Here is a 53,842-nt window from a genome sequence, read left to right as displayed (position 1 = left end):
GCTGTCAGGGCGCAAACGAAGGAGCCGGGCAAATGCCCGGCTCTTTCATTTCTGCAATCACCTCGTGTTGCCGGCCAGCGGCCGGCACTACCGGGCTTAGGCCGCTTCGTACGTGCCGTAGCTGCGCAGGCGCGTATAGCGCTGCTCCAGCAACTGTTCGGTGGACAGTGCGTCCAGTGCGTCCAGTTCGTTCAGCAGCACCGCCTTCAGGCGCTTGGCCATCTGGGTCGGGTTGCGGTGGGCGCCACCGGTCGGCTCGCGCACGACCTTGTCGACCAGGCCCAGGCTCTTCAGGCGCGGCGCGGTCAGGCCCAGCTGCTCGGCCGCCTCCTTGGCCTTGCCGGCGTCCTTCCACAGGATCGAGGCGCAGCCTTCCGGGGTGATGGTCGAGTACACCGCATATTCCAGCATGACGGTGCGGTCGCCCACGCCCAACGCCAGTGCGCCGCCGGAGCCGCCTTCACCGATCACGGTGCAGATGATCGGCACCTTCAGCTCGGCCATCTCGATCAGGTTGCGCGCGATTGCTTCGGACTGGCCGCGCGATTCGGCGTCGATGCCCGGCCAGGCGCCTGCGGTGTCGATCAGGGTCAGCACCGGCAGGCCAAAGCGCTCGGCCATCTTCATCAGGCGCAGCGCCTTGCGGTAACCCTCCGGCTTGGGCATGCCGAAGTTGCGCTTGATCTTTTCCTTGGTGTCGCGGCCCTTCTGGTGGCCGATCACCATCACTGCGCGGCCATTGATGCGGGCCAGGCCGCCCATGATGGCCTTGTCGTCGGCGAACGCGCGGTCACCGGCCAGCTCCTGGAACTCATCGCAGATGATGCGGATGTAGTCGGCGGTGTATGGCCGCGACGGGTGGCGGGCCAGCTGCAGCACCTGCCACGAGGTCAGGTTGCGGAAGATCTGCGCGGTGCGCACGCGCAGCTTGTCCTGCAGCGCATGCACTTCCGCCTCGACATTGACCGCCGGCCCGGCGCTGGCGTTGCGCAGCTCCTGGATCTTGGCTTCCAGGTCGGCGATGGGTTGCTCGAAGTCGAGGTAGTTCGGATTCATCGGAAGCCGTCGTGTAAAGAAGGGGGCAATTCTAGCCGAATGCGTGCAAACCACCCGTACGCCTTCGTCTGGAAGGCGACGGTAGCGCAGGCGGGCAGGGCGCGCCAGTCAGTTCAGGGCACCACCAGGGCGCTGCGGCCCATCAGCTGCCCGCGCTGGGAGACGAAGTCGTTGTAGGCCTCGTTGGCCTCCCGGCCGAGGTTGGCGCCGAGGGTCGCGGTGGCCGAGGTGAAGGCCATCTGCGCGTCGAAGTCCTGCTTGCGCAGGGCCTTCTGTTCATCGGCGGTGGTGGCCTTCAGCCAGCGCGCATAGACCTCGCGCAGCGGCGCGGCATGCGCCTCGAAGGCGGGGTCAAGGGCCGGCAGGCTGGCCGGGGCCGGCTCCAGGCTGAATGCCGGCGTGACGTAGCCGGCCGGCTGTTCGCGCTTGAACGCGCCGGGCTGGCCCATGCCTTCCTCGACGTAGGTGATGAAGTCCGGGGCGGTGAACACCTTTGCCACGATCTGGCCGCCGCTGGAATCGACATGGGCCACCACCTTTTCCTTCGGGAACGGCTCGCGCACGCCGTAGGTCCAGGTCTTGTCGATGAACAGGTCGTGGCGCTTCTCGAAGGGACCTTCGAAGTCGACGCCGCCCAGTTCGATGCCGGCCGTGCCGGTGCCGAAGTTCTTCAGCTTGCTCTCGTCGGTGACATAGACCTCGCGGGCGATCACGTACTCGCTCAGGGTCGGGTTGATCAGGCCGCCACGGCCGTCGACGTAGACGATGAAGCGCACATCACCGAGCTTTTCGGTATGCAGGCGATGCTCGCCGACAGCGAGCGAGACCGGGCGCGAACCGTGTGCGGCCACCGGCAGGTCCTGGCCGTCGATGCTCAGCGCCAGCGGCGTGTCGGTCGGGTTGTCGATCTGGAACTCGATCTTCGACGGGGAGCAGGCGGCCAGGGCCAGTGCGGCAGCGAACGGGAACAGCAGGGTCTTCATCGGCAATCGTCCTTGATACATGGAACGCGGAAACGGGAAAACCACGGAGCCAGCCTCAGCTGGCCCAGGGGGGGCTGTAACGCACCTTCAGCGTGCGCACGGCAGGATCGGCGCGCAGCGCCTCCATCAGCTTGGAATCGATGCGCACCGCGCTCTGCCCGGACACATCAAGCATGCCGGCGACGCCGCCGTGCGGCCCCTTCAGCAGCAGGTCCAGGCGCAGTGGCGTCCGCCCCGGGCGATGGCGGTCGAGCAGCGCATCGATGCGCTCCCAGACCGGGCGCTGCTGGCGCAGGTCCAGCCGCAGCGACAACCGTGTGGCGTAGTTGGCGCAGACTTCATCGAAGTCCCAGCACTGGCGGATGCGCAGCGCGAAGCCGCCGTTGAACTCGTCCTCGCGCAGGCCGCCCTTGACCACCAGGATGCGGTCCTTGGTCATCAGGTGGCCGAACTCGGCCATCGCGTCGGAGAACGCGCTGCACTCGACGCGGCCGCGGCCATCTTCCAGCTGGATGAAGATCTGGCTCTCGCCCTTGCGGCGCACGCCGACCACCTGGCCGGCCAGCACGGTCTGCACTTCCGGCCGCCAGCGCTTTTCGCCGCCGCCGCCGCCGCCGCTGTTGGCACTCCAGATCTTCTCCACCGAACCCAGGTCGTTGCCGACCAGGTCGCGCACATCGTCGCGCCAGGGATCGAACGGGTGGCCGCTCAGGTAGAAGCCCAGCGTGTCGCGCTCGCCGTTCAGGCGCTGCAGCAGCGGCCATTCTTCGGCCTCGGGCAGGTCCAGCTGGATCGACACGGCGCTCGGGTCGGGACCGCCGAACAGCGAGTTCTGCCCGGAGGCACGTTCGCGCGCCATCTGGTCGGTGGCCTTGATCACTTCCGGCAGCTGCAGCATCAGCGAGGCCCGGTTGCGGCCGAGCTCGTCCAGCGCACCGCAGTTGATCATCGCTTCCAGGGTACGGCGATTGAGCTTGGCCGAACCAACGCGCGTGCAGAAGTCGAGCAGGTCCTTGAACGGGCCGCCCTTCAGTCGTTCCTCGACCACTGCTTCGCAGGCGCCCTGGCCGACGCCCTTGATCGCACCGAGGCCGTACTGGATGGTGTCCGGCGTCACCGCTTCGAACATGAAGGCCGACTGGTTCACCTTGGGCGGCAGTACGGTCAGGCCGAGGTTGCGCACTTCGTCGAGGAAGCCGACCACCTTGTCGGTGTTGTCCAGATCGGACGACAGCGTGGCCGCCATGAACTCGGCCGGGTAGTGGCGCTTCAGCCATGCGGTCTGGTAGCTGACCAGCGCGTAGGCGGCGGCGTGCGACTTGTTGAAGCCGTAGCCGGCGAACTTCTCCATCAGGTCGAAGATTTCGTCGGCCTTGGGGCCATCGACGCCGCCCTTGGCTGCACCTTCGCGGAAGATCTCGCGGTGCTTGGCCATTTCCGCCGGCACCTTCTTGCCCATCGCGCGGCGCAGCAGGTCGGCGCCGCCCAGCGAGTAGCCGCCGACGATCTGCGCCATCTGCATGACCTGCTCCTGGTACACCATGATGCCGTAGGTGTCCTTCAGGATGGCTTCGGTGCGCGGATCGGGATAGATGATCTCTTCCTGCCCGTGCTTGCGCGCGTTGAACGAAGGAATCAGGTCCATCGGGCCGGGGCGGTACAGCGACACCAGCGCGATCAGGTCTTCGAAGCGGTCGGGGCGCGCATCCTTCAGCAGGCGGCGCATGCCGGAGGACTCGAACTGGAACACCGCGCCGGTGTTGCCGTTGGCGAAGATGTCCTTGTAGGTGGGCGCATCGTCGAGGGGGATCGCGGCGATGTCGACCGGCGGGATGCCCGCGCGTTCGTGGCGCTTGTTGATCGCCTTCACTGCCCAGTCGATGATGGTCAGCGTGCGCAGGCCGAGGAAGTCGAACTTCACCAGGCCCACTTCTTCCACGTCGTTCTTGTCGAACTGGGTGACCGGGTTCTTGCCGAGCCCGTTCTCGTCATGTTCGGCGTACAGCGGGCAGAACTCGCTCAGTGGCTCGGGCCCGATCACCACGCCACCGGCATGCTTGCCGGCGTTGCGGGTCAGGTCCTCCAGCTGCAGCGCCAGGTCGATCAGGTCGCGGACATCGTCCTCGGTCTCGTAACGCTGGATCAGTTCGGCCGAGGCCATTTCCGAGCTGGGGCCTTCCTTGCCCTTGCCCAGCGCATCCTTGAGGTGGATGCCCAGGATGTTCGGGATCAGCTTGGAGACGCCGTCCACCAGGCCGTACGGGAAACCGAGCACGCGGCCGGAGTCGCGCACCACCGCCTTGGCGGCCATGGTGCCGTAGGTGATGATCTGGCTGACGCGTTCGCGCCCGTACTTGCGCGCAACGTAGTCGATCACCTCGTCGCGGCGGTCCATGCAGAAGTCGATGTCGAAGTCGGGCATCGACACGCGTTCGGGGTTCAGGAAGCGCTCGAACAGCAGGTTGTACGGCAGCGGATCCAGGTCAGTGATCTTCAGCGCCCATGCCACCAGCGAGCCGGCACCCGAACCACGGCCGGGGCCGATCGGAATGCCCTGGTTCTTGCCCCACTGGATGAAGTCGGCCACGATCAGGAAGTAGCCGGGGAAGCCCATCTTGATGATGGTGTCGAGCTCGAACTCCAGGCGCTCGAAGTAGTCTTCGCGGGACTTGCCCGGCGCCAGCGGATTCTTCTCCAGGCGCTCTTCCAGGCCATCACGCGACATCTTCTGGATCCAGGTGTCCAGGGTCTCGTCGTCGGGCACCGGGTAGTTGGGCAGGAAGTAGGTGCCCAGCCGCATCTCGATGTTGCAGCGCTCGGCCAGCGCCAGCGTGTTGTCGATGGCATCGGGAATGTCGGCGAACAGCGCGCACATTTCTTCGGCCGACTTCAGGTACTGCTGGTCGCTGTACTCGCGCGGGCGCTTGGGATCGTCCAGCACGCGGCCGGTGGAAATGCACACGCGCGCTTCGTGCGCGCTGAAGTCCGACGGCGACAGGAAGCGCACGTCATTGCTGGCCACCACCGGCAGGCCACGCTGGCCGGCGGCCATCAGCGCGAACTGGTTGAAGGTCTCCTCGCCCTCGCGGCCGGTGCGGGTCAGCTCCAGGTGCAGGCCATCGCCGAACACGCGCTGCCAGTCGGCCAGCTGCTGCTCGGCCAGCTCATGCTTGCCGTCCAGCGCCAGGCGCCCGGCCAGGCTCTGGCGCCCGGCCAGCGCGAACAGGTTGGCGTTGCCGGCCTTCAGCCAGTCCGGGTGGATGGCCACGCCGCCTTCGGGGCGATGGCCTTCCATCCAGGCGCGGGTCAGTAGCCGCGACAGGCTCAGGTAACCCTCGCGATCGCGGCACAGCAGGGTCATCCGCCATGGGTCCTGGCCTTCCTCGGCGATCAGCACGTCGGCACCGGCGATCGGCTTGATGCCGACGCCTTCGGCGGCCTTGTAGAACTTGACCAGGGCGAACAGGTTGTTGAGGTCGGTCACCGCCAGCGCGGGCAGGCCGAGTTCGACCGAGCGCGACAGCAGGTTGGCCTGCTTGGCCTTCTTCGGGTCCGCCTGGTCCGGCTTGGCCGGCACGCGGATGGTCGAGTCCGCCAGCGAGAACTCGGTGTGGACGTGGAGATGTACGAAGCGGGAGTTGGACATGCCGGACCAGGTTGGAGCGCGCGGGCCCCGGGTGCTGACGGAGGTTCGTCGCCGGGGTCGGAAGCGCTGGAGTGCCCGGTCAGGGTAGCGAGGGCAGGGGGTGGCGACAAGCTCTTGACGGCACGCGATATCGCATTCGCGCTATCGCTTGCCACGGTTCGCAGGCGAGCCGCGGGCCCTGTCCTGCCGTGCTTCCACACCCCCTGCGCCGCTGGCGCTCCCCCCGGCTCGGGGCACTCCTCACCGCACGGCTTGTCCCTGTCGGCGGCCGTTCAGGCGATCGCGGGGGCGCGGGTGGTGTCCAGGCACTCACGTACCGGGGCGAAGCTGCGCCGATGCTCCATGCAGGGGCCGTGTTCACGCAGGGCGGCTAGGTGGGCCGGCGTGCCATAGCCCTTGTGCTGCTCGAAGCCGTACTGCGGGTGGCGGGCGTGGACGTCCTGCATGTAACGGTCGCGCGAGACCTTGGCCAGGATCGACGCCGCCATGATCGCGCGGTCGATGCCATCGCCACCGATCAGCGCCTGGGCCGGCAGCACCAGGCCCTTGGGCACCACGTTGCCGTCGATGCGGGCGAAGCCGGCCACGTGGGCGACCGCTGCCACCACCTCGCGCATGCCCTGCAGGGTGGCCTGGTAGATGTTCAGGCGGTCGATGGTGTCCACGTCCACCAGCACCACGTGCCAGGCCAGCGCACGCTCGATGATGCGGTCATGCAGCTGTTCGCGGCGTGCCGCCGTCAGCTGCTTGGAGTCGTCGAGGCCGTTGATGCGTGGCCGCGACGGGTCGAACACCACCGCCGCCACTGCCACCGGCCCGGCCAGCGGGCCACGGCCGGCCTCGTCGACGCCGGCCACCAGGCGCTCCGGCTCGACCACGGCCACACCGTCGAACAGGGTCAGGCTGGCTGCGGCGGCGTGACGGCGGCTCATGGCTGTGCCTGGTCGCGCATCAGCAGTTCGCCGACGGCGTCGGCGGCACGCGCCGAGGCGTTGCGGCGCAGGCGTTCGTGCAGGCGCACGTAGGTATCCTGCAGATCGGTCACCCGCTGCGGGTGGTCAAACCACTGCTGGATGGCCGCGGCCAGCCGGTCCGGCGTGCAGTCGTGCTGCATCAGTTCCGGCGCCAGGTCCTGGCCGGCCAGGATGTTGGGCAGGGCAAAGCGGTCGACCTTGATCAGCCCAAGCGCCTTCACCAGGCGATAGGTCAGCTCGTTGACGCGGTACCCGACCACCATCGGCCGCTTCACCAGCATCGCTTCCAGGGTCGCGGTGCCCGACGCCAGCACCACCACGTCAGCGGCGATCATCGCGTTGCGTGCCTGGCCATCCAGTACCTGCGAGTAGGCCACCGGCAACGCCGAGCGCGATAGCTGTTCTTCAATCAGCTGCCTGCAGGCCGGATTGGCGGCAGGCACCACCACGTGCAGGCCGGGAATGCGCTCGGAAACCTGCCAGGCCGCTTCGAAGAACGGCTCGCCCAGGCGCGAGATCTCGCCCAGGCGGCTGCCCGGCAGCACGGCGAGCACCTTGGCTGAGGTCGGCAAGCCGAGCGCGGCACGCGCTTCCTCGCGGTTGCCCTGCAGCGGAATGTCATCGGCCATCGGGTGGCCGACGAAGCGCGCGTCGATGCCGTGCCTGGCATAGATCGGCGGCTCCATCGGGAACAGGCACAGCACCAGGTCGGCGCTGCTGCCGATCTTCTCGGCGCGCTTCTCGCGCCAGGCCCAGACCGAGGGGCTGACGTAATGCACGGTGCGCACGCCGCGCTGCTTCAGCCAGCGCTCGATGCCCAGGTTGAAGTCGGGTGCGTCGATGCCGATGAACACGTCCGGCTGCCAGTCCAGCGCACGCTGGCGGAACGCCGAGCGCAGCTTCAGCAGGCGCGGCAGGTGGCGCAGCACTTCGGTCAGCCCCATCACCGCCAGCTCGCTGGCATCGTGCCAGGTCTGGCAGCCAGCGCTGCGCATGGCGTCGCCGCCGATGCCGGCGAACTCGGCATTCGGGAAGCGCGCCTTCAATTCGCGCACCAGGCCTGCACCGAGCAGGTCGCCGGAGGCTTCACCGGCAACCAGCGCGATCCGCAACGGGCGCTCGCTGAGCACCCGCTGCGCAGGAACGCTGCCGGCCATCGAGGCCAGCGGGATCACCGCGGCGCCGGCCGGCGCCTGGCCGGTCGCGCTGCTCATCGCAGCAGGGGCCTCTCGGCGTGCTCGATGAAGTCCAGCATCGCCTTCACGTCGTCGCTGTCACGCGCCTGTTCGGTCAGCTGCACCTTGGCCTCGGCCAGCGGCAGGCCTGCCACGTACAGCGTGCGGTAGGCACGCTTGATGGCCGAAATGCGCTCGGCGTCGAAGCCGCGGCGCTTCAGGCCTTCGCTGTTGATGCCGCGCGGGCGGCCCAGCGAATCGGTGCCGACCATGGTGAACGGCGGAACGTCGCCATTGGTCAGTGCGCCCATGCCCAGGAAAGCGTGTGCGCCGATGCGGCAGAACTGGTGAGCACCGGCGAAGCCGCTGATGATCACGTAGTCGCCCACGGTCACGTGGCCGGCCAGGGTGGTGTTGTTGGAGAACACGCAGAAATTGCCGACATGGCAGTCGTGTGCCACGTGCGTGTAGGCCAGCATCCAGTTGTCGTTGCCGATGGTGGTGATGCCACCGCCGCCGCCGGTGCCGCGGTTGAGCGTGACGAACTCGCGGAACACGTTGCGGTCGCCGATCACCAGTTCGGTGCGCTCGCCGCCGAACTTCTTGTCCTGCGGCTCGCCACCGATCGCGGCGTGGCCGACGAAGCGGTTGTCGCGGCCGATCCGGGTCGGGCCGTGGATGCTGCAATGGGGGCCCACCACCGTGCCGGCACCGATTTCAACGTCGGGGCCGATCAGGGTGAAGGCACCCACCTGGACATCGTCGGCCAGGCGTGCGGCCGGGTCGATGACGGCGGTGGGGTGGATCCGCGGTGCGTTGTCAGTCATTGCTGCCTCCAGTGGATCAGCCCTTGGCGCCGGCGCACATGACCTCGGCCGAGGCAACGACTTCGCCGTTGACCTTGGCTTCGCCGTAGTACCAGCCCATGTTGCGGATCAGGCGCTTCATCTGCACGTCCAGCATCAGCACGTCGCCGGGCACGACCTGCTTGTTGAAGCGGGCGTTTTCCACCTTGACCATGTAGAACAGCTTGGACTGCGCATCGCGGCCGAGCGTGAGCTGGGTCATGACGCCGCCGGCCTGCGCCAGCGCTTCGATGATCAGCACGCCGGGCATGATCGGGCGGCCCGGGAAGTGCCCCTGGAAGAACGGCTCGTTGATGCTGACGTTCTTCTGCGCCAGGATCCGCTTGGCCTCGACGTCGAGTTCAAGCACCCGGTCCACCAGCAGGAACGGATAGCGGTGCGGAAGCAGTTCCTGGATCTGGCAGACGTCGATCGGAAGCTGCAGCGAATCGTTCATTCTTTCTCCTTGCCAGCAGCCAGGACACGGCGAGCCAGTGCGTCGAGCTGCTTGAAGCGCGCGGCGTTCTTGCGCCACGTGCGGTTGTCGGTCAGTGGGGTGCCGGACGAGTACTCGCCCGGCTCGGTGATGGAGTTGCGGACCACCGACTTGCCGGTGATCACGACCTTGTCGCAGATCTCGAGGTGGCCGACCACGCCCACGGCGCCACCGAGCAGGCAGTAGCGGCCGATCTTGGCGCTGCCGGCGATGCCGGTGCAGCCGGCGATGGCCGAGTGCGCACCGATCTGCACGTTGTGGGCGATCTGCACCAGATTGTCCAGGCGCACATCCTCGGCAAGGACGGTGTCTTCCAGCGCGCCGCGGTCAACGCAGGTATTGGCGCCGATCTCGCAGTCATCGCCGATGCGCACGCCGCCCAGCTGCGGCACCTTGATCCATTTGCCGGCATCCATGGCCAGGCCGAAGCCATCGGCGCCGAGCACGGCGCCGGGATGGATGCGCACGCGCTTGCCCAGCCTGACCCGGGTGACCAGGGTGACGCGGGCGATCAGTTCGCAGCCGGTATCGAGGCTGCAGTCCTCGCCGATCACGCTGCCGGCACCGATGATGCAGTTCTCGCCGATGACGCTGCGCGCGCCGATGGTCACGAACGGGCCGATGTGGGCGCTGGCAGCCACCCGTGCGTCCGGATCGATGACCGCGCTGGGGTGGATGCCCGGCGGGCGGGTCGGCGCGATGTCGAACAGCGCGGCGATCTTGGCGAATGCGGTGTAGGGGTCCTTGGCCACGAGCGCGGCGCCGGGGGCGGCCTCGACATCGTCGGCACGCAGCACCACCAGCGAAGCCTGGCTGTCGGCCAGCTGGGCGCGGTAGCGCGGATTGGCGAGGAAGGTCAGCTGGCCAGGACCGGCGTGGGCGAGGGTGGCCACGCCATGGATGGCAGTGGCGGGGTCGCCATGGACCTGCAGGCCGAACTGCTCGGCGAGTTGCTGGGCGGTGTAGGTGGGAGTATTCACGGCGGGAGTTTAACGTGTGGCGCCATTTCGGTCATGCGGGGGGCATATGCAGCCAACGGCAGGGCCCCTCGCGGCCGGCAGAGCCAGTGTCATGGGCTGGGTCGGACGGGGCGGGACTGCGGGGGGCGGCGCAAGTACGTCCATGTAGCCTTGGTCGCCGCATCCATGCGGCTCACACCCCCGCAGCCCCACCCCGTCCGACCTCCGACGGCCTGGCGCGAGTGCCAGCCACGGAAACACAGAAAGATCAAAAGCAGAGCGGGCGCTTCCGGCATCCAGGCCAAACGAAAACGCCGGGCAATGCCCGGCGCTTCGCACCCCGTCTGGTGGAGAGCCCCCCTTTGTTAAGGGGGGCGCGCCAACGGCGCGGGGGATAGGTGAAATGCGCGGGCAATTCACCGGAGGTGGATCAGTTCTGAGGAACGACGTTCCTCAGAACTGGCCACCGAACGTGAATTGCAGCCGCTCGATCTTGTCATCGTCTTCCTTCTTCAGCGGGAAGGCGTAGCTGATCGAGATCGGGCCGACCGGGGCACGCCACAGTAGCGCCACACCGGTGGATACGCGCAGTTCGTTGGCCTTGAAGTTGTCCACGCCGGTATACACGTTGCCGAAGTCGACGAAGGCCGACACGCGCGCCGACGGGCTGTCGAACAGGCGCGGGAAGTAGGCTTCCACCGAGCCGACGGTCTTCAGCGAACCACCCAGTGGCTGGCCTTCCGGATAGCCGGTGGTGACTTCGCGCGGACCCAGGGTGTTGTCCTCGAAGCCACGCACCGAGTTGGTGCCACCGGCGTAGAAGTTCTCGAAGAACGGCAGGCCGCTGGCGGTGACGGTACGGGTGGTGCCATCGGGATTGGTCAGCGTACGGGTGTAGTCCTTGCCGTAGGCATCGCCGTAGCCGATTTCGGCGCGGGTGTTGATCACCAGCGACGGCATGATCGGCCAGTACTTGCTGATCTGGTAGTTCAGCTTGTAGTACTCGATGGTCGAACCCGGCAGCGTGGTTTCCAGGCCGATGCGCTGGTAGGTACCGCGGGTCGGCATGAAGTAGTCGTTGCGGGAGTCACGCGCCCAGCCCAGCTCGGTGCGCCAGGCATGGAAGGTGCGCTTACCGACCGCGTTGATGTAGTCGATGATCGACTGCGGGGTAGAACCCTGGTACGTGGTGATCTGGTTGCTGTCGATGCCGAACATCAGCGAGACGGTGTCGGTCTCGGTCAGGGGCACGCCGAACACCACCTGCGCGGCACCGTTGGTGCTGTTGTACTGCGCGGTGTTGAAGTCGGAGTAGTCCAGTTCGCGCCAGGACAGGTTGTAGCCCAGCGACACGCCGTCATCGGTGAAGTACGGGTTGGTGTAGCTGAAACCGTAGCGCTGCAGGTAGCTGCTGCGCGAGGCTTCGACCGACACGCGGTTACCGCCGCCGAGGAAGTTGTTCTGCGACAGCTGCACCGAGGTGGTCATGCCGTAGGACTGCGAGTAGCCCAGGCCGAACACGAAGCTGCCCGAGGTGGTTTCCTTGACGTTGTAGACGACGTCGACCTGGTCGTTGCTGCCGCTGACGGCCGGGGTTTCCACTTCCACCGATTCGAAGTAGCCCAGGCGCTGCAGGCGGATCTTGGAGCGGTCGATCGCGGCCTGCGAGTACCAGCTGTTCTCGAACTGGCGCATTTCGCGGCGCATCACCTCATCGGAGGTGCGGGTATTGCCACGGAACAGGATGCGGCGCACCGACACGCGCGGGCCGGGCACGACCTGCATGTTGATGGCGACGGTCTGCTCGGCGCGGTTGGTGGTCGGGATCGGGTTCACCTTGGCGAACGCGTAGCCGATGTTGGACAGCGAGTTGGTGATGGTGTCCGAACTGAATTCCAGCAGCGCACGCGAGAACGTGTCACCGGACTTCTGGACCACCATGCGCTCGACATCCTCCTGGGGAAGGATGGTGTCGCCGCTGACCTTGATCTCGGAGATCTTGTACTGCGCGCCTTCGGTAACGCCCGCAGTCAGGAACATGTCGCGCTTGTCGGGGCTGATCGAAACCTGGGTGGAATCGATGCTGAAGTCGACGTAGCCGCGGTCGAGGTACCACGAGTTGAGCTTTTCCAGGTCGCCGGACAGCTTCTCCTTCGAGTACTGGTCGTCACGGCGGTACCACGACGCCCAGTTGTGCTCCTTCGACTCCCAGGTGTCGAGGATGTCCTTGCTGTCGTACTTCTCGGTGCCGACCAGGTTGACGTGGCGGATCTTGGCCGCCTTGCCTTCCTTGATGGCAATGGCGATGTCCACGCGGTTGCGGTCCAGCGGGCTCACCGTCGGGGTGATGTCGACGTTGTACTTGCCGCGGTCGTTGTACTGCCGGCGAAGTTCCTGGGTCACGCGGTCCAGGCTCAGGCGATCGAAGGTGCCACCCTCGGTCAGGCCGATGTCGGACAGGCCCTTGAGCAGCTGGTCGGACTTGATGTCCTTGTTGCCGGTCACGGTCAGCTTGTTGATCGCCGGGCGTTCCTTGACGGTCACCACCAGGATCGTGCCCTGGCGGTCCAGCTGCACGTCTTCGAAGAAGCCGGTCTTGTACAGGGCGCGGATCGTCTCGCCGACCTTGTTGTCGGTGACCGTCTCGCCACGCTCCACCGGCAGGTAGGTGAATACCGTGCCCGAGCTGATGCGCTGCAGGCCGTCGACGCGGATGTCGCTGACAGTGAAGGGCTCGGCTGCCTGGGCCAGGGCGGGAGCGCCGGTGACGGCGGCGAGGGCGAGGGCCAGCAGGCGGCGATTGGGGAGTCGCGTCATGTCACGTCCGGTAGGAAGGTCGATTTCATTGGTGCGGGATGCCGACGCTGTAGACGGCAACAACGTGGAAAAGTTCATCGCGGGACCAGGCCGAGGATGTCGTTGTAGAACGCCAACCCCATCAGCCCGGCCAGCAACGCCAGGCCGATGTACTGACCGGCGGCGATGGCACGCTCGCTCAGCGGGCTGCCCTTGACCAACTCGATAAGGTAATACAGCAGGTGCCCGCCGTCCAAGATCGGAATCGGCAGCAGGTTGATGATGCACAGGCTCAGCGACAGCAGGGCCAGGAACTGCAGGAACCAGTCGAGGCCGCGCTGGGCCGAGACATTGGCCACGCGGGCGATGGTGACCGGCCCGGAAACGTTCTGCAGCGAGGCCTTGCCGGTCACGATGCGGGCCATCATGCCCAGTGAGTCGGCGGCCAGGCGGCCGGTCTCGCGCACCGCCACGGTTACCGCATCGAGCGGGCCATAGCGCAGCAGGGTGTCATAGGCCGGGCTGTAGCGGGTGGGGAAGCCGACGCCGATCTGCCAGACCGGGTTGCCCTTGCCATCCTTGCCCTGGCGCGGGGTGACTTCCAGCGCCAGGCGCTCGCCGCCGCGCAGGACCTCGATCATGCCCGGGCCGCCGGCGCGGCCCAGAGCCTGGATCTCGCCGATCACCTGGTCGACGCTGTCGATGCGCTGGCCGTCGATGGCCACGATCAGGTCGCCCGGCTGCAGTTGCCCGGCCACCACGGAATCGGCGGTGAGCGAATCGACCAGGGCCGGTTGCAGCCAGGACTGCCAGTACAGGCCGGCCAGGATCGGGACCCGCCGTTCATCGAAACCGGCTGGCAGCTGCGACAGCGGCAGCGTGCGCACGCGCACCTGGTCGGCCGGGTCCAGCACTTCCAGCTTCACGTCGCGCCGGTCCATCGCCGCGGCAGTCAGCGCCATGCTGGCCTCGCCGAGGGTGGCCACCGGGCGCTCGTCCACGCGCAGCACGCGGTCGCCACTGGCCAGGCCGGCGCTGGCGGCGATGCCGCTGACACGCCCGATGGTGGGCGAGTAGTCCTGCTTGCCGATCACGAACATCGCCCACAGCAGCAGGATGCACAGCAGCAGGTTGGCGATCGGGCCGGCAGCGACAATGGCGATGCGCTGCCAGACGGTCTTGTGGTTGAAGGCCTGGCCGCGCTCGTGCGGGTGGACCTCGACCTCGCGTTCGTCGAGGAACTTCACATAACCGCCCAGCGGAATGGCGGCGATCGCGAACTCGGTACCGTGCCGGTCGCGGCGCGACCACAGCGGCCGGCCGAAGCCCACCGAGAAGCGCAGGATCTTGACCCCGCACAGGCGCCCGACCCAGTAATGCCCGAACTCGTGGAACGTGACCAGCAGCCCGAGGCTGACAATCATCCACCAGACCGATCCGATGAAGTCAGTCATGCAGGCTCACAGTGGCGGGCAGGGGCGGCGGCGTCATGCGGGGCGAGGCGGTCGTTCAGGCGGCGTCGATGGCGTTCAGGGTGAGCTGGCGTGCCCGCTGGTCGGCGGACAACAGGACCTCCAGTGTATCGGCTGGCTCGGTCGGCAGTGTTGAAAGCGCGTTAGCAACCAGCGCCGGGATGGTCAGGAAACCGATCCGGCCCTGAAGAAACGCTGAAACCGCCTCTTCGTTGGCGGCGTTCAGCACCGCCGGCGCGGTGCCGCCGGCCTGCATCGCCTGCCAGGCCAGCGCCAGGCAGGGGAAGGCGTCGGTATCCGGGGCCTCGAAATCGAGCCGGCCCTGGGCCAGCAGGTCCAGCCCGGCCACGCCCGATTCGATGCGCTGCGGCCAGCCCAGGCCAACGGCGAGGGTGGTGCGCATGTCCGGCAGGCCCATCTGGGCCAGGGTCGAGCCGTCGACGAATTCGACCAGCGAATGGACCAGGCTCTGCGGGTGCACCAGTACCTCGATGCGCTCGCCGGGCACGCCGAACAGGTGATGGGCCTCGATGACTTCCAGGCCCTTGTTCATCAACGTCGCCGAATCAACCGAGATCTTTGGCCCCATCGACCACTTGGGGTGGGCAACGGCCTGTGCCGGGGTGACCCGGGCCAGTTCGGCGCGGCTGCGGCCGCGGAACGGGCCGCCGGAGGCGGTCAGCAGGATCCGGCGCACGCCGGCGCCGTCGACGCTGGCATCGCGCGAGCGCAGGCACTGGAAGATCGCGCTGTGTTCGCTGTCGATCGGGATGATTTCGGCGCCGGCACGCTCGGCAGTGCGGGTCAGCAGTTCGCCGGCCAGCACCAGTGATTCCTTGTTGGCCAGCAGGATGCGCTTGCCGGCGGCCGCCGCGGCCAGGGTCGAGGACAGGCCGGCGGCACCGACGATGGCCGCAACCACGGTATCGCAGGCGTCGCTGGCGGCCAGCTGGTCCAGCGCGGCCTGGCCGGCATGGGCCTCGGTGGCCAGGCCGGCGTCGCGCAGGCCGTCGCGCAGCTCGGCATACAGCGATTCATCGGCGATGACCGCATGGGCCGGCGCATGCTGGCGGCACAACGCCAGCAGCGCCTGCACCTGGCGCCCGGCAGCCAGCACGGTGGCCCGGTAGCGCTGCGGGTGGCGGGCGATCACGTCCAGCGTGGAGGCACCGATCGAACCGGTGGCGCCGAACACGGCGACCCGGCGCAGGTCTGCAGCTGCATTCATGGTCAGAACCCGAAGATTTCCTTGCCCAGCGCGAACACCGGGACCGCGGCCAGGACGCCGTCGACACGGTCGAGCACGCCGCCATGGCCCGGGATCAGGTGGCCCGAGTCCTTGGCCCCGGCGTGTCGCTTGATCAGGCTCTCGAACAGGTCGCCCAGCACCGAGGCGAACACGGCCACCACCGAGGTGATCAGCAGGCCCGGCAGGTGCGCGGCATCGATGCCGGCCAGCCAGCCCAGGCCGACGGCCACGGCGACACCGGCCAGCAGGCCGCCGAACAGGCCTTCCCAAGTCTTGTTGGGGCTGATCCGCGGCGCCAGCTTGTGCCTGCCGAAATGGCGGCCGGCGAAATAGGCGCCCGAGTCGGCCGCCCACACCAGCGCCAGCGCGGCCAGCAGCCACAGGTGGCCCTGTTTGCCTGGCGGGTCGCCGCCGGCATGGATCAGCACCAGGGCGGCCCAGGCCGGGACGATGGCCAGGGTGCCGGCCGCCATCTTCAGGATCCGCGAGGGCGCCGACGGCTGTGCGCCGAAGTCGAAGAAGCGCAGCCAGACCAGCGCGGCCAGCCACCAGCCAACACCGGCCAGGGTGGTTATCTGGAACAGCACCAGCGTGCTGCCGTCGGCCCAGACCAGCAGCACCATCAGCAGCAGGTTCAGCACCAGCAGCACGGTCCGCGCCAGGGTGTCTTCGATGCCGGCCAGCTTCAGCCATTCCCACAGGCCGATCAGCAGCACGGCGGCGGCAGCGGCAGCCAGCCACTGCGTGGGCAGCAGCAGGATCGCCGCGATGGCAACCGGTGCCATGATCAGCGCGGCAAGGACTCGGGTCTTGGTCATGGGCTGGAAGTCTCGGTGGCCAGTGCGGCGATCTGGGCGCTGGTCAGGCCGAAACGACGCTCGCGGCCGGCGTAGGCGTCCAGCGCCTGCTGCAGCTGATCGGCATCGAAGTCCGGCCACAGGGCCTCGGTGAACCACAGCTCGGTATACGCCAGCTGCCACAGCAGGAAGTTGCTGATGCGGGTGTCGCCACCGGTGCGGATGAACAGGTCCGGCGGCGGCAGGTCGGCCAGGGCAACCTGGCTGCCCAGCAGCGCTTCGTCGATCTGCTCGGGCAGCAGGCGACCGGCCGCCACTTCGACGGCCAGGGCGCGCGCGGCGCGGGCGATGTCCTGGCGGCCGCCATAGCTGGCGGCGATCGACAGGGTCAGGGTGGTGTTGTCGGCGGTGCGCTGCTCGGCCAGCTGCATGCGGCTGACCAGCCCGGCACCGAAGCGCTCGCGTTCGCCGATGAAGCGCACGCGCACGCCACGCCGGTGCAGCTCGTCCACTTCGCGGTCGAGCGCGCCGAGGAACAGCTTCATCAGCGCATCCACTTCCTCCTGCGGCCGGCCCCAGTTCTCGCTGGAGAAGGCAAACAGGGTCAGCGCAGGAATGCCCAGTTCAAGGCAGCGCTCGATGGTGCGGTTGACCGCGCGCGCGCCGGCACGGTGGCCGATCACGCGCGGGCGACGGCGCTGCTGTGCCCAGCGCCCATTGCCATCCATGATGATGGCAAGGTGACGGGGCAGGGCGGACGGCAACGGAGGCGGGACTGAAGGCATCGACTTCAGACCGACAGCAGTTCTTTTTCCTTGTCGGCAACGACCTTGTCGACGTCCTTGATGTTGGCGTCGGTCAGCTTCTGGATGTCGTCTTCGCCGCGCTTCTTCTCGTCTTCGCTGATCGCCTTGTCCTTGACCAGCTTGGCGATTTCCTTGTTCGCGTCCTGACGGATGTTGCGGATCGCGATCTTGGCGCCTTCGCCTTCCTTCTGCACCTGCTTGGCCAGCTCCTTGCGGCGCTCTTCGGTCGGCGGCGGCATGTTGATGCGGATCGCGGTGCCCAGCGTGTTCGGAGTGAACTCGGCGTTGTAGAGACCCTTTTCGATCTCCTTGATCATGCCTTTGTCGAACGGGGTGACCAGCAGCGAGTGCGCGTCGGCGTTGGAGATCGACGCGACCTGGTTCAGCGGGGTGCTGGCGTTGCCATAGGCGCTGACCGTCACGCGGTCCAGCAGGGCCGGGGTGGCGCGGCCGGTCCGGATGGAGGTGAGGGTGTGCTTCAGAGCGTCAATGCTCTTGGCCATGCGCGTCTGCGCGTTGTTCTTGATGTCGTTGAGCATCGCCCGGTCCTGGGTGTCACTGGAATCGGGCGATTATAGGCGAATACGGGACGCTGCCGGGCCTGAATCGGCCCGGTTGTCGCTTTGCGCTCAGGCTCAGGCCGGGTCGCGGCCCTGGACCAGGGTGCCGATGTTCGCGCCGCTGAGGATCTTCAGCAGCTCGCCCGGCTGGCCCATGTCGAACACGCGCATCGGCAGGTCGCTGTCGCGGGCCAGTGCAAAGGCGGCGGTGTCCATCACTTCCAGGCCGCGGCGGATCACTTCGTCGTAGCTCAGGCTGTCGAAGCGGACCGCGTCGCTGTGCTTGTTCGGATCCTTGTCGTACACGCCATCGACCTTGGTGGCCTTCAGCAGCAGGTCCGCACCGATTTCGATGGCACGCAGGGCGGCGCCGGAATCGGTGGTGAAGAACGGGCTGCCGACGCCGGCGGCGAAGATGACCAGGCGGCCCTTCTCGAGGTGGCGGATGGCGCGGCGGCGGATGTAGTCCTCGCACACGTCGTTGATCTTGATCGCGCTCATCACCCGGGCCTTGGCGCCCAGCTTCTCCAGCGCGTCCTGCATGGCCAGGGCGTTGATGACCGTGGCCAGCATGCCCATCTGGTCGCCGGTGACCCGGTCCATGCCGCCGGCGGCCAGGCCGGCGCCGCGGAAGATGTTGCCGCCGCCGATCACCAGGGCCACTTCGGCGCCGGCCTGCTGGGCTTCGATGACCTCGCGGGCCAGCCGGTTGATGACCTTCGGGTCGATGCCGTAGTCCTCGTCTCCCATCAGCGCCTCCCCGGACAGTTTCAGAAGGATGCGGCGATAGGCGAGCTTGGACATGGGGACCTCGGGTGCGTGGAAATCGCGGGCGATTCTACGCGCATGCGGCGTCGGGCCAAAGTGTTTTGTGCACTGCGGCGCAGAATCCGGGGGTTGGCCCCGGTCCGTGGGGCGTCCCGTTCAGCCGAGTTCGGCGCTGGCCGTGGCCGACAGCTCGTCGTGGCCAAGGGCCCCTGGCGAGCGCGCGATCACCCGGTTGCGGCCCAGGTTCTTGGAGCGGTACAGCACGTCGTCGGCAGCGCGCAGCAGGTCCTGCACGTCAGCGAAGCGCTCGTAACCGCCCTGGGTTGCCACGCCGGCGGAGAAGGTGACGAACAGCGGCCCGCCCTCCAGCTCGGCCATCGGCGTGGCGACGATGTTGGCCAGAACCCGGCGGATCACGTCCAAGGCCACGCTTTCGCTGGTATTGGGCAGCAGTGCGACGAACTCCTCGCCGCCGAAGCGCGCCACGGTGTCGCTGTTGCGCAGCTGGCCCTGCAGCTTGCCGGCGAAGGCGCGCAGCACCTCGTCGCCGGTGAGGTGGCCGTGGGCGTCGTTGATCTTCTTGAAATCGTCCAGGTCGATGAAGGCGACCGACAGCGGCCAGCCCTGGCGCCCGGCGCGCAGGAATTCCTGCTCCAGCACCGCTTCCAGCTGGCGGCGGTTGAGCACGCCGGTCAACGCATCGCGATGGGCCTGGTCGGCCAGGCGCTTGGCCCGCGCTTCGAATTCGTCGGCGCGACGGCGTGCCTGGTCGGCATCCTGCAGTTCGCGCAGGTTGCGCAGGGTGGCCAGCTCCTGCGCGTGATCGATCAGCTCGCGCACCCGCAGCGGTGAATTGAGGCCGGCGTCGAACAGGCTGGCGATGTCGGGCAGGGCCTCGCTGATGCGGGTCAGCACCTGGTCGAAGCGCGCGCTGTCCAGTTCCAGGCGGTCGTGCACCTGGTGCAGGGCGCGCTCGCGCGCCGCATCGGCGTCGGCGTCCAGCCAGATGTCGGCCACCGCGCCGGACAGCTGCACGCACGCCTGGAACGGCGATCCGGCGGCGTCCTCGTCCTCGCTGAGGCGGATGCTCTCCACCAGGTAGCGCGGCAGGCCCCATTGCTCGGCCACCCAGGCGCCGACGTCGGCGTGGCTGCAGCCCAGTTCGTCGCGCTCGCGGGCGACCAGGTCGGTGTTGTCGCGCGCTTCGCGCAGCAGGGGCAGGTAGCGCTCCGACTCGGCCTGGGCCAGGCACAGCACGCCCAGGTCCTGCAGCAGGCCGGCCAGCATCAGCTCTTCCAGCCTGCGCAGACCGCGCGCCTGGCCCAGCTGGCTGGCGGCCAGCGCGCTGAGGATGCTGCGCTTCCACGCGCGCTGGCGCAGGTCGTGGTCGGCGCCGCTGCCGCCGGTCAGGCCCTGGGTGACAGTGAAGCCCAGGGCGAGGCTGATCGTGGCGTTCAGGCCCAGCATGGTCAGCGCCTGGCCGAGGTTCTCGATGCGGCGGCGGCTGGCATACAGCGGCGAATTGGCGATGCGCAGCATGCGAGCACTCAGCGCCATGTCGATGGCGATGATGTCGGCGGCGGTGGCGATGTCCGCTTCCGGGTCCTGCGCCAGTTCGATGATGCGCAGGGCAATACCGGGGGGCGAAGGCAGGTTGCGGCAGAGCGCCAGGGCAGCTGTCAGCTCGGGAGGCATGTCGGGTCGTTCAATTCCATTGGGACAAGAATACCTAGGAACGCATCACAGTCCGCGATTTTCCTTCCTGCTATGTGACTGCGGTTTCCCTGCGCCGAGTATCGGCTTGATTCGCGCGCAACGCAAAGATCCCTGGTGCCGGGCTGTGCCTGGCGCCGGTGTGTGCACCCACGGTGCGCAGCCACCGGCGCAGTGGGCACAAAAAAAGAGCCGCGGTTTCCCGCGGCTCCTTCTGGTCGCATCACAGCCGGAAGGCTGGAATCAGACCTGCATCGCCTTGGCAACTTCGGCGGCGTAGTCTTCCACCACCTTCTCGATGCCTTCGCCGACGATCAGCAGCTTGAAGCCTGCCACGTCCGCGCCAGCGGCCTTGACCACCTGCTCGACGGTGGTGTCGCCCAGCACGTAGGTCTGGCCGTACAGGGTCACGTCGCTGACGATCTTGTTGATCTTGCCGCTGATGATCTTTTCCAGGATGTCGGCCGGCTTGGCCTTGTCCTTCTCGGTCATCTTGGCCAGCTCGATTTCCTTTTCCTTCTCGACGAACTCGGCCGGGACGTCCGCAGCCTTGTTGTGCGGCGGCTTCAGCGCGGCCACGTGCATGGCCAGGCCACGGGCCAGCTCGACGTCGCCGCCGATCAGGTCGACCAGCACGCCGACCTTGCCGTTGGTGTGGACGTAGGCACCGATGTTGCCGGTGGTGTCGACCTTGACCATGCGACGGATCTGGATGTTCTCGCCCAGGGTCTGCACGGCGGTGGCGCGGGCTTCCTCGACGGTACGGCCGTCGGCCAGCGTGGCGGCCTTCACGGCTTCGACGTCGTTGGCGCCCGATGCCAGGGCAGCAGCGGCGACGGCGTTGACGAAGGACTTGAAGTTGTCATCGTTGGCGACGAAGTCGGTTTCCGAGTTGACTTCGACCAGCACGGCCTTGCCGCCGTCCTGGGCCAGGCCCAGGCGGCCTTCGGCGGCCACGCGGTCAGCCTTCTTGTCGGCCTTGGCAGCGCCGGACTTGCGCATGGCTTCAGCAGCGGCGTTGATGTCGCCGTTGGCTTCGGTAAGCGCCTTCTTGCATTCCATCATGCCGGCGCCGGTGCGCTCGCGCAGTTCCTTGACCAGGGAAGCAGTGATTTCCACGGGATTACCTCACGAAAGAAAGGGGTTGGGCCGGCATGGTGGCCGGCCCGTGTGACACGGTCCTGTCACGCGCCGATGGCTGCGTGCAGGGAGGGTGGACGCCGGGCGTCCACCCGGGGCCTGGATCAGGCCTGGGCGTCGTCGCCCTTCTTGGCAGCCTTCTTGGCCGGAGCGCGGCGGGCCGGCTTCTCTTCGCCTTCAGCAGCGGCTTCAGCGAACTCTTCCTCGCGCACCGAAGCGGCGTGCGGGGCAGCCGCCTTGCCTTCCAGCACGGCGTCGGCCGCAGCGCGGGCGTACAGCTGCACAGCGCGGATGGCGTCGTCGTTGCCCGGGATGGCGTAATCAACCAGTTCCGGGTTGTAGTTGGTGTCGACCACGGCGATGACCGGGATGCCCAGCTTCTTGGCTTCCTTGATCGCGATGTCTTCGTGGCCGATGTCGATCACGAAGATGGCGTCCGGCAGGCGGTTCATGTCCTTGATGCCGCCCAGCGAGGCTTCCAGCTTGTCGCGCTCGCGGCGCAGGCCCAGCACTTCGTGCTTGACCAGCTTCTCGAAGGTGCCGTCGGTTTCACCGGCTTCCAGTTCCTTCAGGCGGGCAACCGACTGCTTGACGGTACGGAAGTTGGTCAGGGTGCCGCCCAGCCAACGCTGGTTCATGAACGGCATGCCGCAACGCTCGGCTTCTTCCTTGATGGTTTCGCGGGCGCTGCGCTTGGTGCCCAGGAACAGGACGGTGCCACGCTTCTGGGCAACCGACGAGATGAAGTTCATCGCATCGTTGAACAGCGGGACGGTCTTTTCCAGGTTGATGATGTGGATCTTGCCGCGGGCGCCGAAGATGTACGGAGCCATCTTCGGGTTCCAGTAGCGGGTCTGGTGGCCGAAGTGGACGCCGGCTTCCAGCATCTGACGCATGGTGACCTGGGGCATTGCAATACTCCTGATATGGAACCAGCGATTCCGCCCGCGGGGATAGGTATGCGGGACGCGTGGAAGCGCGATCGGTTCCGGGGTTGGGCTTCCCTGTTGCCTCCGTGGCCGAACTCCTTGCGGAGCACCCCGGCACGGATAGGGGCAGCAGGTGTGGATTCACCGGTGACGTCCGGTGTGGACGGGTTCCCGCGCACGCAGGCGGCAGGAATCCGGTCGATTATAGCCCGTCGCGGGCACGTGCTGCAATCGCAGGGGCGGGTGTGACCAGATCAATGTCGCGGCCGTCCTGCAGGCGGGCCTGGAAGCGGCCACCTGCGTAGCCATCGGCGCGGGCGGGCAGGGGCCATCGGCGATCATGCCCGGCCAGGATGTAGCCGGCCAGCCCAGGCAGCAACAGCGATGATCGGCCGTCCGCGGTGACGAAGCGCAGATCATGCAGGCGAGCGTGCAGATTACCGGAATTGCCGAGTCGCAGAGTGGTTTGCGACGCGTACGCCTCAAGGCGGCCCTGTACCAGGGCCTGCCGGGGCGGCGTCGCCGGGCCGCGGAACAGCGGCAGGGAATAGCGCGGCAGGCCCGGCAGCGCGGGCGCCAGGACGATCCGATAGGCCTGTTCGGCGGTTGCCGGCACGGGGTCGGCGGGCAGCAGCCAGACGCGCTGGGTGCCGCCAGGTGCCAGGTCCAGCTGCGCAGGGCTGACCCGGATCTGGTCGCTCGGGTGCAGTCGTTCGGCGTCCAGCTGCTGATCCCAGGCCAGCACCTGCACCCGGCCTTGCCAGCGGCCGGGGCCGGGATTGTGCAGCCACAGTTCGGCACGGCCGCCTTCGGCTGGCAGCTGCAGGGTGGTTGGCAGCAGTTCCAGCGCTGCGGCGGGCAGGGCCAGCAGCAGGGCCAGCAGGAGCAGCAGCGCGCGCATCAGTAAATGAGCGTCACGGCCGGCCTTTCATCGTCGTCTGCCGCAGGCGGCGCGAGGTCGCGGACCTGGGGCGGCAGCTGCGGTGCGTCGCTGCGCTGGTGCGGCGCCGGGCAGCCGGTGCCACCGGCGTCGTCACTGCAGGCGTCGACCACGGTCAGCCGGATCTGCAGGGGGCTGCTGGGTTCGGCCCATGCCGGCGTGCTGGCGACCAGCATCGCCCCGATCAGAAATGCGCGAACCACCTGCCAACCACCGTGCTGAAAGATATCGCTGCGCGGTATCGGCCGGATGCGCCGGAACTGTAGCGCCGAGCCCGTACCCGGCGTGCCGGGTGCCAGAAAATGCAGCCGAGCATGGGCTTCGCTCGACCGGACGCTCAATAGGTGATCGTTACCTGCACCAGATCGTTGTAGGTGCCCGCGGGCGGCTGGCCGCTGACCGGCGGCACCCGGCCATAAATGGTCAGCTGCTGTGCGCTGCCCGTGCCGGTGCCGCTGGCCGTGTCGACGGTCAAGGTATTGCCCCAGCGCAGGCTCCGCGCCGAGTCCCGGTACAGCTCGTAGGGAAGGTAATAGGTGCTGCCGCCGACGGTGGTGGCCATGCGCCGGATCGGAGTGGCGGCAGGATTGTTCTGGCCGTTGTTGAGGCCGACCTGGAAGGCGGTGTTCTTCAGGCAGGTCAGGGTGAGGGTGGCGGTCCGGTCGATGTTGGCCGGAATGCCGCCGGTGACGTTGCCGAAGTTCATGGTGGTGGTGACGTAGCTGCCACATTGCGGCAGCACGTTGGCGGTGGCGGTGAAGCTGAAGGCTGCACTCGCGCTGTTGGTGCCGGTGGCGCCGCCATTGCAGGTGGCGGGCACGGTAGCGGTACCGAGCAGGACTTCGTTCCAGGCCCAGGTCAGGACCACGTTGGCCCCGCTGAAGGTACTGCTGTACGCGCCGGAGGCCAGGATCTGGTTGGCCGGGATCTGCCCGAACAGCTGCACCGACTGCGCACCGCTGCCGCCCGTCACCAGCGGCACGTTGTAGGTCATGGTCAGTTCCTGCGCCGGTGGCGTGCCGCGCGGCACCAGTCCGGTGACCTGGCCGAAGCTGGCGTTGTTGTACAGCTGGAAATTCAGGGTGTCACTGCTGGTGGTGGTCATCGTGCGGAAGGTGGAACTGCTGCCGCCACCACTGCCGGCGCCCACGCCCACGCAGACGCGCACGCCGGTCGTGGCCAGCAGGCTCAGCGCGGCGGTGGTACAGGTCACCGTGATGTTGAGGTTGGCCGTGCTGGGGCCGGGCGCATTGCTGTTGATGCTGCCGAACGGCAGGGTCGGGTCGGCGACTGCCGTGCAGACCGCGGTGGCACGCGCGGGCGCCGGCGCCAGCAGGCTGCCCAGCAGGATGACGCCCAGCAGCAGGGCCCACCGGGCGTGCCTCATGGCGCCACCTCCGGGATGCACTGCTGCGGCGCCGGCTTCGGCCGCGCGCCGGACGCCACCACCTTGGGCAGGTCCGGCACTTTCACCCGGCAGGGGCCGCGGCTGGTGGTGACATACAGCACGCTGCCGGCGGCAACGTCTTCCAGATAGAGCAGGCCGTCGTAGCCGACCGTGGCCTGGCGGCCATCGGGCAACCGCACCTCGCTGCCGACCTCCAGCGGCTGCCCGTCCATTGCCAGCAGGGTCAGGCTCAGTGACGGCCGCGAGCGCAGCTGGAAGGTGACGCGGGTGCCGGCGCGCTGGCGCGGGGTCACCCAATCCTCGATGCGATCGGCGCGCATGTCCTCGGGCAGGTCCAGGGTATCGATCGAGACACGATTACGCTGCCAGGACAGCAACGGGCTGACCAGCAGCAGGCCGCGATCATCGGTGACGCCGATCAGGCGGTTCTCCAACCGCACCGGCACGCCGCCGACGCCATTGGTGCTGATCACCGCGAACGCGTCCGACACCTCGCGCGTGGCGAAGGTGTGGCCGCCCATCCACACCACGCTGCCACTGGCGCTGGCGTAGGCATAGTTCAGCCCGCCCTGGCGCGAGGCGCCGAACGAATAGCGGCCGACATCGTTGAGGATGCCGACCTCGGCCAGGCCGCCGTTGCCGTCCTCGCCGTGGCGCAGCTGCGCGCGCCAGCCGACGCCGCCCGCGCTGCCGTCGCCCGGGACCGGCTGGGTCACGTCCGCCACCCAGCTCTGGCTATCGCCGTTGCGTTGGCTCGAGAGGCTGGCCTGGCGATTGTTGCCCAAGCTGGCGGTCACCGACAGGTAGATGCTGCGGTCGTCGCTGCGGTCCAGGTTCTGGTTCAGCGACAGGTAGGCCGACCAGCGCTGGCTCCAGCTGCGTGACCAGAACAGGCTGGCGTAGCGGTTGTCGTCGCCGTCGGGGTAGCGCAGGCGCAGGTAGCTTGCGCTGAGCGTGCCCAGCCGCAGCAGGTCCAGGCCCAGCGTGGCCTGTTCACTGATGCTCGGCGGCAGGTTGCCCTGCAGTGCGCCCAGGTCGCGGTAGTCGCCGTGGCTGCGCACGCTGCGCAGGTTGACGTTGAAGCGGCGGTTGTTCCAGCTGTAGCCCAGCGCCCATTGCCCGCCCTGCAGGCCGTGGTAATCACTGCGTGCATAGGCCGCGTTGAACACGCCGGCCGCGCCGAGCAGCCACCAGCCGCCGACGCCGGCCTGGGCCAGGCCGCCGCCGCCTTCGGCATGCGCCTCGCCAGTGAAGGTATCGCTGATGCCTCCGCGCCAGCTGGCACTGGCCACGGTGCGATCGTCGTAGGCGAAGGAGCGCTGGCCAAAGTCCTCGCGCAGGTGGCCGACGCCGGCCGACCAGTCCGAAAGGCCCTTGGCCAGCAGCTGCTGGGTGCCATAGAAACTGAAATCCAGCGTCTGCATGCGGCCGAAGGCATCGGTCACCACCACCTGCGCATTACCGGTGCCGCTGATCCCGGGCTGTGCCGCCAGCTGGAACGGGCCGACCGGTACCTGCCCGCTGTACTGGCGCAGGCCGTCCACGTACAGCTCGACCGTGGAGGGCACCACGGCCTGGCCGAGGAAGCTCGGCGTGGGCGTCAGTACGCGGTAGGGCTGCAGCCCGTAGTTGCGGCCGATCTGCAGCCCGCCCAGGCGCACCGGGCGGGTCCAGTCGACGAAGCCGCTGTAGAAGTCACCGACCTCCAGCGTCGTTGCGCTGTCGGGGAAGTCCAGGCTCCAGCGGGTGTCCAGCCGCACGCTTTCGCCGCGCCAACGGCGATCGCCGGGTTGCTGGTAGCGACGGCTGATGGCAGTGTTCTCAAAAGTCCCGTTGCCGATGCCGAACACGCGCAGCTCCGAGCTCAGGCTGAGATTGCCCAGTGTGTCCACCCGGCTGCCGTAGACGTCGTAGTTGAGCAGCACGCCGGGCGAGGCAGTGCCGGCCGGCGCACGCGCCTGCGGCCGGCTGAGCACCGTGGTCGGCAGGGTCAGCTGGTCCAGTGGTACATCCAGCGCCAGGGTCTGCATGTGCGCGTCGTAGCGCACCACCGCGCCGCTGATCTGATCCAGGTAGACCGGCGCATCGCCGCTGGCATTGAAGCCGAGCTGGCGCAACACCTCGGGGCTGGCCTGCAGCCGGCCGCGGTTCTCGATGAACGGCAGCAGGCCGCGTGGCGTGCTGTTGAGCGACACATCCAGGTACAGCGTCTGGCTGGCGGTCAGCGGGGTCGGGGGCGGCAGCACGGCGTCGGCCGACACGCCGGAGACATCGGCGGCGACGCCGGACACATCGGCGGCTGCGGTCGCCGCGGGAGCCAGGGCCGCCAGCACTGCGCCCATCAACGCCTCAGCGAGCCGGTGGGGGCGACAGTGGCGTCTGTTCCGACTCGCCATTGAGCTTGGCCGTGATCTGGTCGTTGTCGCGGTCGATCGCCGTGCGTTCGATCGGCCAGCGCATCACCTGGCCCGGCAGCACGTAGCCCAGCAGTCCGGGGTGGACAATGCGCGGGCGCGCGGCGCTGCCCAGCGCAAGATCGGCGATCTGCGCGTAGCTGTCGCCCGTATTGGCGACCTCCACGCCATTGCGGCCGTCCGCCAGTGTCATCAGGCGGGCCTGCAGCCGTGGGGCCAGGCGGCCGGTGGAAGGCTGCACGAACACCGGGATCGAATAGCGCAGTACGAACTGCATGCCCTCGGCACGGGTGGCCAGGTCGGGTACCTCGTCCACGATCAGCCGGTAGTGCCGCTGTGCAGGCGGGGGCTCGTTGTCCGGACGCATCACCCGCACCAGCTGCTGCTGCCCAGCGGCCAGCTCCTGCATCGGGGGCGTGGCGATCAGCTCGTCGGTCGGCAGCAGCTGTTCCTGGCCGTCCTGTTGCACCCAGCGGAACAGGCGCACCTGCAGCGTCACCGGCGAGGTGCCGCTGTTGGTCAGCCACAGCTCACCGGCACGCTGGCGCGCCTCCAGCTGCAGGCTGGTGGGCGCGACCTGCAGGCTGGTGGCGCCGGCAGGGGCGGCGCCCAGCAGGCACAGGGCGAGCAGCGCCACGCCGGTGGCGCGCCACGGGCGGGGTCCGGCCATGCGGGCGTGCTCCATCAATAGGTGATCGTGGCGGTAACCGTATCCAGGTAGTTACCCGTGGCCGGATTGTTGGTGCTCAGGTTCAGGATCTGGCCGTAGACGATGTACGGCACGGCCAGGCCGGTGCCGATGCCGGCCTGGGTATTGGTGCCGGTTGTGGCGCCCCAGACCAGGGTATGCGCAGCATCCTGGTAGAGCTGGTAGCCGACATAGTTGTTGGCGGTCACCGCGGCATTGGTGTTCTTCATGCGCCGGGTGGTGACGTCGTTGGCGGTACCGGCGTTGGCGCCCGCATTCAGCGCAATCGTGTAGGGCGTCAGTGCCGAGCACTGCGCGGTCACCGTGCCCTGGCCCAGGGTGGGCGTGGCGGTGGTCGAGGCGGCGGTGCCGAAGTCGACGTTGGTGGCCGCCGCCGCCGTGATGGTGCAGGCCTTGGTGACCACCAGGGTGACATTGAAGGTGGTGGTGTCGGCGGCCAGCGCCTGGCCGGAAAGCAGCAGCCCGGCCAGGGCCCAGCCCAGCGGGGATCGAACTGGGAATCGCATGGACAACCTCCCTGACCCGAAGGTCCGTTGAACAAGGCGAAGACGGCACGTTCGGCGCCGCGGTGACGACTGCGAGGCCAGCTTAGGAAGCGTAAGTGTCTGTAATACGTGATAAATAAGAGAGTGAAAGAGCGGACGCCATCACGCTTTCACTTTCTTTGCCGGAACTGTGCATGGCTTGGAACGCCAGTTGGGTGGCGTTCGTTCAGATTGCGGCCGGATCGGCGATAATGGGTGCCATGAGCGTGAATCTGAAAACCCCGCAGGAAATCGAGATGATGCGCATCGCCGGCCGCCTGGCCAGCGAAGTGCTGGACATCGTCGCCCCCCACGTCAAGCCCGGTGTCACCACCGAGGAACTGGACCGCATCTGCCACGATCACATCGTGAACGTGCAGGGCGCCATTCCGGCCAACGTCGGCTACCGCGGCTTCCCCAAGACCGTGTGCACCTCGGTCAACAACGTCATCTGCCACGGCATCCCCAGCGAAGGGAAGGTGCTCAAGGATGGCGACATCATCAACATCGACGTCACCGTCATCAAGGACGGCTGGCACGGCGACACCAGCCGCATGTATTTCGTCGGCACCCCGTCGGTGATGGCCCGCCGCCTGGTGGAGACCACTTACGAAGCCATGTGGCGCGGCATCCGCGCAGTGCGTCCGGGCGCCACCCTGGGCGACATCGGCCATGCCATCCAGAGCTATGCCGAAGGCGAGCGGTTCAGCGTGGTGCGCGAGTACTGCGGCCACGGCATCGGCAAGGTCTACCACGACGAGCCGCAGGTGGTGCATTACGGCCGTCCGGGCCAGGGCCTGGTGCTGCAGCCGGGCATGACCTTCACCATCGAGCCGATGATCAACGAGGGCACCCGCTACAACAAGGTGCTGCCGGATGGCTGGACCGTGGTGACCAAGGACCGCAAGCTGTCGGCGCAGTGGGAGCACATGGTCGCGGTCACCGAGACCGGCGTCGACGTGCTGACCCTGTCTCCGGGCGAGTCGCAGGTCTCCTGACGATGTTGCCGGCGAGTTCGCTGCTGGACACGCCGGCCGCGTCGCTCAACGACCCGGACTGGGCGGCTGCCGCGCGCCAGGCGCTGCAGCAGGCCGACGCGCGCCTGTACCGCCGCTTCGACCAGGGCGACAACATCGAGCGCCTGCTGGCGCTGCGCGCACGTGCCGCCGACCACCTGATCCGCCTGGCCTGGCAGCGTTGCCTGCCGGCCGGCAGCGGCCTGTCGCTGTTCGCGGTGGGCGGTTATGGCCGCGGCGAACTGTTCCCGCGTTCGGACATCGACCTGCTGGTGTTCGGTGATCCGCCGGCACAACTGGCGCACGAAGCGGCCCTGGCGCGGCTGTTCGCGCTGCTGTGGGACTGCGGGTTGGCGGTCAGCCATGCGGTGCGCTCTGCATTGCAGTGCCGCGAGGCGGCGGCTGACCAGACCGTGTTGACCGCGCTGATCGAGGCGCGTCCGATCCTGGCCGATGACGCCGCCCGCCACGCGCTGCGCGAGGCCATCGACGACCGCGAGCTGTGGCCGGCGCGTGCCTTCTTCCTGGCCAAGCTGGAAGAGCTGCGCATCCGCCACCAGCGCTTCGGCGATACCGCCGACAATCTGGAGCCGGACCTGAAGGACGGTCCCGGTGGCCTGCGTGATCTCAATACGCTGGGCTGGATGGCGCTGCGCGCCTTCGGCGTGCGCGACCTGGAGGCCCTGGTCGGGCTCGGCCATCTGGGCGCCGACGAAGCTGCGGCGTTGAAGCGCGAGCGTGCAGTGCTGGCGCGGTTGCGCTTCGGCCTGCATCTGGTGGCGCGCCGCCCGGAAGAGCGCCTGCGTTTCGATTACCAGAAGACCCTGGCCGCGCGCCTGGGCTTCGAAGACGATGCCGAGAACCTCGGCGTCGAGAAGATGATGCAGGGCTTCTACCGCGCCGCGCTGGTGGTGCGCCGGATCAGCGACCGCCTGCTGCAGCGCTTCGAGGAACAGTTCGACGGCGAGGCGCAGCCGGAGCCGCTGACCGTGGGCTTTTCCCTGCGTCGTGGCTACCTGGCCGCCAATGAGGCCGACTGGCCGCAGGGCGACATCGGCCAGGTGTTCGCGCTGTTTTCCAGCTGGGCCAACAACCCGCAGGTGCGCGGCCTGCACTCGCTGACCGCGCGTGCGCTGGCCGAGTCGCTGCCGCTGCTGCCGGCCTATGACCAGGCCGACGCCGACGCACGCGAGCACTTCCTTGCCCTGCTGCGTGGCCAGCGCCCGGTCGACACGCTTTCGCGCATGGCGCGGCTGGGCGTGCTTGGCCAGTGGATTCCCGCGTTCGCCCAGGTCAGCGGGCGCATGCAGTTCGACCTGTTCCATGTCTATACGGTCGACCAGCACACGCTGATGGTCCTGCGCAACATCGGCCAGTTCGCCAGCAGCCGTGCCGACGAACGCTTCTCGATCGCGCACGAAGTGTGGCCACGCCTGCGCAAGCCGGAACTGCTGCTGCTGGCCGGCCTGTTCCATGACATCGCCAAGGGCCGCGGCGGCGACCACTCCGAGCTGGGTGCGGTGGACGCGCGTGCGTTCTGCCAGGCACATGCACTGAGTGGCACCGATACCGAGCTGGTCGCCTGGCTGGTCGAACAGCACCTCCGCATGTCGGTGACCGCGCAGAAGCAGGACATCGCCGATCCGGTGGTGATCCATCGCTTCGCCACCCTGGTCGGCAGCCGCGACCGCCTGGACTACCTGTACCTGCTGACCTGTGCCGATATCGCCGGCACCAGCCCGAAACTGTGGAACGCCTGGAAGGATCGCCTGCTGGCCGACCTGTACTTCGCCACCCGGCGCGCGCTGCGCGAAGGACTGGAGCATCCGGTGCCGGCTGCCGAGCGCGTGGCCGAGGCGCGTGACAGCGTGCGCGCACTGGTGCGCGAGCAGGGCTATGACGACGCCACCATCGACCGCCAGTTCGCGGTGATGCCCGATGAGGGCTTCATCCGCCTGCGGCCCGAGCAGCTGGCCTGGCAGGCCGCCGCACTGGTGCCAGTGAAGCAGGGCCAGACCCTGGTCAAGGTGCGCCGGATCAGTGTCGACGACCCCGCGCTGGAAGTGTTCGTGCACTCGCCCGACCGCGATGGCCTGTTCGCCGCGATCGTAATGACCCTGGACCGCAAGGGCTACGGGATCCACCGTGCACGCGTGCTGGACGGCCCGGCCGACACCATCTTCGACACCTTCGAAGTCAACCCGGCCGACACCTTTGCCGATGGCAGCAGTGCCAACCTGGAGGCGGCGCTGCGTGAGGCCCTGAGTGGCGACCTGACGCGGCTGCGGCCGTCACGCCGGGTGGTGCCGCGACAGCTGCGTCATTTCCGTTTTGCGCCGCGCATCGAATTCCGCGATGAACCGGGCGCGACCCGTTTTGCCCTGGTCGCCCCCGACCGTCCCGGCCTGCTGGCCGACGTGGCGTTCGTGCTGCGCAACCAGGGCCTGCGCGTGCATGATGCGCGCATTGCCACGTTCGGCGAACGCGCCGAAGACACCTTCGTGATCAGTGACGAACACGACCTCCCCCTGACTGAACCTGCCCGGCAGCAGCTGCATGACGCGATGCTGGCCTGCCTGGACCCTGATCGAAACGCCGGAGACCCCGCCTGATGGCCACCAAGCCCGCCAAGAAGACCGCCGCGACCCCCAAGAGCGCAGCGGCCCGGAAACCTGCTGCCGCCGCACCGGCCGCGAAGAAGACCCCTGCGCCGAAGAAGGCCGCTGCGGTGAAGGCCCCGGCGAAGAAAACGACGGCGGTGAAGCGTGCTGTGAAGAAGCCGGCGCCGGCCAAGAGCGCCGAAGCCGTCCGCGCCGAAACCATTGCCCGCAAGTCGCTGCGCAAGCCGTCGGCACCGGGCGTTGAAGAGCTGAAGTTCGGCATCGAGAGCGCCTTCGAGCGCCGCGCGACGCTGACCCTGCACGAGCTGGAAGGCTCGACCAGGCCGCTGGTCAACCGCGTGATCGACGGCCTGGAGAGCGGTGAATTCCGCGTCGCCGAGCCGGACGGCCAGGGTGGCTGGAAGGTCAACGAATGGCTGAAGAAGGCGGTGCTGCTGTATTTCCGCGTCAACGACATGGCGGTGGTCGATGCACGCCCGGCACCGTTCTGGGACAAGGTCGAATCGCGCTTCGCCGGCTATGACGAAGCGAAGTTCCGCCGTGGCGGCGTGCGCGTGGTGCCGGGTGCGATTGCCCGCCGCGGCACGTACTTCGGCAAGGACGTGGTGCTGATGCCGAGCTTCACCAACATCGGTGCCTACGTCGGCGAAGGCACCATGGTCGACACCTGGGCCACCGTCGGTTCCTGCGCGCAGATCGGCCAGCACTGCCACCTTTCCGGCGGCGCCGGCATCGGCGGCGTGCTGGAGCCGCTGCAGGCCAGCCCGACCATCATCGAGGACCACTGCTTCATCGGTGCCCGCTCGGAAGTGGTGGAAGGCGTGGTGGTCGGCCACCACAGCGTGATCGGCATGGGCGTGTTCCTCAGCCAGAGCACCCGCATCTACAACCGCGCCACCGGTGAGATCAGCTATGGCTACATTCCGCCGTACAGCGTGGTGGTGTCCGGCTCGCTGCCGAGCAAGGACGGTACCCATTCGCTGTACTGCGCGGTGATCGTCAAGCAGGTTGATGCCAGGACCCGAAGCAAGACCAGCGTCAACGACCTGCTGCGCGGCCTGGCCGACTGAAGATGACTGCGCCGGAGGATCTGGCGCCGTCCGCGATCTACCGGCATCCGTCCGGCACCCTGTTCGGGCGGATGCTGCCGCGCCTGCTGCACGCCCCGCGCTGGACCCGGCTGCGCCGCGCGCTGTCGCGGCGCTGGCCGATGCCGGCGCTGGCCAGCGATGTGCGCGACGTGGTCTACGTCAGCTGGTGGGTCGACGTGCGCCACGCGCCGATGCCACCACCCGGCCATCACTACGTGGTCCATGCCGGACGCACGCCCTACACCATCCTCAGCTATCGGCACGGCCATTTCGGGCCGGCGCTGGCCGGGCCGCTGCGCTCGCTGATGCCGTCGCCCAGGCAGAGCAACTGGCGCTGGTACCTGCGCCGTGACGATGATCCGGACGGGACGCCGGTGGTGTTGTTCGATCGCAACGTGATGGACCAGCTGGCCTTCGTCGCCGGCGCGCGCGCCTTCAGCGATGCCATGCAGCCGCATCTGTCCACGCGCTTCGCGCATGTGGTGCGCACCGATGGTGGTGGGCACACCGTGGTCGAAGGTGGGCAGGGCAGCGCGCCGGCGCTGCACCTGCAGTGGCAGGCGGCTGCGGGCTGGGACGATGCCGGGTGGGCGGCGGCCTTCGGCGGCCATCAGGCCCTGCTGCGCTTCCTGACCTGCCAGGACCAGGCCATCGCCCGGACCTGTGATCACCGCTGGGCCAGCACCCGCATCGCGCTGCCGGTGGAAATCGCCCACCTGCAAGCGTTGCGGCTGGACGGCGAGCCGCAGTGCCCGCGGCTGCAGGCCATGGGCGTGGCGTTGCACGAGGGGCTGGCCTTCCGGCTGCCCCAGGTGCCGTTCCGGGTCGTGTCCGAGCGCCTGTTGTGAGATTCTGGCCCTCTGTTTTCCAGCATCACAGATGGCCATGAGCACCACTGTCTACGGTTTGAAGAACTGCGATACCTGCAAGAAGGCGACCAAGTGGCTGGACCGCTTCGGCGTGCCGTACACCTTCATCGACTACCGCGACAACAAACCCAGCCCGGAAATGCTGCTGGCGTGGGCCGCGCAGCTGGGTGGGCTGGCCGCGATGGTCAACAGGTCCTCCACTACCTGGCGGCAGCTGCCGGACAACCGCAAGGCCGCGGACTCCGAGGCCGAATGGAAGCTGCTGCTGCGCGAGTACCCGCAGTTGATCAAGCGCCCGCTGGTGGTCACTACCGACGGCGCGGTCAGCCAGGGTTTCAGTGACAACGGCTTCAAGGCCCGCTTCGGCGTCGGTGACGCATGAGTGCGGTCCTCGACCTGACCTGCGAACTGATCGCACGGCCCTCGGTGACGCCGGACGATGCTGGCTGCCAGGCACTGCTGGCGGCGCGCCTGGAGCAGGCCGGGTTCCAGTGCGATCACCTGCGGCTGGGCGAGGTCGACAATCTGTGGGCGACCCATGGCCAGGGCGCGCCGGTACTGGTGCTGCTGGGCCATACCGACGTGGTGCCGACGGGCCCGCGCGAGGCCTGGACCAGCGACCCGTTCATGCCGCAGATCCGTGACGGCGTGCTGTATGGCCGTGGTACCGCCGACATGAAGGGCAGCGTCGCCGCGTTCGTGGTGGCCGCCGAGCAGTTCGTCGCCGCGCACCCCGATCACCCCGGCACGCTGGCGGTGCTGCTGACCAGCGACGAGGAGGGCGATGCCATTGATGGCGTGCGCCATGTCGCGCGGCTGTTCGCCGAACGCGGCCAACGCATCGACTGGTGCATCACCGGCGAGCCGTCGTCGACCGCGACGCTCGGTGACCTGCTGCGCGTGGGGCGTCGTGGCAGCCTCTCGGCCAAGCTGCGCGTGCAGGGCGTGCAAGGCCATGTGGCGTATCCGGAAAAGGCGCGCAACCCGATTCACCAGGCGGCGCCGGCTCTGGCCGAATTGAGTGCGCGGCGCTGGGATGACGGCTACGAGAGTTTCCCGCCGACCAGCCTGCAGATCTCCAACATCCACGCCGGTACCGGTGCCAACAACGTGATTCCCGGCGAGCTCGAAGTGGATTTCAACATCCGCTACAACCCGCACTGGGATGCGCCGAAGCTGGAAGCGGAGATCACCGCTCTGCTGGACCGGCACGGCCTGCAGTACGCGCTGAAGTGGCATCGCAGCGGCGAGCCCTTCTACACCCCGGAGGGCACGCTGCGCGCCACCGCGCGGGCGGTGCTGGCCGAGCACATCGGCCGTGCGCCGGAAGAAAGTACCGGCGGCGGCACGTCCGATGCACGCTTCATTGCGCCGCTGGGTGCGCAGTGCATCGAAGTGGGGCCGGTCAACGCCAGCATCCACCAGGTGGACGAGAACGTGCGCGTGGACGATCTGGAAGCACTGCCGGGGCTGTACCAGCGGCTGGTGGAACGGCTGCTGGCGTGAGGCATGGCGCCGGGCACGGCCCGGCGCTACCCCTGTGGGCGCCGACTGCTGGGTACCGACCGTTGGTCGGCACACCTTCACCTGGTTGCCAATGCAACGGTTGCGCTGCGCCGGAAAGCGGGGTAGGGTCGATGCCATGTCGATCCGCCTGGCCACCGCCGTCAACAACAACCGCAATAATCTGCGCGCGAATAATCGTGCGCGGCCGATGCGGGACTGCGCCCTGGGTAGATAGACAGCAACACACGCCCGGACACCAGAAAACCCGCATCGGTCGATGCGGGTTTTTTTGTGCCCGGGCGCAGCCTGCCCGGGCCTGGATGGCCGGTCGAACACCTCCCACCCGTGAAATTCCCCCAACAGGAGCTCCCCCATGTGTTCGATCTTCGGAATCTTCGGCCTGCAGGCCGGTGACGATCTTCCGGCCCTGCGCCGCCATGCGCTGGAACTGTCGCAGCGCCAGCGCCACCGCGGCCCGGACTGGAGCGGCGTGTATCTCGACGAAGGCGCGCTGCTGGTCCACGAACGGCTGGCCATTGTCGACCCGGCCGGTGGTTCGCAGCCGCTGCTGTCGGCCGACGGCCAGCTGGCACTGGCGGTGAACGGTGAGATCTACAACCACCAGGCATTGAAGGCGGCGCTGACCGCCGCCTACGACTTCCAGACCGGGTCGGATTGCGAGGTGATCAACGCGCTGTATCGCCAGGGCGCTTCGCCGGCGCAGTGGCTGGAACAGCTCAATGGCATCTTCGCGTTCGCGCTGTGGGACCGCGACAGTGGGCGTGTACTGGTGGCGCGCGACCCGGTCGGCGTGGTGCCGTTGTACTGGGGCCATGATGCCCAGGGCCGCCTGCGCGTGGCCTCGGAAATGAAGGCGCTGGTCGATACCTGTGCCGATGTCGCGCAGTTCCCGCCGGGCCACTACTTCGACAGCGCCAGTGGAGAGCTGGTGCGCTACTACCAGCAACCGTGGCGCGACTATGCCGACGTGCAGGGCCGCCAGGCCGACCTGGCCGAACTGCGCCAGGCGTTCGAGCATGCGGTGGAACGCCAGCTGATGAGCGATGTGCCGTACGGCGTGCTGCTGTCCGGTGGCCTGGACTCGTCGCTGGTGGCGGCGGTGGCCGCACGCTATGCGCGTCGCCGCATCGAGGATGGCGGGCAGACCGAAGCCTGGTGGCCGCGGCTGCACTCGTTCGCGATTGGATTGAAGGGCTCGCCCGACCTGGCTGCCGCCGCGATCGCCGCCGAAGCACTGGGCACCGTGCATCACGGCTTCGAGTACACGTTCGAGGAAGGCCTCGATGCGCTGCCGGAGGTGATCCGCCACATCGAGACCTACGACGTCACCACCATCCGTGCATCGACGCCGATGTTCCTGCTGGCGCGGCGGATCAAGGCGATGGGAGTGAAGATGGTGCTGTCCGGCGAGGGCAGCGACGAGATCTTCGGTGGCTACCTGTACTTCCACAAGGCGCCGGACGCGCGTGAGTTCCACGATGAGCTGGTACGCAAGCTCGACGCCCTGCACAACTACGATTGCCTGCGTGCCAACAAGTCGATGATGGCCTGGGGCGTGGAACCGCGCGTGCCGTTCCTCGACCGTGAGTTCCTTGACGTGGCGATGCGCTTCGATGCCGCGCACAAGATGGTCGGTGCCGGTTTTGGCGGCCGTCGCATCGAGAAGGCCGTGCTGCGCGAGGCGTTCGATGGCTACCTGCCGGACAGCATCCTGTGGCGGCAGAAGGAACAGTTCAGCGATGGCGTGGGCTATGGCTGGATCGATGGGCTGAAGGCCCATGCCGAGGCGCAGGTGAGCGACCGTGTACTGGCGGCCGCCGACAAGCGCTTCCCGCACAACCCGCCGCAGACCAAGGAGGCGTACTACTACCGCCACCTGTTCGAGCAGTTCTTCCCGAGCCGGGCAGCGGCCGAGACCGTGCCGGGGGGCAAGTCGATCGCCTGTTCGTCGCCCGCGGCCATCGCCTGGGACGCCAGTTTTGCCGCGGCGGCGGATCCGTCGGGCCGGGCGATCGCCGGAGTGCACGAGCAGGCACTGGCCTAGGCGCGAGAAAGGGGAGGGAGGAGGGCACCTCGTATGTGCCACAAACGTCTTAATCCCCTCCGTCCCCTTTTTTGTATGATCGCCCCCCGTACATTGGGGAATGTTCATGGACGTACAGAACGGGGGCCAGGCGCCGCAGATGAAGTGGGGATGGCGCTACCTGGGCTGGGCCGTGGTACCTCTGCTGGCCGGCGTGCTGCTGGCCCGCTATGCCGGGCCGGCTGCGCCCGAAGCGGTTGCGCGTGCCACGGCCGCCACCGAAGGCAGCTGGGCGCAGCACCTGGCGTCACCGCTGGGCCTGTTCCTGCTGCAGCTGCTGGTGCTGCTGCTGGTGGCCAAGAGCGCGGGGGCGCTGCTCAAGCGTCTGGGGCAGCCGGCGGTGATCGGCGAGATGGCGGCCGGCCTGATGATGGGGCCGCTGGTGCTCGGCAGCCTGCTGCCGCAGCTGCAGGGTGCGCTGTTTCCGGCCAGTTCGCTGGGCCCGCTGGGCATGCTCAGCCAGCTGGGCGTGCTGATGTTCCTGCTGGTGGCCGGTGCCGAGCTGGACCTGGCAGCACTGCGTGGACGCCGGCGTTTCGCGTTTACCGTCAGCCATGCCGGCATCGCGGTGCCGTTCGTGCTCGGCGTCGCCCTGGCCATCTGGCTGTATCCGCAGCATGGCCCACAGGGGGTGGGCTTCACGGCATTCGCACTGTTCGTCGGCATTTCGATGAGCATCACCGCCTTCCCCGTGCTGCTGCGCATCCTTGCCGATCGCGGCATCACGCAGACGCCGCTGGGTCAGACCGCCATCGCCTGCGCAGCGTTGGGCGATGCCACCGCGTGGTGCCTGCTGGCATTGATCGTGGCCGCTGCCCAGGCCGGCGGCTGGTTGCCGGCCAGCCTCAACCTGCTGTGCGTGGTCGCGTTCGTGGCACTGATGCTGGGGCTGGTGAAGCCGTGGTTCGCCCGCCAGCAGGTCGCGCCGGGGCGTGAGGGACGCTGGCTGCTCGGCATCCTGCTGCTGTCGCTGGGCAGTGCGCTGGTCACCGAGATGCTGGGCATCCACGCGCTGTTCGGTGCGTTTGCCGCAGGCGTGGCGGTGTCGTCCAACGCGCAGCTGCGTGACCTGTTGATGGCCCGCGTCGAACCGTTCGCGGTGACGCTGCTGCTGCCGTTGTTCTTCGCCATGACCGGGCTGCGCATGCGCGCCGATGCGCTGCAGGCCAGCGACATCGTGCTGTGCATAGTGGTGATTGCGGTGGCCACGACCGGCAAGCTGCTGGGCACCTTCAGTGCCGCGCGCAGTGCCGGCATGCCCACGCGCGAGGCGTGGCGGTTGGGCGCGCTGATGAACACCCGCGGCCTGATGGAGCTGATCGTGCTCAACCTGGGTTACGAACTGGGCCTGCTCGGCGACCGCCTGTTCGCGGTGCTGGTGATCATGGCGCTGGTGACCACGGCGATGACCGGACCACTGCTGAACCTGATCGAGCGGCGCAGGGGCTGACCGTCGAACGGTAGTGCCGGCCGCTGGCCGGCAACCTGACGATGCTGGATACACCTGCATGGATGCCGGCCAGCGGCCGGCACTACCGCGCTGGCACCAGCGTCATGGTGTGCTGCGCCTTGCCGGGCAGGAACGGTGTCGGGCGCCCGTGCACCCAGTCCTCGTGGCCGGCGCCCCAGTACGGTGACAGCGGGTGGCCGCTCTGGCCGCCGGGCATGTGCACGATGCCGTCGGCCTCGTGGCCGGGCGAGACCACCATGCGTTCGGAGGCGCCGAAGTTCGGCGTCTGCACGCGCGGCATGTCGCGGTCGCCGGGCAGGCGGTCGGCCGGCATGCACAGCCAGCGCTTGGCGATGTCCGGCAGCGCCCGTGCGATGGGGTGGCAGATCGCCGCCGTGTTGCGTTCGCCCCAGCTGCGCTTGGCCAGCGGTCCCTGCTTGGTCAGCTCACGTTCGGTACGGCGTGCCGCGTCGATCAGCAGCGCATCCCAGCTGTCGAAGGCCGGGGGCAGCAGGTTGGCCGGACGCTGTTGCAGCATCGGCCAGGCCACGCCTTCCAGCTGTGCCAGGCGCGGCTCCAGGTAGGCATCGCCCAGCTGCGCGTTGGCGGGTGCCAACAGTGCGTCGGACAACGTCTGCATCACCTGCGTACGGAACTCCCGCACCACCCGGTAGCTGACCGAGCTGGCCGAGGCACGGCCGCCCCATTGATGACTGGCCTCCTTCAAACGCTTCAGGGCAGGGTCGTCACTGCGTTCGATGACGTCGTGCAGCAGGGCCCACCAGCGCTGCAGGAACACGGCGCGGTCGTCGAGCTGGATCGCCAGCAGGTCGTGCTCGTCGAAGCGGTCCTGGATGGCGAGCAGATCGCGGATCTGCCGCGCGCGGGCGCCCAGGTCATATCCACCGTTGCCGACATTGGCCAGTGACTCGCCGTCGAGGACGCGGCCGTTGGCGGTCCACAGGCGATGGTTGGGTGGGTCGATCAATGCCGGCGAGGCGTCGCTGCGGATCGGCCAGGGGGCGCAGTCCTGGTTGCTGGCGGCGGTGAAGCCCGCAGGCGCACAGCCCGGACCGCGATCCGGGCGGGCGCCGATCAGGCGCCAGGCGATGCGTCCGCTGCGGTCGCCGACCACCAGGTTCTGTGCAGGAATGCCGGCGCGGTCAGCGAACTGCAGGGCAGCGTCCAGGTCACCGGCACGGGCCAGGTCACCGAAGTCCAGCCGCACCGCACCGGGCAGGTGGGCGACCCAGCGCAGCGCATCACCACTGCCATCGGCGTGGGTATGCAGGATCGGCCCCCAGGCGGTTTCGCGTACCGGGAACCGCACATCGGCCTGGCCGGCCACGGCGATGCGTTCTTCATGCACGGTCACCGCGGCGTTGGCCGGTTCAGTGCGGTAGTCCGCGGTGTCGATGTAGCTGTTGGTGAAACCCCAGGCGACGTGTCCGTTGCTGCCGACGATCACCGCCGGCAGGCCCGGCAGCGAGAAACCGGTGACGTCGACCTGGCCGCCAGCGGCCTGTGGGTCGGGGTAGCGTAGGCGCACGCGGAACCACAGGCCCGGCGCGCGCAGGCCCAGGTGCATGTCGTCGGCGACGATCGCGCGACCGTCGGCGGTAAGCGCCCCGGCCACCGCGAAGTTGTTGCTGCCGACGGCGTCCACCTCTTCCTGCGCGGTGCCGGATTTTCCCTTCAATGTGCGCAGGTCGAGCTGGCTGGCATCGGGCAGGGCGGCGTTGCCGGTGGGGTCGCCGAACAGCGGCGCGTCCCATTCGGTGCCGTCGTGGGCGATCAGCGCGTACAGTGCCGGCGGCACCACCGTGCGGATGCGGCTGAGCGCAAGTTCGGTCTGGTTGCCGGGATCCTGCAGGTCGGCATACATGGCCAGCCCGGCCAGCACGCTGTCGCTGGCCTGCCAGGGCTGCGGTGACTGCCGCAGCAGCAGGTAGGCCCACGGGCGCACGGAGAGACCGGCCAGGCCCTCGTTGACGCCATCCACGTAGGCGCGCACGGCCGCGCCGTTGTCGCCCAGTGCGGCCTGCAGATTCGCCTCGGTGCGTGCACGCAGCCGGTGCACGCGCATGCGCTTGTCGGCGTCGATGGCCTTCGGCCCGAACAGCGCCGACAGCTCGCCAGCGGCACTGCGGCGCATCAGGTCCATCTCGAAATAGCGCTCCTGCGCATGCACGCGGCCCAGCGCGCGCATCGCATCGGTCTGGCTACCGGCCGTGATGGTGACCACGCCCAGCCCATCGCGCTCGATGGTGACCGGCTTGGCCAGCCCCGGCAGCGCATGCTCGCCGTCCAGGTCGGCCAGGCTGCCGCGCAGCAGCAGCCACAGGACCAGTGCGGTGACCAGCACGACGGCGATCACTACGCCCAGCATCCAACGCCATGTACGTCGCATCGCACGTCCTTTCCGAACTCGTGGGCCGATTGTAGCCGCAGGCGCAACTGCGACTGATTCCGATTAGATCACCGTCGCCGGAAATGCGTCACCCTATGCCGCATCGATTCACAGGAGCCCCCCATGAAAGGCAACCCGGACGTCATCGCCTGCCTGAAGGAACTGCTGCGCGGCGAGCTTGCTGCGCGCGACCAGTACTTCATCCATTCCCGCCGCTATGAGGACCAGGGCCTGTTCGCGCTGTACGAGCGCCTGAACCACGAGATGGAAGAGGAAACCCAGCATGCCGACGCGCTGCTGCGCCGGATCCTGTTCCTGGGCGGCGACCCGGACATGCGCCCGCATGCCACCGAGCCCGGCAAGACCGTGGAGGAGATGCTGCAGAAGGATCTCGATACTGAATACGCCGTTCGGAACAATCTCGCCGCCGGCATGAAGCTGTGCGAGGAGAAGGGTGACTACGTGAGCCGCGACATCCTGCTGGCGCAGCTGAAGGACACCGAAGAAGACCACGCCTGGTGGCTGGAACAGCAGCTGGGCCTGATCAAGCGCATCGGCCTGGAGCTGTACCAGCTGAGCAAGATCGACGGCAGCGGCGCCCCGGCGCACTGAGCCACAGGTGGCGCTGGGTAATTCCCGGCGACCACCCGGTAGAGCCGACCGCTGGTCGGCTGCTTTCTGCAGAGCAGCCGACCAGCGGTCGGCTCTACCAGGAGCCAAAGGCAGCCGACCAGCGGTCGGCTCTACCAGGAGCCAGAGGCAGCCGACCAGCGGTCGGCTCTACCAGAAGCACAGCGTTCTGTCGCCCGCCAGCACCGGAGCACCGCGAGCCCGCCTTCGCCCGCCAGCCGCTCCACCGCCCGCCAGCCGACAACGAAAAAGCCGGGGAATGCCCCGGCTTTTTCGTGCCTGACGTCCGTCACAGCGTGCCAACCAAGGCTGACACCTGCCAGGAGCAATAGTCCGGGGTCAGAGCCTGTTCCGTTGGAACGGGATCCGACCCCAAGCCCTCACTCCACCGACAGCCCTTCCACCTTCTGCCAGCCGCGCGGCAGCAGGTGGCCGCGGGTGGCGCGGGCGCCGAGATAGGCGTCGAGCTCGTTGAACTTCAGGCCCATCGTGCGCTGGCCGCTGCGCACCTGCAGGGTCTGCCCCGGGCTGATCGCCACGATGGCGACCACGCGTTCGGTGGCGAGCTTGGCCTTCGGGATCTCGATGATCTTGTTGCCCTTGCCCTTGTCCAGTTCCGGCAGGTCGTTGGCGGCGATCGCCAGCAGGTTGCCCGAACTGGTCACCGCCACGATGCGGTCGGTGGCGACGTTGGCGACCACCGACGGGGTCAGCACCGACGAGCCCGCCGACAGGTTCAGCATCGCCTTGCCGGCCTTGTTGCGGCCGATCAGGTTCTCGAAGCGGGTGACGAAACCGTAACCATGGCTGGAGGCCAGCACGAAGCGGGTGTCCGGCTCGGCGCTGGCCAGGGTCACGAAGCTGGTGCCCGGCGCCGGCGAGAAGCGGCCGGTCAGCGGTTCGCCATTGCCTCGTGCGGAGGGCAGGGTGTGCACCGGCGTCGAGTAGGCGCGGCCCTCGCTGTCGAGGAACGCGACCTGCTGGGTGCTGCGCGCGCGCACCGCGCCCTGCAGTCCGTCGCCTTCGCGGTAGGACAGGGCCGATGCATCGACGTCGTGGCCCTTGGCGGCGCGGATCCAGCCCTTCTCCGACAGCACCACGGTCATCGGCTCGCTCGGCACCAGCTCGGTCTCGTCGATCGCCTGCGCGGCCTGGCGCTGCACCAGCGGCGAACGGCGTGCGTCGCCGAACTTCTTGGCGTCGGCGGTCAGTTCGTCGCGGATCAGTTTCTTCAGCTTGGCCTTGCTGTCCAGGATGCCGAGGATCTTCTCGCGCTCCTTGGCCAGTTCGTCCTGCTCGCCGCGGATCTTCATCTCCTCCAGGCGGGCCAGCTGCTTCAGCTTGGTTTCCAGGATGTACTCGGCCTGTTCCTCGGACAGGCCGAAGCGCGCGATCAGTGCGGCCTTCGGTTCGTCCTCGGTACGGATGATGTGGATCACCTCGTCCAGGTTGAGGAAGGCGACCAGCAGGCCTTCCAGCAGGTGCAGGCGGCGCTCGACCTTCTGCAGGCGGTGCTGCAGGCGGCGGGTCACGGTGTTGCTGCGGAAGATCAGCCATTCGCTGAGCAGCATCTTCAGGTTCTTCACCTGCGGACGCCCATCCAGCCCGATCACGTTGAGGTTGACGCGGTAGCTGCGCTCCAGGTCCGTGGTCGCGAACAGGTGGCCCATCAGCTGGTCGGCGTCGACGCGGTTGGAACGCGGCACCAGCACCACGCGCACCGGGTTGGCGTGGTCGGACTCATCGCGGATGTCCTCCAGCCACGGCAGCTTCTTGGCGCGCATCTGTGCGGCGATCTGCTCGATCACCTTCGACGGCGACACCTGGAACGGCAGGGCGGTGACCACGATGTTGCTGGCTTCCTTGGTGAAGGTCGCACGCGCACGCACGCTGCCGTTGCCGGTCTCGTAGATGGTCCGCAGGTCGTTGGCCGAGGTGATGATCTCGGCGCTGGACGGGTAGTCCGGGCCCTGCACGTGCTCGCACAGGTCGCGCACGCTGGCATCGGGGTTGTCCAGCAGGTGCAGCAGTGCGCTGACGATCTCGTTGAGGTTGTGCGGCGGCACGTCGGTGGCCATGCCCACGGCGATGCCGGTGGTGCCGTTGAGCAGCAGGTGCGGCAGCCGTGCCGGCATCCAGGTCGGCTCCTGCAGGGTACCGTCGAAATTCGGTGCCCAGTCGGTGGTGCCCTGGCCCAGCTCGCCCAGCAGCACTTCGGCGATCGGGGTCAGCTTGGATTCGGTGTAACGCATCGCTGCGAACGACTTCGGGTCGTCGCTGGAGCCGAAGTTGCCCTGGCCTTCGATCAGCGGGTAGCGGTACGAGAACGGCTGCGCCATCAGCACCAGCGCCTCGTAGCACGCGCTGTCGCCGTGCGGGTGGTATTTACCGATGACGTCACCGACGGTGCGCGCGGACTTCTTCGGCTTGGACGCGGCATTCAGGCCCAGCTCGCTCATCGAATAGATGATGCGGCGCTGCACCGGCTTCAGGCCGTCGCCGATGAACGGCAGGGCGCGGTCCAGGACCACATACATCGAGTAGTCGAGGTAGGCGCGCTCGGCGTACTCGCGCAGCGGCAGTTGTTCGAATCCGTGGAACACGGGGCGGGCAAGTTCGGTCATGCGGCGTTGTTACCTGTTGTCGGGAGGCGGCGACGGCGGTCGCCGCTCGCAATCCTGTGATTATCCGGATGCGGCGGGGGATGCCAAGCCGCGTGCAGGGTCCAGCCCGGTTTCCAGGCCGTGCCCGGCCCGCGCCAGGTAGCGCCCGGGGGGCAGCCCGAAGTGGCGGCGGAACACGGTGACGAAGGCGCTGGCGCTGCTGAAGCCCAGCGCATGGGCGATGTCGGCCACGCTGCGGCCGTCGGTCAGTTGGCGCAGGGCCTCGGCCAGGCGTGCCTGCTGCCGCCACTGGGCGAAGCTGAGCGTGGTCTCATCGCGGAAGTGGCGGGTCAGGCTGCGCGGCGACAGGCCGGCCCAATGCGCCCATTCGGCCAGGCTGCGTTCGTCGGACGGATCGGCCAGCAGCTGCGAGGCGATCTTCAGCAGGCGCCGGTCGTGCGGCATCGGCAGGTGCATGCGCTGGCGCGGCGCGGCGCGGATCTCGTCCAGCAGCACGTCGATGATGTGCTGGCGCTCGGGCGTGGTGGCATCGCCCAGCGGCCATTCGCAGATGCGGTCGGCCAGCGCCTGCGCCAGTTTGGACAGTCCCAGCACGCATGGATCGGCAGGCAGGGTGGCGCAGGCGGGCGCGGCCAATGCCATGCCCCAGCCGCGCAGCGGGCCGTCGAGCGTGACCGTATGGGGCTCCAGCGGCGGCATCCAGCCAGCCGAGCCCGGCGCCAGCGACCAGGTGCCATGCGAGGTGCGGGTGGTCAGCAGGCCGCGTTCGACGCAGATCAGCTGGGCGCGCTCGTGGTGGTGCCAGTCGACCTCACGGGCCAGGCCCTGCTGGCTGTCGAAGCGGAAGGCGATGACCGGCGGGCCGTCGTTGCGCTCGAACCAGTCCAATGCCTCATCCCTGAGCAGGCGTTTGGGAACCTGAATTTCTGCCTTGTTCATCATGTCCGCTGGCTGAAATGTGACATCCATTGGCTGGATTGTACTACCGGGCCACCTGACCAGATCATTAAGGTAGGCGCCTTCACTGATCGAGCCCGCTGCTGCAACACAGCATTCGATGCCAGATCGAATATTTCCATTGAGAAATATTTTTTTTGGAAGAGAATGCTCCCCCATGATCTGTCCTGCAACCACTCCCCCCAGCTTCGGCCTGCTGCTGCGCCAGGTGCGCGACGGCCTGGTGCGCCAGCTCGACGCGTCCATGGCGGAAGAAGACCTGGGAATCGGCTTCACCCATTACATCGGGTTGAAGGTGCTTTCCCACATGGCGCCCTGCACCGCCAACGAACTGGCCCAGGCCATCGACCAGGTGCCCAGCGCGGTGACCCGCCTGCTGGACAAGCTGGAGGCGCTGGGCTGCGTCCGCCGCGAGGCGCATGCGCAGGACCGGCGGGCGCTGCAGATCGTACTGACCGACGAAGGCCGTGCGTTGTGGGCGCGGCTGAAGCTGCGCGGCGACGCGGTGATGGATTACGCGCTGCGTGATCTTTCCGCCGATGAGCGCACGCTGCTGCTGTCCCTCCTTACCCGAATCCGCGATTCACTGACGACCCCATGAACCCGATCCCGCATTCCACTTTCCGCCGGTCCGGGCGCGCGCTGCTGGTGTCAGCGCTGGCGCTGGCCCTGGCCGCCTGCGCAAGCAGTCGTGGCCTCAACCCGCAGGGCCACGTGCTTGACGTGGACAGCCTGCACAGCGAACGCACCCTGGCCGACACCGACCTGAGCGCCACCGGCTTCCCGGCGCAGGACTGGTGGAAGGCACTGGGCGATGCGCAGCTGGACGCACTGGTCGCCGAAGGCCTGGCCGGTCATCCGAGCCTGGACGCCGCCGACGCGCGCCTGCGCCAGGCCCAGGCCCAGGTCGGTACCGCGCGCGCCGACGAGCTGCCCAGCCTGTCGGTATCCGGCGGCTACACCGGCCTGCGCCTGCCCGAGTCGATGGTCGGCAGCGAGATGGGCGGCCGCTATGGCGGCAGCAGCCAGGTCGCCTTCGACTTCAGCTACGGCGTGGACCTGTGGGGCGGCAAGCGTGCCGCCTGGGAAGCGGCGGTGGACGGCGCGCACGCCGCCACCGTTGAAGCGCAGGCCGCGCGCCTGAACCTGTCCACCGGCATCACCCAGGCCTATGCCGACCTGGCCTACGCGTGGCAGCTCAACGACGTGGCCGAGGAAGAGCTGAGCCGCTCGCAGAAGTCACTGGAACTGACCCGCCAGCGCCGCCGCGCCGGCATCGACAGTGACCTGCAGGTGCGCCAGGCCGAGGCCCGCGTGCCGGCCGCCCAGCAGCAGGTGCAGGCGGCGCAGCAGCGCATCGATGCGGCGCGCACCGCGCTGGCCGCGCTGGTCGGCAAGGGTCCGGACCGCGGCCTGTCGATCCAGCGCCCGCAGCCGCTGAACCCGCTGGCGCTGCAGCTGCCGGGCGTGCTGCCCAGCGAACTGCTGGGCCGTCGGCCCGACATCGTCGCCGCACGCTGGCGCGTTGAAGCGGCCGACAAGCAGATCAAGGTCGCCAAGACCAAGTTCTACCCAAGCTTCAACCTGACCGCGCTGGCTGGCGTGGTCGCCCCGAACGTGGGCGACCTGCTGAAGAGCAGCTCCACCTTCGCCTACATCGGCCCGGCGCTGAGCCTGCCGATCTTCGAAGGCGGCAAGCTGCGCGCCAACCTGGCCAACACCGACGCGCAGTACGACCTGGCGGTGGCCAACTACAACCAGACCGTGCTCGATGCGCTGCGCGATGTGGCCGACCAGGTCAACGCGGTGCGCTCGCTGGCACAGCAGGCGCAGTCGCAGCAGCAGGCGGTGGACACCGCACGCGCTGCCTTCGACCTGGCCCAGCAGCGCTACCGTGCCGGCATCGGCAGCTACCTGGACGTTCTGAGCGCGCAGTCCACCCTGCTGCAGTCGCAACAGCAGCTGGCCGGCCTGCAGTCGCAGCAGGTACAGACGTCGGTGCGCCTGAGCAAGGCGCTGGGCGGTGGTTTCGTGCCCACTGACGCCGACCGCGCCCCGATCGCCTCCCGTTCCGAATCCTCGCATTCCTGAAGACTTCCGCCATGAGCCAGACCCAAGACACTGCGGCCCCGGCCGCCCCCAACCGCCGCGGCAACCTGTTGCGCGGCCTGTTCGTGATCGTCGTGCTGCTGCTTGCCGCACTGGCGCTGTGGTACTTCATGTTCGGCCGTTGGTTCGAAGAAACCGACGATGCCTACGTGCAGGGCAACCTGGTGCAGATCACCCCGCTGGTGGCCGGTACCGTGGTCGCCATCAACGCCGATGACGGCATGCGCGTGGAGCGCGGCCAGCTGCTGGTGCAGCTGGACCCGTCCGACACCTCGGTGGCGCTGCAGCAGGCCGAGGCCAACCTGGCCAAGACCGTGCGCCAGACCCGTGGCCTGTACCGCAGCGTGGAAGGCGCGCAGGCGGACTTGAATGCCCGCCAGGTGACCCTGAAGCGCGTGCGCGAAGACTTCGCCCGCCGCAAGGACCTGGCCGCCACCGGCGCCATCTCCAACGAAGAACTGGCCCACGCCCGTGACGAGCTGGCCGCTGCCGAAGCGGCCGTGGCCGGTTCGCGCGAGACCGTCGAGCGCAACCGCGCGCTGGTCGACGACACCGTGATCGCCACCCAGCCGGATGTGCAGGCGGCCGCCGCGCAGCTGCGCCAGGCCTTCCTCAACAACGCCCGCGCCGGCATCGTCGCGCCGGTCACCGGCTATGTTGCCCGTCGTTCGGTGCAGGTCGGCCAGCGCGTGCAGCCGGGCAATGCGCTGATGGCGGTGGTGCCGACCGAGCAGATGTGGGTCGAGGCCAACTTCAAGGAAACCCAGCTGCGCCACATGCGCCTGGGCCAGGAAGTGGAGCTGAAGTCGGACCTGTACGCGGGTGACGTGAAGTACAAGGGCCGCATCCAGAGCCTGGGCCTGGGTACCGGCTCGGCGTTCTCGCTGCTGCCGGCGCAGAACGCCAGCGGCAACTGGATCAAGATCGTGCAGCGCGTGCCGGTGCGCATCGCCATCGATGCCAAGCAGCTGGCCGAGCACCCGCTGCGCATCGGCCTGTCGATGAAGGCCGAAGTGAGCCTGCGCGACCAGAAGGGCGAAGTGCTGCCCAGCGCCCCGGCCAAGGGCACCGTGTTCGATACCGACGTGTACGCCAAGCAGCTGCATGATGCCGACGAGGTGATCCACACGATCATCCAGGGCAACCTGCCGCAGCAACAGGCAAAGGTGGGCTGAGGTCGCCATGTCCGCACAAGCTCCAGCCGCACCCGGCGCTCCGGGTGCACCGGCGGCGCCGGGTGCGGCCTCCGGGTTCCTGCCGCCCAGCGTGGCCCTGTGCACCGTGGGCCTGGCGATGGCGTCGTTCATGCAGGTGCTCGACACCACCATCGCCAACGTTTCGCTGCCGACCATCGCCGGCAACCTGGGGGCCAGCTCGCAGCAGGCGACCTGGGTGATCACCTCGTTCGCGGTCAGCACGGCCATCGCGCTGCCGCTGACCGGCTGGCTCAGCCGCCGCTTCGGCGAACGCAAGCTGTTCGTCTGGGCCACGCTGGCCTTCGTCATCACCTCGCTGCTGTGCGGCCTGGCGCAGAGCATGGGCATGCTGGTGCTGTCGCGTGCGCTGCAGGGCTTCGTGGCCGGCCCGATGTACCCGATCACGCAGTCGCTGCTGGTCTCGATCTATCCGCGCGAGAAGCGCGGGCAGGCGCTGGCGCTGCTGGCGATGATCACGGTGGTGGCGCCGATCTGCGGGCCGATCCTCGGTGGCTGGATCACCGACAACTACAGCTGGGAATGGATCTTCCTGATCAACGTGCCGCTGGGCATCTTCGCCGCGCTGGTGGTGGGCAACCAGCTGAAGGGGCGCCCGGAGCAGATCGAGAAGCCGAAGATGGACTACGTCGGCCTGGTCACCCTGGTGATCGGTGTCGGTGCCTTGCAGCTGGTGCTCGACCTGGGCAACGACGAGGACTGGTTCTCGTCGATGAAGATCGTGGTGCTGGCCTGCGTGGCCGTGGTGACGCTGACGGTGTTCCTGATCTGGGAGCTGACCGACAAGGATCCGATTGTCGACCTGAAGCTGTTCCGGCACCGCAACTTCCGCGCCGGCACGCTGGCGATGGTGGTCGCCTACGCGGCGTTCTTCAGCGTGGCGCTGCTGATCCCGCAGTGGCTGCAGCGTGACATGGGCTACACCGCGATCTGGGCGGGCCTGGCAACGGCGCCGATCGGCATCCTGCCGGTGATCATGACCCCGTTCGTGGGCAAGTATGCGTCGCGCTTCGACATGCGCATGCTGGCCACGATCGCCTTCATCGTGCTGTCGATGACCAGTTTCCTGCGCTCGAACTTCAACCTGCAGGTGGACTACATGCACGTGGCCGGCGTGCAGCTGATCATGGGCATCGGCGTGGCACTGTTCTTCATGCCGGTGCTGCAGATCCTGCTGTCGGACCTGGACGGGCGCGAGATCGCCGCGGGCTCGGGCCTGGCCACGTTCCTGCGTACGCTGGGCGGCAGCTTCGCGGCCTCGCTGACGACGTGGCTGTGGGCGCGGCGTACCCAGGTGCACCATGCCGACCTGACCGAACACATCTCGGCCTATCAGCCCGGCATGCAGGACCAGGTCACCGCGATGGGGCAGGGCGACCTGCAGCACGGTGCGGCGGTACTGAACAACATGATCAACCACCAGGCGTCGCAGATGGGCTTCAACGACATCTTCTTCCTGCTCGGCTGGATCTTCCTGGCGATCATCACCTTCCTGTGGCTGGCCAAGCCGCCGTTTGGTGCGGGTGCCGGTGCCGCTTCGGCCGGTGGGCATTGATCGATCCGTGCCGTTGAAACGCAGAAACCCCGCCGCAAGGCGGGGTTTTTCTTTTGGGGGATCCACGCCGTGCGTGGATGGATCTCGGGGCGTGTGGATTCCCTGGCCCCGGAAACGAAAAAACCCGCTTTCGCGGGTTTGATCATCTTGAGTCGTGGTGCCCAGGAGAGGACTCGAACCTCCACGGTTTTACCCGCTAGTACCTGAAACTAGTGCGTCTACCAATTCCGCCACCTGGGCGACTCAGGAGGTGAATTGTGCGGGACCACAGCAGATGTGTCAACAACATTTCACGCTTTTTTCTGCGGCTGCACGCCTAGGTGATGCAGCAGGCTGCGCATCGCCGGTGACAGCTGCGCCCACTCGGCAAAACAGGCGCACAGGCGGCGTTGTGCCCATGCATCGGAGAGCGCTACGCCGACGGTGCGCGTGCTGCGCCGATGCTGGCGGGCGATGGTCCGCGGCACGATACCGACACCGATGCCGTGGCCGACCATGATGCACACGCCTTCGAAAGTCTTCATGCGGATGCGCACGTCCAGCCGGCGCCCGATGTCGCGCGCCTGGTCTTCGATGTAGGTCTGCAGTGCATTGCCCTCGGCCAGGGCAACGAAGGTCTCTCCGGCAACCTCGGCAAAAGCCAGGCTGCGCCGGGTCGCGAGGCGGTGGTCGGCCGGCAGCAGCATCACCAGGGGATCATCGGCGACCACGTGCTGCTGCAGGCCGGCAGCGTCGACCGCATCACTGATGATGCCGGCCTCGGCCTGGCCCGCGTTGATCGCACGCACGACCTCGGGGCTGGTGCGCTCCAGCAGTTCCACGTGCAGGCGTGGGCGCTCGGCCAGCCACGGCGCGAGCCGCGAGGGCAGGTAGTTGGTCAGCGCAGCGGTGTTGGCATACAGATGCAGGGTGCCGCGCGCACCCTGCGCGAACGCCTGCAGTTCACCGCGCAGCTGCGCCTGCTGCTGCAGGATCAGGCGTGCATGGTGGGCGAGGGCGGCACCGGCTTCGGTGAGGCTGACGCCGCGCGGATGCCGGTTCAACAGCGCGGTGCCGGCGTCCGTTTCGATCGTGCGCAGGCGCTCGCTGGCCGAAGCCAGTGCCAGGTTCGCCTGCGCTGCGCCGGCCGTGATGCTGCCGGCCTCGGCGATCGCAAGGAACAGGCGCAGGTCGGCGATATCCATCCGCATGGGGGTGCCCTCATCGCAACGGCTGAGCCTTCGGATCAGCCGAAGGCGAGGCCGGGAAGACCGCATTGTGCGCCTGGCGACGGCCCGATCCAATGACGGCATGAATGAATCGACGTACTTCTATCTGTTGCTGGTGGTGGTGTTCGTGCTGGCCGGCGTGGTCAAGGGCGTGACAGGGATGGGGTTGCCGACGGTGGCGATGGGCCTGCTGGGCAGCACCCTGTCACCGGTGGCGGCGGCGTCGATGCTGTTCATTCCGACCTTCGTCACCAATGCATGGCAGCTGTTGTCCGGACCGTCGCTGGGTCGCATCGTGCGCCGACTGTGGCCGATGATGCTGGCGGCGGTGGGGGTGACGCTGGGTTCAGCGGCGCTGCTGGTGCGGGTCGATCGCACCGCATCGCGCATTGCACTCGGCGTGGCGCTGGTGGTCTATGCCGCCTATGCGCTGCTTGCGCCGGTGTTCCGCGTGCCGCAGCGACGCGAGCGCTGGCTGGGGCCGCTGGTGGGGGCACTGTCGGGCGTGGTGACCGGGGCCACCGGCGTGTTCGTGATGCCGGCAGTGCCGTACCTGCAGTCGCTCGGGCTGCAGCGCGACGAGCTGGTGCAGGCGCTGGGGCTGGCGTTCACCGTGTCGACGATATCGCTGACCGCCGGGCTGGTGCTGCACGGTGCATTCGGTATCCAGCAACTGGGCCTGAGTGCACTGGCCGTGCTGCCGGCGTTGCTGGGCATGTGGCTGGGGCAACTGATCCGGCAGCGGATCAGCGCACGGGTATTCCGCGCCTGCTTCCTGGGGTTCCTGCTGCTGCTCGGGCTGGAGCTGGTGCTGCGGCCGTTGTTCTGATGCCGGATTCCGGGCATGAAAAAACCCGCTTTCGCGGGTTTTTCTCATTCTCGACGTGGTGCCCAGGAGAGGACTCGAACCTCCACGGTTTTACCCGCTAGTACCTGAAACTAGTGCGTCTACCAATTCCGCCACCTGGGCGTCGAGGAGCGAGATTATGGGGTGCCGTGACGGGGGTGTCAACACTTTTCGTGGGCCTGGTGTGGACCCCGTTTCGCCTGCGGGATGGGCTCTGACCCCATCCCACTCGCTTGGGGTCAGAGCCCTTTCCTCTGGAAAGGGATCCGACCCCGCTGCCGGATCACAGGCAAAAAAAATCCCCGCCGAAGCGAGGAGTTTTTTCGTTGGTGCCCAGGAGAGGACTCGAACCTCCACGGTTTTACCCGCTAGTACCTGAAACTAGTGCGTCTACCAATTCCGCCACCTGGGCGTTCCAGAGGCGCAATTGTGAAGATGAATCCGCAGGCTGTCAACGACTTCCTGAATATTTTTGACGCGATCGCCTGAAGGCGACCGCTGACCCGTTCTGCACGCCGCCAGCGGCTACCATGTAGGGCGATGACTACCAAAAAACCAAGCAAGGGCGGGAAGCCATCCCGCGGCCAGGCCCCGAACAAAGGCGCCAAGGCGGGCGCAGCCCGCACCACCAAGCCGGGCAAGCCATTGCCGGGCTGGTTTCCCGAATTGAATGAAGGCAGCGCACCGCCGCGCGGCCGCAAGGCCCGAGGCGCCGACGCTGCGGCACCCGGCCCGGCCCCGGGCCGCAAGCTGCCGCCGGCCGGCAAGGTGATCGACGATCCCTATGCCGCCCGCGAAGCCGAGAAGTACGAACAGCCCATCGCCAGCCGCGAGGCCATCCTGGCCCTGCTGGAGCGTTGCGAGGGGCCGCAGACGGCAGAGGAACTGGGCGCACGCCTGGGCCTGACCGCCCCGGACCGTGCCGAAGCACTGTCGCGCCGGCTCGGCGCCATGGTCCGCGATGGCCAGCTGGTGCAGAACCGCCGGGGCGGCTTCGCCCCGATCCAGACCCTGAACCTGGTCACCGGCGTGGTGATCGCCAACCCGGAAGGATTCGGTTTCCTGCGTCCGGTCGAGGGCGGCGACGACCTGTTCCTGCCGCCGTATGAAATGCGCAAGGTCATGCACGGTGACAAGGTGCTGGCCCGCGTGACCGGCATCGACCACCGTGGCCGCCGCGAAGGCAGCATCGCCCGCGTGCTGGAGCGCGGCATGACCCGCCTGATCGGCCGTTTCAGTGTCGAGATGGGCATCAATTACGTGGTGCCTGAC

Annotated in this window: 43 protein-coding genes and 3 tRNA genes (1 of these 46 running past the window's edge); 15 read left to right on the top strand and 31 right to left on the bottom strand. The window is 67.9% G+C overall.

Translation table 11 applies throughout. The features are described 5' to 3' along the window. Window positions 1–96: 96 nt before the first annotated feature. The 24 genes from LRM18_RS17360 to LRM18_RS17245 all read right to left on the bottom strand — a co-directional run bounded on the left by LRM18_RS17360 (window position 97) and on the right by LRM18_RS17245 (window position 28,341). Window positions 97–1,056 carry an acetyl-CoA carboxylase carboxyltransferase subunit alpha gene (locus LRM18_RS17360; protein ID WP_049464383.1) on the bottom strand — a complete coding sequence of 320 codons (960 nt, stop codon included), beginning with the start codon at window positions 1,054–1,056 and terminating at the stop codon, window positions 97–99. 113 nt (window positions 1,057–1,169) lie between these two features. Further along, a complete protein-coding gene (locus LRM18_RS17355; protein ID WP_270955134.1) occupies window positions 1,170–2,039 on the bottom strand; it encodes a hypothetical protein in 870 nt (289 codons plus the stop codon). Between the two features lie 55 nt (window positions 2,040–2,094). Then, on the bottom strand, window positions 2,095–5,685 hold the full coding sequence (gene dnaE, locus LRM18_RS17350; RefSeq protein WP_270955133.1) for a DNA polymerase III subunit alpha: 3,591 nt from the start codon (window positions 5,683–5,685) through the stop codon (window positions 2,095–2,097). Between the two features lie 272 nt (window positions 5,686–5,957). Further along, a complete protein-coding gene (locus tag LRM18_RS17345; RefSeq protein WP_053462548.1) occupies window positions 5,958–6,617 on the bottom strand; it encodes a ribonuclease HII in 660 nt (219 codons plus the stop codon). Continuing rightward, window positions 6,614–7,816, bottom strand: coding sequence for a lipid-A-disaccharide synthase (gene lpxB, locus LRM18_RS17340; protein WP_270955137.1), 1,203 nt, complete (start codon window positions 7,814–7,816; stop codon window positions 6,614–6,616). The genes LRM18_RS17345 and lpxB overlap by 4 nt, the downstream gene beginning before the upstream one ends. A gap of 53 nt (window positions 7,817–7,869) precedes the next feature. Continuing rightward, on the bottom strand, window positions 7,870–8,661 hold the full coding sequence (gene lpxA / locus LRM18_RS17335; RefSeq protein WP_057493530.1) for an acyl-ACP--UDP-N-acetylglucosamine O-acyltransferase: 792 nt from the start codon (window positions 8,659–8,661) through the stop codon (window positions 7,870–7,872). A 16-nt stretch (window positions 8,662–8,677) separates the two neighbouring features. Then, window positions 8,678–9,136: a 3-hydroxyacyl-ACP dehydratase FabZ gene (fabZ, locus tag LRM18_RS17330; protein WP_005415845.1), complete on the bottom strand. Its 459-nt coding sequence runs from the start codon at window positions 9,134–9,136 to the stop codon at window positions 8,678–8,680. Continuing rightward, window positions 9,133–10,155, bottom strand: coding sequence for a UDP-3-O-(3-hydroxymyristoyl)glucosamine N-acyltransferase (gene lpxD / locus LRM18_RS17325; RefSeq protein WP_053506636.1), 1,023 nt, complete (start codon window positions 10,153–10,155; stop codon window positions 9,133–9,135). The genes fabZ and lpxD overlap by 4 nt, the downstream gene beginning before the upstream one ends. A 432-nt stretch (window positions 10,156–10,587) precedes the next feature. Beyond that, a complete protein-coding gene (bamA, locus tag LRM18_RS17320) occupies window positions 10,588–12,951 on the bottom strand; it encodes an outer membrane protein assembly factor BamA (RefSeq protein ID WP_049464395.1) in 2,364 nt (787 codons plus the stop codon). 74 nt (window positions 12,952–13,025) lie between these two features. Then, window positions 13,026–14,384 carry an RIP metalloprotease RseP gene (gene rseP / locus LRM18_RS17315; RefSeq protein ID WP_053505929.1) on the bottom strand — a complete coding sequence of 453 codons (1,359 nt, stop codon included), beginning with the start codon at window positions 14,382–14,384 and terminating at the stop codon, window positions 13,026–13,028. A gap of 55 nt (window positions 14,385–14,439) precedes the next feature. Continuing rightward, complete coding sequence (locus LRM18_RS17310) at window positions 14,440–15,630, bottom strand: 1-deoxy-D-xylulose-5-phosphate reductoisomerase (RefSeq protein ID WP_270955132.1); 1,191 nt, start codon at window positions 15,628–15,630, stop codon at window positions 14,440–14,442. A 2-nt stretch (window positions 15,631–15,632) separates the two neighbouring features. Further along, on the bottom strand, window positions 15,633–16,469 hold the full coding sequence (locus tag LRM18_RS17305) for a phosphatidate cytidylyltransferase (protein ID WP_270955131.1): 837 nt from the start codon (window positions 16,467–16,469) through the stop codon (window positions 15,633–15,635). Then, a complete protein-coding gene (gene uppS, locus LRM18_RS17300; protein ID WP_049464404.1) occupies window positions 16,466–17,233 on the bottom strand; it encodes a polyprenyl diphosphate synthase in 768 nt (255 codons plus the stop codon). The genes LRM18_RS17305 and uppS overlap by 4 nt, the downstream gene beginning before the upstream one ends. A gap of 5 nt (window positions 17,234–17,238) precedes the next feature. Continuing rightward, a complete protein-coding gene (frr, locus tag LRM18_RS17295; RefSeq protein ID WP_014646499.1) occupies window positions 17,239–17,793 on the bottom strand; it encodes a ribosome recycling factor in 555 nt (184 codons plus the stop codon). Window positions 17,794–17,889: 96 nt separating this feature from the next. Beyond that, on the bottom strand, window positions 17,890–18,618 hold the full coding sequence (gene pyrH, locus LRM18_RS17290; RefSeq protein ID WP_019659122.1) for a UMP kinase: 729 nt from the start codon (window positions 18,616–18,618) through the stop codon (window positions 17,890–17,892). A 120-nt stretch (window positions 18,619–18,738) separates the two neighbouring features. Then, the gene (locus tag LRM18_RS17285) at window positions 18,739–20,277 is read right to left on the bottom strand and encodes a GGDEF domain-containing protein (protein WP_064237986.1); all 1,539 of its coding nucleotides are present in this window, start codon (window positions 20,275–20,277) and stop codon (window positions 18,739–18,741) included. A gap of 261 nt (window positions 20,278–20,538) precedes the next feature. Next, a complete protein-coding gene (gene tsf, locus LRM18_RS17280) occupies window positions 20,539–21,414 on the bottom strand; it encodes a translation elongation factor Ts (protein WP_053463562.1) in 876 nt (291 codons plus the stop codon). 125 nt (window positions 21,415–21,539) lie between these two features. Then, entirely contained in the window at window positions 21,540–22,346 is an 807-nt protein-coding gene (gene rpsB / locus LRM18_RS17275; protein ID WP_005408748.1) for a 30S ribosomal protein S2, read from the bottom strand. A gap of 220 nt (window positions 22,347–22,566) precedes the next feature. Further along, window positions 22,567–23,265 (bottom strand): molecular chaperone, encoded by a 699-nt coding sequence (locus LRM18_RS17270; protein WP_270955129.1) that lies wholly within the window; start codon window positions 23,263–23,265, stop codon window positions 22,567–22,569. After that, window positions 23,265–23,645 (bottom strand): hypothetical protein, encoded by a 381-nt coding sequence (locus LRM18_RS17265; protein ID WP_229301981.1) that lies wholly within the window; start codon window positions 23,643–23,645, stop codon window positions 23,265–23,267. Before LRM18_RS17265 ends, LRM18_RS17270 begins: the two co-directional genes overlap by 1 nt. Then, window positions 23,642–24,691, bottom strand: a complete 1,050-nt coding sequence (locus LRM18_RS17260) for a spore coat U domain-containing protein (RefSeq protein ID WP_270955128.1) — start codon at window positions 24,689–24,691, stop codon at window positions 23,642–23,644. Before LRM18_RS17260 ends, LRM18_RS17265 begins: the two co-directional genes overlap by 4 nt. After that, window positions 24,688–27,054: a fimbria/pilus outer membrane usher protein gene (locus tag LRM18_RS17255; RefSeq protein ID WP_057493526.1), complete on the bottom strand. Its 2,367-nt coding sequence runs from the start codon at window positions 27,052–27,054 to the stop codon at window positions 24,688–24,690. Before LRM18_RS17255 ends, LRM18_RS17260 begins: the two co-directional genes overlap by 4 nt. Before the next feature lie 7 nt (window positions 27,055–27,061). Next, a complete protein-coding gene (locus LRM18_RS17250) occupies window positions 27,062–27,811 on the bottom strand; it encodes a molecular chaperone (protein WP_049464974.1) in 750 nt (249 codons plus the stop codon). Next, window positions 27,811–28,341, bottom strand: a complete 531-nt coding sequence (locus LRM18_RS17245) for a spore coat U domain-containing protein (RefSeq protein ID WP_049464971.1) — start codon at window positions 28,339–28,341, stop codon at window positions 27,811–27,813. Before LRM18_RS17245 ends, LRM18_RS17250 begins: the two co-directional genes overlap by 1 nt. Before the next feature lie 230 nt (window positions 28,342–28,571). Between LRM18_RS17245 and map the strand changes: the two genes are divergently transcribed. The 8 genes from map to LRM18_RS17205 all read left to right on the top strand — a co-directional run bounded on the left by map (window position 28,572) and on the right by LRM18_RS17205 (window position 39,016). Continuing rightward, window positions 28,572–29,357, top strand: a complete 786-nt coding sequence (gene map, locus LRM18_RS17240; protein WP_049464969.1) for a type I methionyl aminopeptidase — start codon at window positions 28,572–28,574, stop codon at window positions 29,355–29,357. Between the two features lie 2 nt (window positions 29,358–29,359). After that, on the top strand, window positions 29,360–31,987 hold the full coding sequence (locus LRM18_RS17235; protein ID WP_270955126.1) for a [protein-PII] uridylyltransferase: 2,628 nt from the start codon (window positions 29,360–29,362) through the stop codon (window positions 31,985–31,987). Beyond that, entirely contained in the window at window positions 31,987–33,066 is a 1,080-nt protein-coding gene (gene dapD / locus LRM18_RS17230) for a 2,3,4,5-tetrahydropyridine-2,6-dicarboxylate N-succinyltransferase (protein ID WP_049464966.1), read from the top strand. Before LRM18_RS17235 ends, dapD begins: the two co-directional genes overlap by 1 nt. 2 nt (window positions 33,067–33,068) lie before the next feature. Further along, on the top strand, window positions 33,069–33,935 hold the full coding sequence (locus LRM18_RS17225; protein ID WP_270955125.1) for a hypothetical protein: 867 nt from the start codon (window positions 33,069–33,071) through the stop codon (window positions 33,933–33,935). 31 nt (window positions 33,936–33,966) lie between these two features. Beyond that, window positions 33,967–34,338: an arsenate reductase gene (locus LRM18_RS17220; RefSeq protein ID WP_176421996.1), complete on the top strand. Its 372-nt coding sequence runs from the start codon at window positions 33,967–33,969 to the stop codon at window positions 34,336–34,338. Then, window positions 34,335–35,462, top strand: a complete 1,128-nt coding sequence (gene dapE / locus LRM18_RS17215) for a succinyl-diaminopimelate desuccinylase (protein WP_270955124.1) — start codon at window positions 34,335–34,337, stop codon at window positions 35,460–35,462. Before LRM18_RS17220 ends, dapE begins: the two co-directional genes overlap by 4 nt. Before the next feature lie 373 nt (window positions 35,463–35,835). After that, window positions 35,836–37,527 carry an asparagine synthase B gene (asnB, locus tag LRM18_RS17210; protein ID WP_049464960.1) on the top strand — a complete coding sequence of 564 codons (1,692 nt, stop codon included), beginning with the start codon at window positions 35,836–35,838 and terminating at the stop codon, window positions 37,525–37,527. A gap of 100 nt (window positions 37,528–37,627) precedes the next feature. Continuing rightward, window positions 37,628–39,016 (top strand): cation:proton antiporter, encoded by a 1,389-nt coding sequence (locus LRM18_RS17205; RefSeq protein ID WP_270955123.1) that lies wholly within the window; start codon window positions 37,628–37,630, stop codon window positions 39,014–39,016. Window positions 39,017–39,098: 82 nt separating this feature from the next. On the opposite strand, the gene LRM18_RS17200 is transcribed toward LRM18_RS17205, so the two are convergent. After that, window positions 39,099–41,426, bottom strand: coding sequence for a penicillin acylase family protein (locus LRM18_RS17200; RefSeq protein ID WP_270955122.1), 2,328 nt, complete (start codon window positions 41,424–41,426; stop codon window positions 39,099–39,101). 123 nt (window positions 41,427–41,549) lie between these two features. Between LRM18_RS17200 and bfr the strand changes: the two genes are divergently transcribed. Further along, a complete protein-coding gene (bfr, locus tag LRM18_RS17195; protein ID WP_005415872.1) occupies window positions 41,550–42,038 on the top strand; it encodes a bacterioferritin in 489 nt (162 codons plus the stop codon). Window positions 42,039–42,436: 398 nt separating this feature from the next. On the opposite strand, the gene parC is transcribed toward bfr, so the two are convergent. Both parC and LRM18_RS17185 read right to left on the bottom strand, forming a co-directional pair. Next, window positions 42,437–44,680 (bottom strand): DNA topoisomerase IV subunit A, encoded by a 2,244-nt coding sequence (gene parC / locus LRM18_RS17190; protein WP_074725969.1) that lies wholly within the window; start codon window positions 44,678–44,680, stop codon window positions 42,437–42,439. Window positions 44,681–44,740: 60 nt separating this feature from the next. Continuing rightward, entirely contained in the window at window positions 44,741–45,622 is an 882-nt protein-coding gene (locus LRM18_RS17185) for a helix-turn-helix transcriptional regulator (protein ID WP_049464952.1), read from the bottom strand. Between the two features lie 172 nt (window positions 45,623–45,794). Between LRM18_RS17185 and emrR the strand changes: the two genes are divergently transcribed. Genes emrR through emrB form a run of 4 tightly spaced genes read left to right on the top strand, consistent with a single transcriptional unit; the run spans window position 45,795 to window position 50,515 of the window. Then, window positions 45,795–46,238: a multidrug efflux system transcriptional regulator EmrR gene (gene emrR, locus LRM18_RS17180; RefSeq protein ID WP_014646521.1), complete on the top strand. Its 444-nt coding sequence runs from the start codon at window positions 45,795–45,797 to the stop codon at window positions 46,236–46,238. Then, window positions 46,235–47,728, top strand: coding sequence for a multidrug efflux transporter outer membrane subunit EmrC (gene emrC, locus LRM18_RS17175; protein WP_053505916.1), 1,494 nt, complete (start codon window positions 46,235–46,237; stop codon window positions 47,726–47,728). The genes emrR and emrC overlap by 4 nt, the downstream gene beginning before the upstream one ends. Window positions 47,729–47,739: 11 nt before the next feature. Further along, window positions 47,740–48,921: a multidrug efflux MFS transporter periplasmic adaptor subunit EmrA gene (gene emrA / locus LRM18_RS17170; RefSeq protein WP_049464945.1), complete on the top strand. Its 1,182-nt coding sequence runs from the start codon at window positions 47,740–47,742 to the stop codon at window positions 48,919–48,921. 7 nt (window positions 48,922–48,928) lie between these two features. Continuing rightward, window positions 48,929–50,515, top strand: a complete 1,587-nt coding sequence (emrB, locus tag LRM18_RS17165; protein ID WP_049464943.1) for a multidrug efflux MFS transporter permease subunit EmrB — start codon at window positions 48,929–48,931, stop codon at window positions 50,513–50,515. A 155-nt stretch (window positions 50,516–50,670) separates the two neighbouring features. Here emrB and LRM18_RS17160 read toward each other — a convergent pair. Together LRM18_RS17160 and LRM18_RS17155 are read right to left on the bottom strand one after the other, a co-directional pair. Further along, window positions 50,671–50,755 (bottom strand) — tRNA-Leu (locus tag LRM18_RS17160). Between the two features lie 50 nt (window positions 50,756–50,805). Continuing rightward, a complete protein-coding gene (locus LRM18_RS17155) occupies window positions 50,806–51,705 on the bottom strand; it encodes a LysR family transcriptional regulator (protein WP_270955121.1) in 900 nt (299 codons plus the stop codon). Between the two features lie 100 nt (window positions 51,706–51,805). Here LRM18_RS17155 and LRM18_RS17150 point away from each other — a divergent pair, with 100 nt between their 5' ends. Beyond that, window positions 51,806–52,552, top strand: coding sequence for a sulfite exporter TauE/SafE family protein (locus LRM18_RS17150; protein WP_270955120.1), 747 nt, complete (start codon window positions 51,806–51,808; stop codon window positions 52,550–52,552). A 56-nt stretch (window positions 52,553–52,608) separates the two neighbouring features. On the opposite strand, the gene LRM18_RS17145 is transcribed toward LRM18_RS17150, so the two are convergent. Both LRM18_RS17145 and LRM18_RS17140 read right to left on the bottom strand, forming a co-directional pair. Next, window positions 52,609–52,693: transfer RNA gene (locus LRM18_RS17145), tRNA-Leu, on the bottom strand. 204 nt (window positions 52,694–52,897) lie between these two features. After that, window positions 52,898–52,982: transfer RNA gene (locus LRM18_RS17140), tRNA-Leu, on the bottom strand. A 128-nt stretch (window positions 52,983–53,110) separates the two neighbouring features. Between LRM18_RS17140 and rnr the strand changes: the two genes are divergently transcribed. Further along, window positions 53,111–53,842 carry the beginning of a ribonuclease R gene (gene rnr / locus LRM18_RS17135; RefSeq protein WP_064237995.1) on the top strand. It continues 1,734 nt past the right edge of the window, so only the first 732 of its 2,466 coding nucleotides appear in the window; it begins with the start codon at window positions 53,111–53,113; its stop codon lies off the right edge, out of view.

The organism is Stenotrophomonas sp. PI_27, assembly GCF_027854495.1.
Lineage (GTDB): Bacteria > Pseudomonadota > Gammaproteobacteria > Xanthomonadales > Xanthomonadaceae > Stenotrophomonas > Stenotrophomonas pavanii.
Note: the sequence above shows the minus strand (reverse complement) of the source record. Positions and strands in the feature narration are given on the sequence as shown.

What these genes read in the sequence shown, in the direction of transcription:
- LRM18_RS17360 (WP_049464383.1), bottom strand. Translation starts at nt 1,056, where the DNA reads ATGAATCCGAACTACCTCGACTTCGAGCAACCCATCGCCGACCTGGAA.
- LRM18_RS17355 (WP_270955134.1), bottom strand. Translation starts at nt 2,039, where the DNA reads ATGAAGACCCTGCTGTTCCCGTTCGCTGCCGCACTGGCCCTGGCCGCC.
- dnaE (WP_270955133.1), bottom strand. Translation starts at nt 5,685, where the DNA reads ATGTCCAACTCCCGCTTCGTACATCTCCACGTCCACACCGAGTTCTCG.
- LRM18_RS17345 (WP_053462548.1), bottom strand. Translation starts at nt 6,617, where the DNA reads ATGAGCCGCCGTCACGCCGCCGCAGCCAGCCTGACCCTGTTCGACGGT.
- lpxB (WP_270955137.1), bottom strand. Translation starts at nt 7,816, where the DNA reads ATGGCCGGCAGCGTTCCTGCGCAGCGGGTGCTCAGCGAGCGCCCGTTG.
- lpxA (WP_057493530.1), bottom strand. Translation starts at nt 8,661, where the DNA reads ATGACTGACAACGCACCGCGGATCCACCCCACCGCCGTCATCGACCCG.
- fabZ (WP_005415845.1), bottom strand. Translation starts at nt 9,136, where the DNA reads ATGAACGATTCGCTGCAGCTTCCGATCGACGTCTGCCAGATCCAGGAA.
- bamA (WP_049464395.1), bottom strand. Translation starts at nt 12,951, where the DNA reads ATGACGCGACTCCCCAATCGCCGCCTGCTGGCCCTCGCCCTCGCCGCC.
- rseP (WP_053505929.1), bottom strand. Translation starts at nt 14,384, where the DNA reads ATGACTGACTTCATCGGATCGGTCTGGTGGATGATTGTCAGCCTCGGG.
- LRM18_RS17310 (WP_270955132.1), bottom strand. Translation starts at nt 15,630, where the DNA reads ATGAATGCAGCTGCAGACCTGCGCCGGGTCGCCGTGTTCGGCGCCACC.
- LRM18_RS17305 (WP_270955131.1), bottom strand. Translation starts at nt 16,469, where the DNA reads ATGACCAAGACCCGAGTCCTTGCCGCGCTGATCATGGCACCGGTTGCC.
- uppS (WP_049464404.1), bottom strand. Translation starts at nt 17,233, where the DNA reads ATGCCTTCAGTCCCGCCTCCGTTGCCGTCCGCCCTGCCCCGTCACCTT.
- frr (WP_014646499.1), bottom strand. Translation starts at nt 17,793, where the DNA reads ATGCTCAACGACATCAAGAACAACGCGCAGACGCGCATGGCCAAGAGC.
- pyrH (WP_019659122.1), bottom strand. Translation starts at nt 18,618, where the DNA reads ATGTCCAAGCTCGCCTATCGCCGCATCCTTCTGAAACTGTCCGGGGAG.
- LRM18_RS17285 (WP_064237986.1), bottom strand. Translation starts at nt 20,277, where the DNA reads ATGCCTCCCGAGCTGACAGCTGCCCTGGCGCTCTGCCGCAACCTGCCT.
- rpsB (WP_005408748.1), bottom strand. Translation starts at nt 22,346, where the DNA reads ATGCCCCAGGTCACCATGCGTCAGATGCTGGAAGCCGGCGTCCACTTC.
- LRM18_RS17270 (WP_270955129.1), bottom strand. Translation starts at nt 23,265, where the DNA reads ATGCGCGCGCTGCTGCTCCTGCTGGCCCTGCTGCTGGCCCTGCCCGCC.
- LRM18_RS17260 (WP_270955128.1), bottom strand. Translation starts at nt 24,691, where the DNA reads ATGAGGCACGCCCGGTGGGCCCTGCTGCTGGGCGTCATCCTGCTGGGC.
- LRM18_RS17255 (WP_057493526.1), bottom strand. Translation starts at nt 27,054, where the DNA reads ATGGGCGCAGTGCTGGCGGCCCTGGCTCCCGCGGCGACCGCAGCCGCC.
- LRM18_RS17250 (WP_049464974.1), bottom strand. Translation starts at nt 27,811, where the DNA reads ATGGAGCACGCCCGCATGGCCGGACCCCGCCCGTGGCGCGCCACCGGC.
- LRM18_RS17245 (WP_049464971.1), bottom strand. Translation starts at nt 28,341, where the DNA reads ATGCGATTCCCAGTTCGATCCCCGCTGGGCTGGGCCCTGGCCGGGCTG.
- map (WP_049464969.1), top strand. Translation starts at nt 28,572, where the DNA reads ATGGGTGCCATGAGCGTGAATCTGAAAACCCCGCAGGAAATCGAGATG.
- LRM18_RS17235 (WP_270955126.1), top strand. Translation starts at nt 29,360, where the DNA reads ATGTTGCCGGCGAGTTCGCTGCTGGACACGCCGGCCGCGTCGCTCAAC.
- dapD (WP_049464966.1), top strand. Translation starts at nt 31,987, where the DNA reads ATGGCCACCAAGCCCGCCAAGAAGACCGCCGCGACCCCCAAGAGCGCA.
- LRM18_RS17225 (WP_270955125.1), top strand. Translation starts at nt 33,069, where the DNA reads ATGACTGCGCCGGAGGATCTGGCGCCGTCCGCGATCTACCGGCATCCG.
- LRM18_RS17220 (WP_176421996.1), top strand. Translation starts at nt 33,967, where the DNA reads ATGGCCATGAGCACCACTGTCTACGGTTTGAAGAACTGCGATACCTGC.
- dapE (WP_270955124.1), top strand. Translation starts at nt 34,335, where the DNA reads ATGAGTGCGGTCCTCGACCTGACCTGCGAACTGATCGCACGGCCCTCG.
- asnB (WP_049464960.1), top strand. Translation starts at nt 35,836, where the DNA reads ATGTGTTCGATCTTCGGAATCTTCGGCCTGCAGGCCGGTGACGATCTT.
- LRM18_RS17205 (WP_270955123.1), top strand. Translation starts at nt 37,628, where the DNA reads ATGTTCATGGACGTACAGAACGGGGGCCAGGCGCCGCAGATGAAGTGG.
- LRM18_RS17200 (WP_270955122.1), bottom strand. Translation starts at nt 41,426, where the DNA reads ATGCGACGTACATGGCGTTGGATGCTGGGCGTAGTGATCGCCGTCGTG.
- bfr (WP_005415872.1), top strand. Translation starts at nt 41,550, where the DNA reads ATGAAAGGCAACCCGGACGTCATCGCCTGCCTGAAGGAACTGCTGCGC.
- parC (WP_074725969.1), bottom strand. Translation starts at nt 44,680, where the DNA reads ATGACCGAACTTGCCCGCCCCGTGTTCCACGGATTCGAACAACTGCCG.
- LRM18_RS17185 (WP_049464952.1), bottom strand. Translation starts at nt 45,622, where the DNA reads ATGATGAACAAGGCAGAAATTCAGGTTCCCAAACGCCTGCTCAGGGAT.
- emrR (WP_014646521.1), top strand. Translation starts at nt 45,795, where the DNA reads ATGATCTGTCCTGCAACCACTCCCCCCAGCTTCGGCCTGCTGCTGCGC.
- emrC (WP_053505916.1), top strand. Translation starts at nt 46,235, where the DNA reads ATGAACCCGATCCCGCATTCCACTTTCCGCCGGTCCGGGCGCGCGCTG.
- emrA (WP_049464945.1), top strand. Translation starts at nt 47,740, where the DNA reads ATGAGCCAGACCCAAGACACTGCGGCCCCGGCCGCCCCCAACCGCCGC.
- emrB (WP_049464943.1), top strand. Translation starts at nt 48,929, where the DNA reads ATGTCCGCACAAGCTCCAGCCGCACCCGGCGCTCCGGGTGCACCGGCG.
- LRM18_RS17155 (WP_270955121.1), bottom strand. Translation starts at nt 51,705, where the DNA reads ATGCGGATGGATATCGCCGACCTGCGCCTGTTCCTTGCGATCGCCGAG.
- LRM18_RS17150 (WP_270955120.1), top strand. Translation starts at nt 51,806, where the DNA reads ATGAATGAATCGACGTACTTCTATCTGTTGCTGGTGGTGGTGTTCGTG.